51 protein-coding genes and 1 riboswitch (1 of these 52 running past the window's edge) are annotated in these 57,671 nt (G+C 48.4%); of the genes, 15 read left to right on the top strand and 36 right to left on the bottom strand.

Going from position 1 to position 57,671, the window contains the following annotated elements; all coding sequences use genetic code 11:
• Nucleotides 1-1,771 carry the 5' portion of an ABC transporter substrate-binding protein gene (locus ACFSB2_RS25880; RefSeq protein WP_377946088.1) on the bottom strand. Its footprint begins 245 nt before the window's first position, so only the first 1,771 of its 2,016 coding nucleotides appear in the window; it begins with the start codon at nucleotides 1,769-1,771; its stop codon lies off the left edge, out of view.
• 469 nt (nucleotides 1,772-2,240) lie between these two features.
• On the opposite strand from ACFSB2_RS25880, the gene ACFSB2_RS25875 reads away from it, so the two are divergent.
• Nucleotides 2,241-4,256, top strand: a complete 2,016-nt coding sequence (locus ACFSB2_RS25875) for a glycoside hydrolase family 44 protein (protein ID WP_377946086.1) — start codon at nucleotides 2,241-2,243, stop codon at nucleotides 4,254-4,256.
• A 130-nt stretch (nucleotides 4,257-4,386) separates the two neighbouring features.
• Here the strand turns inward: ACFSB2_RS25875 and ACFSB2_RS25870 are convergent, their stop codons facing one another.
• Nucleotides 4,387-7,209, bottom strand: coding sequence for an alpha-L-rhamnosidase-related protein (locus ACFSB2_RS25870; protein ID WP_377946085.1), 2,823 nt, complete (start codon nucleotides 7,207-7,209; stop codon nucleotides 4,387-4,389).
• A 461-nt stretch (nucleotides 7,210-7,670) separates the two neighbouring features.
• Here ACFSB2_RS25870 and csaA point away from each other — a divergent pair, with 461 nt between their 5' ends.
• The 3 genes from csaA (at nucleotide 7,671) to ACFSB2_RS25855 (ending at nucleotide 8,953) form a co-directional block, all read left to right on the top strand.
• Nucleotides 7,671-8,000, top strand: coding sequence for a chaperone CsaA (gene csaA, locus ACFSB2_RS25865; protein ID WP_377946084.1), 330 nt, complete (start codon nucleotides 7,671-7,673; stop codon nucleotides 7,998-8,000).
• A 41-nt stretch (nucleotides 8,001-8,041) separates the two neighbouring features.
• Nucleotides 8,042-8,440 carry a group-specific protein gene (locus tag ACFSB2_RS25860; RefSeq protein WP_377946082.1) on the top strand — a complete coding sequence of 133 codons (399 nt, stop codon included), beginning with the start codon at nucleotides 8,042-8,044 and terminating at the stop codon, nucleotides 8,438-8,440.
• An 87-nt stretch (nucleotides 8,441-8,527) separates the two neighbouring features.
• Nucleotides 8,528-8,953, top strand: a complete 426-nt coding sequence (locus ACFSB2_RS25855) for a GNAT family N-acetyltransferase (protein ID WP_377946081.1) — start codon at nucleotides 8,528-8,530, stop codon at nucleotides 8,951-8,953.
• A 507-nt stretch (nucleotides 8,954-9,460) separates the two neighbouring features.
• On the opposite strand, the gene ACFSB2_RS25850 is transcribed toward ACFSB2_RS25855, so the two are convergent.
• Complete coding sequence (locus ACFSB2_RS25850) at nucleotides 9,461-10,363, bottom strand: C40 family peptidase (protein ID WP_377946079.1); 903 nt, start codon at nucleotides 10,361-10,363, stop codon at nucleotides 9,461-9,463.
• Between the two features lie 3 nt (nucleotides 10,364-10,366).
• Nucleotides 10,367-10,487: riboswitch (cyclic di-AMP (ydaO/yuaA leader) on the bottom strand.
• A gap of 433 nt (nucleotides 10,488-10,920) precedes the next feature.
• Nucleotides 10,921-12,969, bottom strand: a complete 2,049-nt coding sequence (locus ACFSB2_RS25845; protein WP_377946078.1) for a transglycosylase domain-containing protein — start codon at nucleotides 12,967-12,969, stop codon at nucleotides 10,921-10,923.
• Between the two features lie 593 nt (nucleotides 12,970-13,562).
• Between ACFSB2_RS25845 and ACFSB2_RS25840 the strand changes: the two genes are divergently transcribed.
• Entirely contained in the window at nucleotides 13,563-14,927 is a 1,365-nt protein-coding gene (locus tag ACFSB2_RS25840; RefSeq protein ID WP_377946077.1) for an APC family permease, read from the top strand.
• Between the two features lie 305 nt (nucleotides 14,928-15,232).
• Here the strand turns inward: ACFSB2_RS25840 and ACFSB2_RS25835 are convergent, their stop codons facing one another.
• Nucleotides 15,233-16,129 carry a C40 family peptidase gene (locus tag ACFSB2_RS25835; RefSeq protein ID WP_377946076.1) on the bottom strand — a complete coding sequence of 299 codons (897 nt, stop codon included), beginning with the start codon at nucleotides 16,127-16,129 and terminating at the stop codon, nucleotides 15,233-15,235.
• Nucleotides 16,130-16,511: 382 nt separating this feature from the next.
• Between ACFSB2_RS25835 and ACFSB2_RS25830 the strand changes: the two genes are divergently transcribed.
• The 3 genes from ACFSB2_RS25830 (at nucleotide 16,512) to ACFSB2_RS25820 (ending at nucleotide 17,468) form a co-directional block, all read left to right on the top strand.
• On the top strand, nucleotides 16,512-16,796 hold the full coding sequence (locus ACFSB2_RS25830) for an IreB family regulatory phosphoprotein (RefSeq protein ID WP_377946130.1): 285 nt from the start codon (nucleotides 16,512-16,514) through the stop codon (nucleotides 16,794-16,796).
• A gap of 179 nt (nucleotides 16,797-16,975) precedes the next feature.
• Nucleotides 16,976-17,128, top strand: a complete 153-nt coding sequence (locus ACFSB2_RS25825) for a hypothetical protein (RefSeq protein WP_377946131.1) — start codon at nucleotides 16,976-16,978, stop codon at nucleotides 17,126-17,128.
• On the top strand, nucleotides 17,061-17,468 hold the full coding sequence (locus ACFSB2_RS25820; RefSeq protein WP_377946075.1) for an alpha/beta hydrolase family protein: 408 nt from the start codon (nucleotides 17,061-17,063) through the stop codon (nucleotides 17,466-17,468). The genes ACFSB2_RS25825 and ACFSB2_RS25820 overlap by 68 nt, the downstream gene beginning before the upstream one ends.
• A gap of 131 nt (nucleotides 17,469-17,599) precedes the next feature.
• Here the strand turns inward: ACFSB2_RS25820 and ACFSB2_RS25815 are convergent, their stop codons facing one another.
• The 7 genes from ACFSB2_RS25815 to ACFSB2_RS25785 all read right to left on the bottom strand — a co-directional run bounded on the left by ACFSB2_RS25815 (nucleotide 17,600) and on the right by ACFSB2_RS25785 (nucleotide 24,981).
• Entirely contained in the window at nucleotides 17,600-18,658 is a 1,059-nt protein-coding gene (locus ACFSB2_RS25815; RefSeq protein ID WP_377946129.1) for an LLM class flavin-dependent oxidoreductase, read from the bottom strand.
• Nucleotides 18,659-18,859: 201 nt separating this feature from the next.
• Nucleotides 18,860-19,816, bottom strand: coding sequence for a LysR family transcriptional regulator (locus ACFSB2_RS25810; RefSeq protein ID WP_377946073.1), 957 nt, complete (start codon nucleotides 19,814-19,816; stop codon nucleotides 18,860-18,862).
• Nucleotides 19,817-19,965: 149 nt separating this feature from the next.
• Entirely contained in the window at nucleotides 19,966-20,895 is a 930-nt protein-coding gene (locus ACFSB2_RS25805) for a carbon-nitrogen hydrolase family protein (protein ID WP_377946071.1), read from the bottom strand.
• A 56-nt stretch (nucleotides 20,896-20,951) separates the two neighbouring features.
• Nucleotides 20,952-21,569: a cysteine hydrolase family protein gene (locus tag ACFSB2_RS25800; RefSeq protein ID WP_377946069.1), complete on the bottom strand. Its 618-nt coding sequence runs from the start codon at nucleotides 21,567-21,569 to the stop codon at nucleotides 20,952-20,954.
• A 59-nt stretch (nucleotides 21,570-21,628) separates the two neighbouring features.
• The gene (locus tag ACFSB2_RS25795; RefSeq protein ID WP_377946068.1) at nucleotides 21,629-23,293 is read right to left on the bottom strand and encodes a purine-cytosine permease family protein; all 1,665 of its coding nucleotides are present in this window, start codon (nucleotides 23,291-23,293) and stop codon (nucleotides 21,629-21,631) included.
• A 96-nt stretch (nucleotides 23,294-23,389) separates the two neighbouring features.
• Complete coding sequence (locus ACFSB2_RS25790) at nucleotides 23,390-24,775, bottom strand: amidase (protein ID WP_377946066.1); 1,386 nt, start codon at nucleotides 24,773-24,775, stop codon at nucleotides 23,390-23,392.
• The gene (locus ACFSB2_RS25785; protein ID WP_377946064.1) at nucleotides 24,772-24,981 is read right to left on the bottom strand and encodes a hypothetical protein; all 210 of its coding nucleotides are present in this window, start codon (nucleotides 24,979-24,981) and stop codon (nucleotides 24,772-24,774) included. Before ACFSB2_RS25785 ends, ACFSB2_RS25790 begins: the two co-directional genes overlap by 4 nt.
• A gap of 155 nt (nucleotides 24,982-25,136) precedes the next feature.
• Between ACFSB2_RS25785 and ACFSB2_RS25780 the strand changes: the two genes are divergently transcribed.
• The 3 genes from ACFSB2_RS25780 (at nucleotide 25,137) to ACFSB2_RS25770 (ending at nucleotide 29,149) form a co-directional block, all read left to right on the top strand.
• Nucleotides 25,137-25,262, top strand: coding sequence for a hypothetical protein (locus ACFSB2_RS25780; protein WP_377946063.1), 126 nt, complete (start codon nucleotides 25,137-25,139; stop codon nucleotides 25,260-25,262).
• A 339-nt stretch (nucleotides 25,263-25,601) separates the two neighbouring features.
• A complete protein-coding gene (locus ACFSB2_RS25775) occupies nucleotides 25,602-27,365 on the top strand; it encodes an ABC transporter ATP-binding protein (protein ID WP_377946061.1) in 1,764 nt (587 codons plus the stop codon).
• Nucleotides 27,362-29,149, top strand: coding sequence for an ABC transporter ATP-binding protein (locus tag ACFSB2_RS25770; RefSeq protein ID WP_377946060.1), 1,788 nt, complete (start codon nucleotides 27,362-27,364; stop codon nucleotides 29,147-29,149). The genes ACFSB2_RS25775 and ACFSB2_RS25770 overlap by 4 nt, the downstream gene beginning before the upstream one ends.
• A 159-nt stretch (nucleotides 29,150-29,308) precedes the next feature.
• On the opposite strand, the gene ACFSB2_RS25765 is transcribed toward ACFSB2_RS25770, so the two are convergent.
• Complete coding sequence (locus tag ACFSB2_RS25765) at nucleotides 29,309-29,965, bottom strand: polysaccharide deacetylase family protein (RefSeq protein ID WP_377946059.1); 657 nt, start codon at nucleotides 29,963-29,965, stop codon at nucleotides 29,309-29,311.
• Nucleotides 29,966-30,227: 262 nt separating this feature from the next.
• Here ACFSB2_RS25765 and ACFSB2_RS25760 point away from each other — a divergent pair, with 262 nt between their 5' ends.
• Together ACFSB2_RS25760 and ACFSB2_RS25755 are read left to right on the top strand one after the other, a co-directional pair.
• Entirely contained in the window at nucleotides 30,228-31,481 is a 1,254-nt protein-coding gene (locus ACFSB2_RS25760) for an MFS transporter (protein WP_377946057.1), read from the top strand.
• A gap of 131 nt (nucleotides 31,482-31,612) precedes the next feature.
• Nucleotides 31,613-32,428, top strand: a complete 816-nt coding sequence (locus ACFSB2_RS25755; protein WP_377946056.1) for a methyl-accepting chemotaxis protein — start codon at nucleotides 31,613-31,615, stop codon at nucleotides 32,426-32,428.
• 217 nt (nucleotides 32,429-32,645) lie between these two features.
• On the opposite strand, the gene ACFSB2_RS25750 is transcribed toward ACFSB2_RS25755, so the two are convergent.
• The 9 genes from ACFSB2_RS25750 to ACFSB2_RS25710 all read right to left on the bottom strand — a co-directional run bounded on the left by ACFSB2_RS25750 (nucleotide 32,646) and on the right by ACFSB2_RS25710 (nucleotide 41,912).
• A complete protein-coding gene (locus tag ACFSB2_RS25750; protein ID WP_377946055.1) occupies nucleotides 32,646-33,965 on the bottom strand; it encodes a carbon-nitrogen hydrolase family protein in 1,320 nt (439 codons plus the stop codon).
• Nucleotides 33,966-34,064: 99 nt separating this feature from the next.
• Nucleotides 34,065-35,114: an aldo/keto reductase gene (locus ACFSB2_RS25745; protein WP_377946054.1), complete on the bottom strand. Its 1,050-nt coding sequence runs from the start codon at nucleotides 35,112-35,114 to the stop codon at nucleotides 34,065-34,067.
• Nucleotides 35,115-35,133: 19 nt separating this feature from the next.
• Nucleotides 35,134-35,898, bottom strand: a complete 765-nt coding sequence (locus tag ACFSB2_RS25740) for a cysteine hydrolase family protein (RefSeq protein WP_377946053.1) — start codon at nucleotides 35,896-35,898, stop codon at nucleotides 35,134-35,136.
• 32 nt (nucleotides 35,899-35,930) lie between these two features.
• Nucleotides 35,931-37,619, bottom strand: a complete 1,689-nt coding sequence (locus tag ACFSB2_RS25735) for a type 2 periplasmic-binding domain-containing protein (RefSeq protein WP_377946051.1) — start codon at nucleotides 37,617-37,619, stop codon at nucleotides 35,931-35,933.
• An 83-nt stretch (nucleotides 37,620-37,702) separates the two neighbouring features.
• The gene (locus ACFSB2_RS25730; RefSeq protein WP_377946050.1) at nucleotides 37,703-38,605 is read right to left on the bottom strand and encodes a carbohydrate ABC transporter permease; all 903 of its coding nucleotides are present in this window, start codon (nucleotides 38,603-38,605) and stop codon (nucleotides 37,703-37,705) included.
• 15 nt (nucleotides 38,606-38,620) lie between these two features.
• Entirely contained in the window at nucleotides 38,621-39,583 is a 963-nt protein-coding gene (locus ACFSB2_RS25725; protein WP_377946049.1) for an ABC transporter permease, read from the bottom strand.
• 59 nt (nucleotides 39,584-39,642) lie between these two features.
• A complete protein-coding gene (locus ACFSB2_RS25720) occupies nucleotides 39,643-40,074 on the bottom strand; it encodes an RbsD/FucU family protein (protein ID WP_377946127.1) in 432 nt (143 codons plus the stop codon).
• Nucleotides 40,075-40,132: 58 nt separating this feature from the next.
• Nucleotides 40,133-41,107 carry a Gfo/Idh/MocA family protein gene (locus ACFSB2_RS25715; protein ID WP_377946048.1) on the bottom strand — a complete coding sequence of 325 codons (975 nt, stop codon included), beginning with the start codon at nucleotides 41,105-41,107 and terminating at the stop codon, nucleotides 40,133-40,135.
• A 4-nt stretch (nucleotides 41,108-41,111) separates the two neighbouring features.
• Entirely contained in the window at nucleotides 41,112-41,912 is an 801-nt protein-coding gene (locus ACFSB2_RS25710) for a sugar phosphate isomerase/epimerase family protein (protein ID WP_377946046.1), read from the bottom strand.
• Between the two features lie 261 nt (nucleotides 41,913-42,173).
• Here ACFSB2_RS25710 and ACFSB2_RS25705 point away from each other — a divergent pair, with 261 nt between their 5' ends.
• A complete protein-coding gene (locus tag ACFSB2_RS25705; protein WP_377946045.1) occupies nucleotides 42,174-43,421 on the top strand; it encodes an ROK family transcriptional regulator in 1,248 nt (415 codons plus the stop codon).
• Between the two features lie 143 nt (nucleotides 43,422-43,564).
• The gene (locus ACFSB2_RS25700) at nucleotides 43,565-44,821 is read left to right on the top strand and encodes a cytochrome P450 (protein WP_377946044.1); all 1,257 of its coding nucleotides are present in this window, start codon (nucleotides 43,565-43,567) and stop codon (nucleotides 44,819-44,821) included.
• A gap of 67 nt (nucleotides 44,822-44,888) precedes the next feature.
• Here ACFSB2_RS25700 and ACFSB2_RS25695 read toward each other — a convergent pair whose 3' ends face one another.
• The 14 genes from ACFSB2_RS25695 to ACFSB2_RS25630 form a co-directional block, all read right to left on the bottom strand.
• Entirely contained in the window at nucleotides 44,889-46,271 is a 1,383-nt protein-coding gene (locus ACFSB2_RS25695) for a sulfatase-like hydrolase/transferase (protein ID WP_377946043.1), read from the bottom strand.
• A gap of 55 nt (nucleotides 46,272-46,326) precedes the next feature.
• A complete protein-coding gene (locus tag ACFSB2_RS25690) occupies nucleotides 46,327-47,148 on the bottom strand; it encodes a carbohydrate ABC transporter permease (RefSeq protein ID WP_377946042.1) in 822 nt (273 codons plus the stop codon).
• Nucleotides 47,145-48,086, bottom strand: a complete 942-nt coding sequence (locus ACFSB2_RS25685) for a carbohydrate ABC transporter permease (protein WP_377946040.1) — start codon at nucleotides 48,084-48,086, stop codon at nucleotides 47,145-47,147. Before ACFSB2_RS25685 ends, ACFSB2_RS25690 begins: the two co-directional genes overlap by 4 nt.
• 149 nt (nucleotides 48,087-48,235) lie before the next feature.
• Nucleotides 48,236-49,606, bottom strand: coding sequence for a sulfatase family protein (locus ACFSB2_RS25680; RefSeq protein WP_377946039.1), 1,371 nt, complete (start codon nucleotides 49,604-49,606; stop codon nucleotides 48,236-48,238).
• A gap of 33 nt (nucleotides 49,607-49,639) precedes the next feature.
• Nucleotides 49,640-51,169 (bottom strand): ABC transporter substrate-binding protein, encoded by a 1,530-nt coding sequence (locus tag ACFSB2_RS25675; RefSeq protein ID WP_377946038.1) that lies wholly within the window; start codon nucleotides 51,167-51,169, stop codon nucleotides 49,640-49,642.
• Between the two features lie 233 nt (nucleotides 51,170-51,402).
• Nucleotides 51,403-51,582 carry a hypothetical protein gene (locus tag ACFSB2_RS25670; RefSeq protein ID WP_377946037.1) on the bottom strand — a complete coding sequence of 60 codons (180 nt, stop codon included), beginning with the start codon at nucleotides 51,580-51,582 and terminating at the stop codon, nucleotides 51,403-51,405.
• 142 nt (nucleotides 51,583-51,724) lie between these two features.
• Entirely contained in the window at nucleotides 51,725-52,744 is a 1,020-nt protein-coding gene (locus tag ACFSB2_RS25665) for an LLM class flavin-dependent oxidoreductase (protein WP_377946036.1), read from the bottom strand.
• Between the two features lie 141 nt (nucleotides 52,745-52,885).
• Entirely contained in the window at nucleotides 52,886-53,728 is an 843-nt protein-coding gene (gene erm / locus ACFSB2_RS25660) for a 23S ribosomal RNA methyltransferase Erm (RefSeq protein WP_377946035.1), read from the bottom strand.
• A gap of 377 nt (nucleotides 53,729-54,105) precedes the next feature.
• On the bottom strand, nucleotides 54,106-54,933 hold the full coding sequence (locus ACFSB2_RS25655; RefSeq protein ID WP_377946034.1) for a hypothetical protein: 828 nt from the start codon (nucleotides 54,931-54,933) through the stop codon (nucleotides 54,106-54,108).
• 154 nt (nucleotides 54,934-55,087) lie between these two features.
• Nucleotides 55,088-55,426 (bottom strand): hypothetical protein, encoded by a 339-nt coding sequence (locus tag ACFSB2_RS25650; protein ID WP_377946033.1) that lies wholly within the window; start codon nucleotides 55,424-55,426, stop codon nucleotides 55,088-55,090.
• 109 nt (nucleotides 55,427-55,535) lie between these two features.
• On the bottom strand, nucleotides 55,536-56,087 hold the full coding sequence (locus ACFSB2_RS25645) for a 5' nucleotidase, NT5C type (RefSeq protein ID WP_377946032.1): 552 nt from the start codon (nucleotides 56,085-56,087) through the stop codon (nucleotides 55,536-55,538).
• A gap of 2 nt (nucleotides 56,088-56,089) precedes the next feature.
• A complete protein-coding gene (locus ACFSB2_RS25640; protein WP_377946030.1) occupies nucleotides 56,090-56,395 on the bottom strand; it encodes an NUDIX domain-containing protein in 306 nt (101 codons plus the stop codon).
• A gap of 110 nt (nucleotides 56,396-56,505) precedes the next feature.
• Nucleotides 56,506-56,802: a hypothetical protein gene (locus ACFSB2_RS25635; protein WP_377946028.1), complete on the bottom strand. Its 297-nt coding sequence runs from the start codon at nucleotides 56,800-56,802 to the stop codon at nucleotides 56,506-56,508.
• A gap of 605 nt (nucleotides 56,803-57,407) precedes the next feature.
• On the bottom strand, nucleotides 57,408-57,671 hold a 264-nt coding region (locus ACFSB2_RS25630), incomplete at its 5' end, for an RNA-guided endonuclease InsQ/TnpB family protein (RefSeq protein ID WP_377946027.1).

Raw genomic sequence — 57,671 nt, 5'->3', positions numbered from 1 at the left:
TCAGATCCTTGTTGATTTCAAGCGAGAGATCCAAGCCATAGTTACCGCCATTGCCGCCAAGATACTGCCAAGCGGTCAACCATGCGGCGTGTTTGTCCGCGTCGGTCTTGGCTGCCTTCCACTTGGCAACATAGCTGTCCCAGAGTTGCTGGTTGGTCGGTGAGCCAGGGAGCGGATTCTGCATCAACAGACCAGGGGTGTTCCCGTATTTTTGCATCCACGCGTTAACCGTATTGAAATCCTGAACCATCGGAGCCCAATCGGACCATTTAAGCCCTAACTGCTTGTTGCTGGGATTCCCGTACGCCTTGACCGCATATGGGTTGTTCTGACCAGCATTCATCATAGAAAGTGCCTTGCCGAAATGCGCTCGATCCGGTTGTGGCAGTACAAATTGAACTCCGAACTCCACGGAGTAAGAGCCCGGCCCCGGCGCCTCCCAACTGCCGTCCACAAACCCCGGTTGCTCTTTCAAGTTGGCAAAGTCATACGTTCCTGATCCGGCAATCTGCGAAGGCAATTCGACGATTTTACTCTGAATGCCAAGATTCGCCTTCAACTGTGCCTGGACGGACTCCAATACAGGATCCGCTGCGCCGGAAGCTTGATAGAAGTAAAGCGTCGGCAGACCTTTGCCACCTGGATATCCGGCTTGCGCCAACAGTTTCTGCGCCTGCTTCACCTGCGCTGTAAGCGGTAGGCTGAACGTTTCATAGGCGTCGTATTTCTTCGGCATGAGCGTGCCGACCGGCAGACTCATGCCGTTATCCACCTTGTTCGCGATGACCGTGCGGTCAATCGCGTAGGCAATCGCCTTGCGCACATCGAGTTTGTCATATGGACTTGCATAGACAGAGTGATCCCACGTCAGTTCCGCTTCGCCGGTGCTGTAGGATCGCACGTATTGATCCTTGAGCTTAGTCTTGGCGTAAATGTAGTCACTGGGATTCGTCAACAGCGCAACATCTGTCGTGTTGGACATGTACGCTTGCAACGGCGTGGACGACGAAGGGATGATGGTAATCGTTTTCAAATTGCCGACATTATACTCTCCCGGGTGACCGACATACTTCGGATTGCGCGTCAGTACCATTTGGCCATTCGCTTTAAACGAGGACAGGAGATATGGCCCATTGCCGACAAAGTACTTGGGCAGATACCAGTCGGTCGGATGCTTCTTGATAAGCGGCGGATAAAGCGGCAAAGATTGACCGCCATTCTGTCCGCCGACAAGTCCCTCCAAAAAATTAGGGTTCGGATTGGCCAAGGTACACTGCAATGTCCATTTGTTTAAGACTTTTAAACCGACTTTCGATGCAGGTACGCTACCGCTTTCATACGCGTAACCATTGACGATGAACTGCATCGGACTGGCGTACATCGGAGGAAACCCTTTTTGACCTGGACGAGCGAGCCACATCCACGAGAAGTAAAAGTCGTTTGCCGTGACTGGTTGTCCATTGCTCCATTTTGCATCGTGGCGCAGGTTGAACGTCCATACGGTGTAATTCTTGTTATGTGTCCAACTGTTCGCGACTTTTGGCACGATTTTGGAAAAGTCTTTGTTGTAACCGACAAGTCCTTCGAGCAGGGCGCCTGGCATAATGAGCTGTGTGCCCGTGGTATAATCTGTCGTTTGCAAATCAGGCCAGGATGGCGGCATGAATATTTTGACCGAGTCGCTGTTGGATATGGATTTATGCGTGGCACAGCCAACGGTCGTGCTGGCACACAGTGCGACAGTCAACGCGAGCAAAGATACTTTCTTCAACCAGATTGCCCCCTTTGAATATCTTTTGGTTATCAATAAAATGTAGCAGCGTTTCATTCGAAATCTACGTTAAGGAACCAATCGGAAACGTAGATCACAACCGTTGAAACCTGCCGTTGAATGCTTATTTTGTACAACCTCCTCTCCTCCCCCTCAAATGGCCACCAAATATCTGATTATTCTTCATTCAAATATAATACAACAAAACGTAAATATACAACGGTTATTTCAAAACAAAACAATATAAATAACGGCATTTTTATTTTGATTAAATTTTATTATCGGATAAAAACTTAAGTAAAGTGCTCAATTCACGCCTTCAACAGTAAATGTCCAAAGAATCTCACTTCGTAATGTTGTATAAAACAAAATTAAAAATAATTAATTTCAAAAGGATTAATGAAATGACGTCGAAGTATATTTTTGTATGACACAGCAATCCATGCAACCAGATAGGGGAGGTCTGAAAATGCATCTAAACGTGCAAAAGAAACACTATGTAGCCACCTTGGTGTTAGGGGGGAGTCTAATTGGCATTCTGATGCCGACTGCTGTCGCGCACGCGGATACGTCAACCGGTCCGGCATTGAGTGTCGATGTAGCGGCAAATCGCCACACTATCAGCCCTGATATTTACGGAGTCAATGCTGGGGTGGACGCTGCGACCGCAAAGGAAATGGGCGCGACCGTATTCCGCTGGGGCGGCGACGCAACCACTAATTACAACTGGCAGGTCGACTCGAGTAATTCCGGCCGGGATTGGTTCTATACAGGTGGTGGAACGGCCAATCCTAGACCAGGCGGACAAGTGGACGACATGATCAATGAAGCGACCAGCGTCAGCGCCAAGAGCGTCGTCACCATTCCCATCATCGGTTGGGTGAACAAGACGAACACACCAAACGCCTCGTATCCGTCTGGAGCGTACCCATCAACCGTAACGTTGACCGACTCAAACGGAAATCAAGTGACGGGTCCCTACTTTGCGCCACTCGATGGTCTGACCGGATCGACACTTGGAACCAATATTCCTGCTGGCTATGATCCTTATCTGACATTGCCGGATGGCGAATACGCCGGCAGCGGTATGACCTGGGCGAATGGTGACGCACTTGCGACAGACGACTGGTCGGATTACACATCTGTTCTTGACACCGACGTTCAGCGAAACTATCTCAAAGTCGATCCGCAGTGGATGAAAGGCTGGATTCAACATATCGTGGCACAGCATGGAAATTCCGCGAAATCCGGCGTCATCTACCAAATGGACAATGAGCCGTTTAGTTGGTCGAACATTCACTACGACGTCCACCCCAACAACACCACGTATGATGAAGTATTACAAGACACACTGGCGTACGCGTCCATGATTAAAAAGACCGATCCGACAGCACAAATTCTCGGACCGTCACCGTGGGGAGCTCCCGCCTACTTTGGCGGCGACTATAGCGATTATTCAAATCCGGAATCGGATTACCCGCATGGGATGTATTTCATTCCCTGGTACTTACAGCAGATGCATCAAGCCTCACAGAAATCCGGTGTCCGCTTGTTGAACTACCTCGATGTTCACTATTACCCACCGACAGGGAACAACAATGCGGACGATCCAACCACCGACGCGCTCCGCTTGCGGTCCACACGCGCGCTGTGGGATCCCACGTACACTACAGAAGATTGGATGGGCCAGTGGTTCACGCCTGCACAGCAACTTGATCTCATCCCAAGGTTGCAGAATTGGGTGAACCAGTATTACCCAGGTACTAAAATCTCCATCACCGAGTACAATTGGGGCGATCTCGGGAATATCAACGGCGCCTTGGCGCAAGCTGACGTCCTTGGTATCTTCGGTCGAGAAGGTGTCTCCTTGGCCACCCTTTGGGGGCCGCCGACAAGCATGGAACCCGGTGCATTCGCCTTCAAAATGTACCGCAACTATGATGGCCAAGGCAGCACGTTTGGCAATATCTCTGTACAGTCCACCAGCGCAGACCAAAGTCAGTTGGCCATCTATGGCGCAGAACGAACAGACACCGACAACCAAGGGAAGGGCCCGCACGGCCAAAGCCAAGACGCATTGACCATGATGGTGATCAATAAAACGGGCAATGATCTGACAAGTGCGGTCAATATTCAGAATTTCAGTCCTGACAAAGCGGCGACTGCCCAAGTCTACAACTACAGTTCCGCAGACCTGAACAACATTGTCCATGAACCAGATGCGACCATCACCAAGGACAGTGGTACAAGCGAAGAAGGCTTCCCGAACGAATCGGTGACCGAGACATTCCCGGCAAACTCGATTACACTGCTCGTGCTGCCAGGCCATATGCAGCCGAACGCGCATACGACACCAGGTGACGGGAAGCCAGGTCACGGAAATCAAAATGGAGGCAATGTACCCTCGCCAGGTAAACCAACTGATGCCACTCCACCAGTTGGTGTGCTGCAAAGATACTCCAAGGGGCATCCTGGCTTGCATTAATTGGGTCGCACTTAAGCATTTCCAAAAGCACTCCGTACATTTTCACAAGTGTACGGAGTGCTTTTAGTAACGTACAACGTACAATAACAGATAGAAACGAATCTCAATCAGGCGTTTATCCCCTCTGATTTCAAGACATCTGGACAACTGGAACATCGAACAGGGATACAGTGCCCACTCGCACACCAGCAGGCACTTTCACGTAGTCGAGCACACGGCCATGCGCTTCTGTATGCCACTTCACTTCGATACAGCCGCGCGGATGAGGAAATGCCCCTTCCGCCTCCGTCACGCTGTGAGCCTGCACACGAATGTCGACGACGTCCAAATTGGGCGCCTCGGGAAAATGCACCCCGAGCAATTGCTTGGACAAGTAAAATGTCGGACTGGCAGACCAGGCATGGCATAAACTGAGATTCAAATCAAAATACTCCGGACAGGTGCGCAGCCCCTGCGCCAGCATCCACCCCCACCCCTGACGTATCAAGCGCTCTGCAGTTTCCGCCATGCCCAATTGGTAAAGCGCGTCCAAGATGTAAAACGCATAGCTCGGAGATATCAGCACGCCGTGTTGTGGGCTGTAACCATCGACAAACAAAGAACGCAATTCGCGGGCTGCAAAATGTTGTATAGACGCACTTTGCGCAGCATCGACAACACCCGCGCGTACAGCAAACAAACTCGCATGCACCGAATGTGTGGTGCGTTCCAAGTTGTCGCTGTAGCATCCCAAATCCGGATTCCAAAACTGCTCGTATATCGATTTGGACAAAATGTCGATCCGCCGCTGCAAAGCTTGAACTTCCGCCACTTCCCCAATGGCTTCAGCCAGCACGACTGCACTTTGCAGAGCGATCAAGTAAACGCAGCTGAAAACACAGTGAATCCCGGTATTGTCCATGTATCCCTCTTTGATCATCAAATCTCCATGAAAGCCACCGTACATTGCCTTGATGTTCCGATGGACGTCCCATTCGGAATCAAGCAATAGATCTGCACGTTCGTCCGCAAGTTCGTGGAACCAGGCAAGATTGTTTTGCATCGCTTGCCAATATGTGCGAATGAACGCTTTATCCCCCGTCATTTCGTAATAGATTCGATAGCCCTCCAGCATATTCAGCGCAAAATCACTGATGGTGTAATCACCAGTGTTCGGATAGCAGGCGCGGAATTTACCGGTGTCATCCGGAGATTGCCCGAACAGCTCCAGACAACGGCGCATGAGGGCGTGATCGCCAAAAGTGGCGAGGTTGACGCAGTACTGAATGATGGTGTCGCGTCCATACATTCCCCGTTCACGCGTTGGGCAATCCTCGTAGATGTCTTCCATGTTTGCAGCTTGCGTGCGCAATCCTAACTGCCAAATCTCGTTGAAAAGCGGATCGGAACACGCGAATGCGCCTTTGAGCTCGACTGGATAATTTGCGGATCTCAGTAGAACTTGCTTGACTGTCACATCGCGCGATGTATTGCGAACGGTGATTTTGCCATAGCGAAAGCCGCGCGGCTGACTCAGCAACCAATCGCTTTCATCCTCACTGCAAATCATTCGGTCACCCAGCCCATAGTAATGCACATGCTTTAGATGCATTCGATCCGGCAGTAGGTGTTCACTGTACGTCAAATCAACCGTTGCACCCTGGACGCCAACGAAAGACAACTCTGGCAACACAAGCCGTGTTTGATCCAGTTCGAACGTGATGGAAAAACCATGGGGGTAGTCAGCAAGGGAAAAAACATGACCTTCGAGTTGATTAGGCGCCACCACCTCCAATGGTTCCCCATAGTCGTCCCAGCTGGTTTCCCGGCAAGGACTTTGGGCGGATTCATGTGCTGCAACATGCACCCAACCTCCGATTTCCGCCAATGGATCATCTGGTGCATAAGGAACTGGTTTATCTTGAATAAACTGCGCATATTCGTCGCGAGTCAGTATTGGCGTATGCAAGAAGATCTCATTTGAGCCAGCATTGCGCACAGCGGAGACGAACAAACCACAATCACTGGGGAGCGCCAAATAGTGATGCAAGATATCCTGGTACGCGTTGACCTGGCCGAAGTAGTGGTTCCAGCCTTTTTTCAATGGAAAACGTTGTTGAAACCGCATGTTTTTGTTGATGGCTTCGGCGCCAGAAGGGAGCTTTTCTCCGTTGATCCAGGTTTCACCGTAGAATACGCCTGCTGTGACCACTTGATCCGCCGGGGAATATATCCACGTGGTGTAGGCGACAAATGGGCTAAAATCTTCGCCAGCATCTTCACCGACAAACGGCAGCGGTAGATCAAACGAATACAAATCTTCGCGTTTTTCCAGCGGGAGGACGTGCAATACGCGGGAAATGGAAATGGGTTCTAGTGACATATAAGGGATGTTACGCGAAGACAGTTCGCCCCATATCGCTTGGTTGGACAATTCAACTGCAACATCCCAATGAGTATCAGTAAAATCGGTATCATTCCAGCCTATCTCTGCAAAATTTTGATCGTACAAATCTATGGCTTTTAAGGCAAAACTGGCTTTAGGGGCATAGCGTCCATGTGCGTGATCCGGTGTACATTTCCAAGTGCCTGCTTGAGTTCCGAGTTCTACCGTTTGCCCTGATTTTTGCACAACCGTCCCCCAAGCGATCATGCCTGCCCCGGATTGCATGGACATAAACGTCTTGTGGCCAAAATAGTTCACCTGAACCGCAATTACGTTTTTACCGGGTCGCAAGTACGGCGCGATGTCATGCGTGTCATACTGTGGAAAGTGCGGATCAAAGCGAACTGGACCAAATTGGAGAAACTGTCCATTGATAAATAACTGATACGAGGTGTCCGCAAAAATGTTCAACTCCGCAGATTCTACGCTGTCCTCAATCAAAAAGTCCTTACGAAACCTGGCAAATAAATTTCGTCCTTGACCTGTGGAATCACACCAGACAAATTTCGCCTCTTTTGGCTTGGACATCATTGATCTCCTCCCTGCAAATCATGAATGATCCACTTTGGGTTTAAGCGCTTTCATCCTTTTCTCGACGACTTAGAAGATTGAACCCGCGATACAAACCACCGACTGGTTCTCATGCTGTAGACGGTACTGCGCTACATGACAACACATATTCCAATGTATATATCCAAGCACTCGTAACAAAATATCTTATTAATCAAAAGTTAACACAAATAAACGGTACGATTCAATTGTTTTTAAGGAAGCCAGTTAGTTGAAGCAGGCGTTAATATAGACAGTTGTCAAAGGCCCTCAGGATCAAGGCCTAACGAGCTCATTTTTGCTGATACTGAGTTGAAGGATATCCGTTAACCGGAATGATGGCATCACAGGCACAAAACGATTTCAACAGATTTTTGTACCACATAAATTGGCGTACAATATATGTAACAGTCAAATCCTTCTTTAAAAGGAGCTATCTCATGGCTACGATTGATGATTTTTTAAAACTTGACCTTCGTGTTGGCACCGTTGTAGAAGCAGAACCCTTTCCAGAGGCACGTATTCCAGCGATCAGAATGAAAATCGATTTTGGCGATTTTGGAATGAAACGTTCGAGCGCACAGATTACAAAACGATATACGCCTGAATCGATTGTAGGTCGGCAAGTCGTCGCCGTCGTGAACTTCCCGCCAAGGCGAATCGCTGGATTTGAATCAGAGGTGTTGGTCCTTGGTGGGGTTCCAGAGAAAGGTGATGTGATATTGCTTCAGCCTGATGGTGATGTTCCAAATGGAACACCCATTGCCTGAAGCTAATTTACTAGGAGATAAATTATTAGGAGATAGATCAGATGCACAAATTCTACATTGCGTCGAGCTTTCGAAATATTGATGCTGTTCATTACGTAAGCCAACATTTGAAGAGTAAAGGTTACATTCAAACTTACGATTGGACCGAAAACTCTGAATCCCACCACACTCTGGCCTTTACTTTTGAAGACCTGAAACACATTGGGCAAAAAGAAAAGCAAGCTGTATTGGACGCTGATATTTTAATTGTATTGTTGCCAGGTGGAAAAGGAACCCATGTTGAATTAGGGATTGCACTTGGACACGGAAAGCGGATTTTTCTTCACTCACCTGACCAGGCGATAAATCAGCTCGAAGCGACAAGCACTTTCTATCATTTGCCTGAAGTTGAAAAAAGCTATGGGAGTTTGGATGATTTGGTGGAAAAAGTAACCGCATGATGACGCTTGATGGGAAACTGTGTGATAGGTGTGAACCATAGTTCCGGTATTACTTTTAACTAGCAAAACACTTGGGGGGCAAGGAAAATGACCCAAGATTTCACCATTCGGAACGGAGAAGTCGATGATAAATCCCTTATTCAGAAATATGGAGAAATTGATCCTGAATGGGCACTGAACGAAGGACTTCTTGCGGTAGCTTTTTCCGACACCAGTTTTCATGTTTTTATTGCTGAGACGTCAAAAGAAGCCGTGGGGTACGGATTGATGCGTATGGAGCGTGGCTCAAATCGTGACGCCATGATTTATGTTGTCTATATCTCGAAGCATGCCCGCCGTCAGGGATATGGCATGGCTTTGATGAATCACATGCTCGAAACTGCAGCAAATTCAAACTGCAAAATCGTTCGCTTAATGGTCAATGTTGATAACGTTTCGGCGTGTACTCTATACAAGAATCTTGGTTTTACTGAGCGCAGGATAGAGATGCACTTGAACTTGGAAAACAAATAGCGTCCTTATTCTATCGTATCAACGGCGATTTCCAACGGCATATATACCTGAAAATCGCTTTCGCAAAATCGCTCTCAAAGTATGCAAATCGTTCAATACACGTTTCACATCCGGGTGATGAAGAATTGACAAGAAAACCGCTAGCATTGCTCACAGTCATCTTCGCGTTGTTTTTGAGTGGTTGTGCACAAAAACAAAATGAGAATAGCTCCATGCATGCCGCTCCTCAAGTGCGTACAAAAGAAACTCAACCGCGCAATGTCCTTTTGGCCCTACATTCCGATAATAGCGAACACGAAACTTTTATCTGTAACGCCTTCTTAATCATGTACACAGTCCAATCCGTATCGTACTACTCAATTGAAAGCAGCCCTAAAGGTGAGTCCCAAGCAGGATGCTTTGGGACTCACGATGATGCACGTTTGTTCGTGTTACCCAAAAAGTGAAGGTAACACAAAACCTATCGTTCTGTTTTATGTACTGATATCTTTATAAATTGATCTCTACTTATATACCGGGATTGGTTGATTTTACATAAAGAGGTCCCCAGTAGTATGGGTCGTTTAAATCTCGTATCTGAACACCCTGTGATGAGGTCGCAGAGATAAATTGACTATTCCCGACGTAAATACCAACATGCGAAATCTCTTGCCCATCCGTATTAAAGAAGACAAGATCACCAGGTTGTAGATTTGACTTTGCTATCGTTTGTCCAATTTGTGCTTGATCAGCTGCTGTCCTGGGAAGAGATATGCCAAAATGTGCGAACACTGTTTGAACCAAGCCAGAACAGTCGATTCCCTTCGAGGATTCTCCTCCCATTTGATACGGTGTACCGATAAATTGTTTTGCGTAGCTAACGATTTGTTGGCCAGAAACAGCGGAAGGACTAGACACCTCATAATCAGTTAAAAGAATTTGCGTGTCATTTGATATGTTCCATGTTGTTCCGTTCCATTGTGATTTAATGCCCAAACAATTAAGAATCTGCATGATGTACCATATGGGCATGTATGTAGTTTGATTCCCGGAGCTAGGATCTACATTAACAATTTGATTGATCCTCTGAACAAAGGTTCCGTTTATATAAATTGAACTAGAACCATTGTCGACATGTAGATCACTTACATTTGGAGTATGAGATGTGCTGAGGTTCCAAACAGGACTTTTCCATGTACTATGAATATTGGCGTTATCGAGTGCTTGCATGATGTACCAAATTGGCATATACGTTGTACCATCATGCACGACGGCAGACGGTTTTGAAACAATTTTCCCGTTCAATGCGATGGATTTTTGCTGTAAAGCTGGACGATTGGTACTCGCAAATGCTGTAAGAGGATTGACAGTGACCGCAATACTAGCACAAACGGCACTAGTACGTAGAGACATAAGGACTTTTTTCTTCAATCTTTCGGCTCCTTCTGAGTCCTACGAGGTTAGTTGTCGGGTTCGGGAGAAGGCTCCCCTACACGATTCGCGATTCACCCCAGTTAAATCGTCCCCCGTTCTTGCGATTCGGACATTTAATCTCAATATTCAGTTGACTGGACAATTTGATTGAAAGGATTTATCTCAGTAATATTAAGATTCGTATGAAAGGTAGCAACTTTAAGGGTCAAGCATGTAACACATGGGCGCATGATAGTTACAAATGCGCTCGGCAACCACCATTACAGTACGCTCTGGTAAGAAACATCATGGAATTGCTCTCTGGGAGAGGGTTATCACATATGTGGGATGAATTCTATTCAAAGGGTTATGGGTAAAAGCTGGGTGTTATGGGTTACTGTTGGGTGTTTATGTATCTTTCATCAATATCTCCAAGAGCGTTTTTTCAGGTGTTTCAGCCCCAGCAGGGGCAGGGGCCGACTGGATCGATCCCCTATTTTAATCCTGATATTGTCACCAAATCGCAAAATTAATAAACCTTTTATATGGAAATGCGGGCTTCTTGTATCGTTCCACTATTTTCTGTGATGCGAAGGATGTTTATGTCCCCTTGGTGATGTATGCCTCTTTAACGATTTTATCCTAGGACGCCGCCTTTTCGTCGGATGTATAGCCTGACTTTTTTTATAAGCTGCAGTCGCAACCCCCTGCGATGCTGGATAAGGGCCAACATCAAATTTTTCTGGTTTCACCCCCGACTCGGCAATTTGGACGATATCTTTAAAGATTTTTGCCGCATTAGCCGATGGGTCAAGTGGTGACATCGTTAAATGGTATTGAGGAGACGATTTATCGTACCCAATGTAGACAGACCCGACAATATTCGGGGTGTATCCATCAAACCAGGCATTCCTAACCCAATTGGACTCCCCAGTCAGTCCAGGACTGTACTGAACGGTCCCTGTTTTCCCGGCAACACCCCACCCCGGCACTTTGGCTACAGTCCCGGTTCCGTAATCAACAACATCCTCCATCAATCGAGTCATATTTGTAGCCGTTGTTGGTTTCATTATCGCTTTTGAAGAAGAATGAAACTGATATACTGTTTTACCCGATTGATTTACCACACGCGTGATTAAATGGGACTTCATTTGAACTCCATTGTCATCGAACGGTTCATATGCTTGAGCCATTTCCAGTGGATTCACTCCATATTGCATACCGCCTATGGCGACACCTAGGTGCTCCCGGTCATTCTTGGTTAGTGCAATCCCATCTTTCATTGCAAACGATGTTCCCGTAGCTATCCCTATTTTGTCGAGGAGCCAAACAGATGCTACGTTTTGGGACCACTCAAGACCATACTGTAACGTGACTTTTGCCGGTGCATTCGCGTCCCAGTTTTGCGGTATGTAACCACCACCAAAATCCTGAGGACTGTTATCGAGAATAGAACTCGGTTTCCACTTCCCGCTTTGGATTGCTGGTGCATATTCCATAATCGGCTTGATGGATGAACCAGGTGAGCTGTTCGTGTAGGCTCTATCCAACCCTAATTGGGTAAATCCTTGCTTGCGTGAACCCGCAGCTCCAAGAATGCCACCTGTTTTCGGGTCGAGAAACACAGCGGCTCCCTGGACAACTGTACCCGACGGTTGCCCAGGGAAATCATGATCGTAATTTTTGCTCCAAAAAATCGTATCTACTGCCTTCTGTACGCGAGGATTAATTGTCGTATAGATTTTCAATCCGCCATGCAGAAGTTGTTCCGAGGTAATACCGATGCGCGCTGCGTAATCAAATAGAAAGTTCGTAAACAACGGATATTTGTCCCATGACTCGTCCGGAAACGCATGATACTTAACCCCTAATGGCGCCTTCTCCGCGATAGTTGCCACTTGAGTGCTAATGTATCCGTATTTAACCATGTTGAGAAGAACTTGATTGCGCCGCTCTAATGCAGCCTGTGGGTGAGCCAATGGATCGTACTCCGTCGGTGCTTGCGGAAGCCCTGCAAGTAGGGCTGCCTGGTCAAGAGTGAGCGTCTCCGATGGGTCCTTGAGATTAACCCCGAAATAACGCATTGCAGCTTGGTCTACACCGTCACTATTTTCACCCAAGAAAACTTTGTTTAAATACATGGTCAAGATTTCTTGTTTGGTAAAAGCCCGGTTAATTTTAATACCAAGAATAATTTGTTTCAGTTTGTACGATATGGTCTTGTCATCATTTAAGTACACCATTTTGGCGAGCTGGTCTTGAATTGTACTTGCACCTTGATCCGCACTTCTGTGCAATAAGTCGACCAAAAAGGATCTAAAAATACTTCTCACATCTACGGATGATCCGTTCCAATAATTGTTATCCTCAGTCGCGACAATCGCATTCTGTAGGTTTTTGGGGATCTGATGATATTGTAAGTCCGTCAACGTGGGTCCAATTTTCATATATTTCGCCCCGGTCGTATCGTAAACAACAGTAGGCTGAGCTGTTTTTGTTAATTTTGATAAATCAATTGGAGTGTGCTGATATAGTCGAAAAAACCAGTCTGAAAAGACCGCAGCAGAAGATGCTGCAATCACGAATACTCCTCCGCAAATCAATAAAGTGGTTTTCCATTTCACAAGCGTCTCCCCCTATCGATTCAAGCTGCCAGGAGTAGTCGCTCCCGTACATGAAAAAAGAGAATATGCGACAGTAGACATACGAATGCCACGAGACTGAAACATCAGGACTAGCATCGCATTGAGCATCTTACGCTTGAGATCTTATAACATTATCAGGACAACCATCCAAATCAAAATATGCCAATTTACTTATATGAATGTTTTGCAGGATGAATCCTTGATTTGAGATTCCCCAGCGTATAGTGGTTTTCTTTATTCTTCAGAACATCAATTTTCAATTTGTGAATTGAATGATGATCACACTTTTGGATCTCCACCTCGACCTTCGTGGCCTCTACGGAGTCTCTTTTTCAGGCCTTACATTCTATTGTTCCGCCTTTCGAAAGTAGTGGCAGTTGTGCTGCCCGCCTGGGTCGTTACCCGACCCTCCCAAGTTCTTGGCATCGGAAGATATGATTTATCGATTCACCACTTTACTTGAATAAAGTACCATTGATTTATAAGTCTTTATACCACATATTTATACAGTTATTTCATAGCATAAAGATTATAAATGTATAACTCTTTATTTATAAGGAGATGCCGTCCTCGTGGAAAACCAAAAACAACTAAGAAAAGGCATTGGACTGTTTATCGCGACTGCGTTGGTCGCTGGAAACATGATGGGTTCCGGTATTTTCATGTTGCCTGCAACGCTGGCTCAAGAGGCTGGACCAGGTTCTACCATGATTGCATGGCTACTTACGGGCATTGGTTCAATATTTTTAGCGTTATCATTTGCGAATCTGGGCAGCCGCTATCCTCAAAGTGGTGGACCTTATGAATTTTCTAAAAGAGGGTTTGGAGATTTCATCGGCTTTATCAATGCTTGGCTATATTGGAACGGCTCTTGGATTGGAAATGTAGCCGTCATTCTTGCCATTGCAAGTTATGCAGGGAATCTCATACCGACGATTTCTAGCAAACATCTGATTGGATTCCTTGTAACAAGTGCAATTCTATGGATATTCACCATAATTAACATCTTAGGTGTACGCTTGGCCGGCAAAATCCAGACGGCAATCACGGCATTTGAGATCATCCTGTTTTTAATCTTTGTCGTCGTTGCAGCGATGCACTTCCACGCAGGCAATTTAACACCGTTATTCCCTGCGCACAAAGGAGCTGGTGCGGTATCTGTAGCTGCATCATCTACCCTCTGGGCTTTTATTGGTCTTGAAAGTGCCACAGTTGCCGGAGGAGAGATACGAAACCCACAAAAGAACATACGTCGAAGCACTATTCTTGGTATATCGATTGCAACACTACTCTACATGGCTATTAACTTCTTTGCTATGGGGGCAATGAATCAGAAAGCTCTTGCCGGAAGCCCTGCACCAATTTCAGATATTCTCGCTCAATTTTTTGGGACAGGCATCGGTCGACTAATTACCATAGCAGCTGTCATCAGTATCCTTGGAACAACCGTCGGTTGGCTACTATCCACAGCTCGTGTTGCTTACGCAGCTGGTGTAGACGGTGTCTTCCCTAAATCGTTTGCCAAGGTTCATGCCAAATACCAGACGCCCTATATGGCACTTATAATTGGCTCTGTTTTAGCGAATATATTACTGTTAATGAATTATACGAAGAGCTTTAACTCAGCGTTTAATTTCGTGGTCTTACTGGCTACACTGAGCTATCTCCCTGTATACGCGATGACTGCAGCTTCCGAGATTCGGTTGATGAAGAAAATGTATGGCAAAGTAACTGTATTGAAATTCATCAAGGTGTCATTCATCCCATTGCTCGGCTTTATCTATGCTGGCTGGGCAATTTACGGATCAGGTGCGAAGACAGTCATGTATGGGTTTCTACTCTTATTAGCGGGAATTCCGTTTTACCTATACATGAACTATAAACGTGAGGCTGTACCTGAAGAGAAACCTGCTAGTAGCATAACTGCAGACATATAAAAAACCGCCGGGATGTTTCAAACTATACATGCCTTCCGCCTGGGTATCCGTGTTTTTACGGAATTCCTGGGCGGATTTGCATTCTCTACAAATATTCATTTCCATTTAGTTCAGGATGGAGACTATGGGACGAATAAATAATTAGGAATCAAACCCTACCTGTAGAGTAGGGAACTGGTTGCCCAGCCCCCGATGCTCCCTTTAACACAACCATTTCGTTTATCTTAATATCCTTCTGTTCACATGTTCCAAACGAGACTCTCTCACCAATTCAACCATTAACCCTAAAATGCTCTAATTGTATTCTAAAACATCCGTCGATAAGAGGTAATGTGTTTTCCCCAATAACTCCCATGTCCCAAACTAAGATACCCGACCTTTCCAAGTCCCCCACCGCAGTTGATGAAGCGATTGTTTCCCACATAAATGCCCACATGTTTACCCCGTTCAAAAATAATTAAGTCTCCTGCACTTCTTTCTGAAAAGCGAACAGGCTCGCCTACATGTAAGTACTGTCCGCGACTAGCGGTGGTGAAACGATAGCCAAGTGCGTGATGATAAACATATTCTGTGAAGTTACTGCAGTCAAAACCGTATTGTCCACGATCTTCGTTGTGTCCCCATATGTATTTGGTTCCAAGTTTGCTTCGTGCAACCGCCAGCACCGCATCTACTTTTGCTTGGTGGCTTGATTCCTGACCTGCCCTCGGTTGGATGTTATAGTCTATGCGCACCCCTCGTGGCGGCAGGTGAATACTTGCCATTGCCATGACCGCATCTTCCTGCATTTGTGACAACGCCGGATGGCTACTGTCTGGTGAGATGAGTTCTGGGGGGACGTCCACTGTACGAGACTGATGTGTTTTGTCGTTGATGAGCAGGACGTCTCGAATGTGGGCATCGGGATATGTCGAAGTCGCAAAATTGACCACACTTTCCGAACTAGACGTATCGAGTATGTCTTCGCCGTTTTGTTTATTATCAACGGGTGTCATGTGGATAACAACCTGCTGATTCTTCTCTTGGTAATCTACTTGAACGGCTTTTACCAATTTTGTGTATGCATTGTATTGTACAAACGGAACCTGTGCCGCAGCTTGATTTTGGCTTTTTTTCGTTTGGGGTTGACATCCAGCAATCGTGCACATCATCATTACACTGAGTCCCCAAACGGCAGGTTTTTTAAGTTTAGTGAACTGCATTCTCTCCCTCCTTGGAAGATCATCTTGCTCTTAATGGTTACGTTTTCCTTTGTGTGTGTGAGATATCCACGTAGGGCGAAAAAATTAGGATGCCGCTTGTCACTTACGAAAAGTTTGCAAAGAGCGTCTTAACCTTGTGAGCTGAAATAACATGAAGAAAACATGAAGGAATGCGCCACCTTTAACACAGTCGACTTGCCAACGCCACAAGGGCCAGATGTCAGCTTTATCGTGCTATCAATGCTATAGTTATCCTTAAAACTAGGAATCTACCCTCACACTAGTTGGGTAACTTCTACCTCCTGGCTATGCCCTCCCCAGCCCCATGAAAAATGACATCACACCGAATCTTAAGGGAGAAAAGTATCTCATTTTCAGACATATGAGTGAGGTGGCCATTTTGAATAGTTACGATTTTGACAAAACGATACTGATAACGAAATCGGAGAATACACAGACACAAGAGGCGTTCCGGGTTGCTTACTATGCACTTAAGGAAAAAGGCTACGATCCGATATCCCAACTGGTCGGTTATTTGAATTCAGGAGATCCAGCGTATATCACGAACCAAATTGATGCCAGGAATACCATTCACGGAATCGCTCGAGGAGACTTGATGAATGAATTGGTGCTTGCCACGGCGGCTCTACGATTCCGAGGCAACTGACACATCAGAACATGGGCTGACAATATGACACGATAGGTCTGCACTCCGGGCAGGCAATTTATCTATACCCGGAATACCGCGGCTACAATGGAAGTGGCGGCACCGTCCCAGGCATTTTAGGTGTGATTCACGATATCAACAACGCGATCACGGCGACCCAGTCGTTAAAAGGTCTTCATGTGAGCAGACTCTATCTATATGGAATTTCCTTGGGAGGAGGCGCAGTACTACAACTCGCTTCGGAACGCGACGACGTAAAAGCCGTTGCCGTCGACAGCCCGTTTGTCGGATTTGACGCGACCATCAAATGGTTTGATAAGCTGGGAAAATAGGAGACATCCTCCTATATTTCGAGCATGCATAAAACATTTTTACACCTATTACGGAAATCACCTAGCTGCTGCGGCTTATACCGCACGCTCCCCGATTGATCACATTTCGACCATTCACGCGCCAGTTCTGTTGCTCCAAGGGACAGACGACCATCGTGTGATCTGGCAAAGCGTTCAAGCATACGCTGAAGACATGAAAAAAGACCACAAGACCGTGAAATTCGTACTGGTGAAGGGCGGTCAACACGGTCTGGTGGATCACGCAAATACATATGGCGAAGGGGTGTCATTCCCTGACACATGGTTTCAGAAATACGGTTTTCCCGAACCGCTCTTTTAAGCAAAATTGATTTTCCCATTGCAAGTCATCTGTCTTCGCATCGACCGCTATTTTTGCTTGTCCTATTAGCATGGGTATAGATGGGTCTGAAGTTCCCGCACACACCACAGCACTCCAAGACCCATGCCACCTTACTTCACTTCGTTCTCGGCTTCCCATCTCGCCACTTCTTCGCGCACGCGTGGCGCCACCTCTGTCCCCAACAGCTCGATGGCTCGCATCACATCCGCATGCGGCATCGATCCGACAGGCACATGCAACATGAACCGCGTGATGCCGACGTGTTTGCGCAAATGGATGATTTTCTCGGCGACCACGTCAGGACTCCCAACATAAAGCGCCCCATCAAAGCTACGCGCAGCGTCGAAGCTGGCGCGATCATAATGTCCCCAGCCACGCTCGCGGCCAAGGACATTCATCGCCTGTTGCGTAGGGCGAAAGAACTTTTCAGCAGCCACTTCAGTAGTCTCGGCGATAAACCCGTGCGAGTGTGACGCCACCGGCAATTGCGCCGCATCATGCCCTGCATGCTCAGCTGCTTGCTGATAGAGTTGCACAAGTGGCGCAAACTGCACCGGGCGCCCGCCAATAATCGCCAGAACAAGTGGAAGCCCTAAAAGACCCGCACGAACCACAGATTCCGAGTTGCCCCCGCTGCCAATCCACACTGGCAACGGATTTTGCACTGGACGCGGATACACGCCCAAATCGTGAATCGCCGGCCGATGCCCACCGCGCCAAGTCACTTTCTCTGATGCGCGCAAAGCCAGCAACAACTCCAGCTTTTCATCAAAGAGTTCGTCGTAATCTTTTAAGTCGTAACCAAACAACGGGAAAGATTCGATGAAAGACCCTCGCCCCGCCATGATCTCTGCACGTCCGTTCGAGATGCCGTCCAGCATGGAAAACTCTTCAAACACACGCACCGGATCTGCCGACGACAACACCGTCACCGCACTTGTCAGCCGAATTCGGTTTGTCTTTGACGCAGCCGCAGCCAACACGACAGCTGGAGAAGACGAGGCGTAATCCCTGCGATGATGTTCGCCCACACCATACACATCCAACCCGACTTCATCTGCTAGGACAATTTCCTCGACAACTTCCCGCAAGCGCTGCGCATGGCTCACCACTTTCCCCGTTTCAACATCCGGCGTCGTCTCTGCAAACGTGCTTACACCAATCTCCACTGCCAGTCCTCCTTTATCGCCAATTATCGCATGATTGACCGCTTCTTCAAAATCAAACAGACGTGACTTGTAGCCTGCCACGCTTGATGCGTTCTAGGCCAACAGAATCACGAAAAAGCCAGTCCAACAAAGCATAGCGAATGGCGCGGCACAAAAGGACAAGCGGATGATGGAGGTAGATGACAATCCGCGCCATTCATGTTACGCATTCGACAAATGGGAGATCTTGCGCAGTAAACGCGCATGCAGCCGCTTGGCAATTTGTTCAATCGGAAATACGTGGTCACATTGTTTGGCATAAGACAAGTAGAGGAGTGGTGTAGGATACTGCTTGCCCAAACGGATCATCCGAAACGGCAGTGGTTTGTCGAGCAGATGAAGCATATTGGTGACAGAGACAAATGAGTAGCCAGCGCCGTATTTGACAATGTCGAACAGCACTTGCATATTGTCGACGATGTGGTAGCGATTCGGCACACGCCCATACATATTGATAAACGCTTGCCCGACCATATCGCGAAACCCGATGAGCGGCGAACCACTCAACAAGACAAACGGCTTATCCTCCAATGCCCACACATTGCTCAAATCCGCCTCAATGCGCGGATATCCGTCATAGGGGTAAATCAACGCCAACTCATCTTCAAATAGTGACAGCGTATGGACACTCGGTTCCAAATTCCCGCCAAAATAAATGCAAAGATGCAGTTCTTCGTGTCCCGTTAAATTGAGCATCAGATCAGAATAGTCCGTGACGAACTTGCAATCGATGTCTGGATTGATGGCGTGCATTTCTTCAATCATCGTTTCGATCAGCGCTGGACAAAGTGTGTTATCAATGCCAATCCGCAGACTGTGGCTGTCCGTGATCGCGTTAAAAGGCGGGGTCAATTCGTGACTTTCCTGCCTGCTCATCAGCGTGGCTGCCTCCTCCATGTTCTGAAGCAGCTTGGCTGAATACGACAAGAAAAATTGCCCTTGCTTCGTCAATTGAACGCCGTCCCATTTTCGTTCTAACAGTTTGACGCCAAGTCCCCGCTCCAACCTCTGCAGCCGCATGCTGAGTGTGGGCTGTGTGACATGAAGCGCGCGCGCAGCGCTGGAGATAGACTTTTCTCGAGCAACAACCATAAATGATTGCAATTCTTCAAAATCCACTGTCCATCGCTCCCCTTCCTCTGTCGGTAAAAACCACGGAACATATCCGTGGTTTTTACCGGGAATCCAGGTTGTCATCCATTACGGCGACCATTCAGACACCGCCAATGCTGGCTTATCGTGTGTTTTCCGCTTCTTTTACCGCCAAACTATTTGACCAATTCCGGCACTTCACTCCACACTTTCAACATATCCGCGTAAATGTCTGGCCGCCAGTCCGGAATGCCAGTGATGGAGTTGTTTGTAAACAAGGGCAACCGTTCGCGCTGAGTATGGGCCAAAGCCAAATCAATGGTGGCCAACACAATGTCCTCCCTGTTCTCAATCGGCTCGCCGTAATAGGTCGAACCGATGGTGAAGGATGGGCCGGAGACCAAGCTCCCGCCAGGGAAATACGCGTTTAGGTCTTGCCCGACCAAGTTCGAACTTGCCACATACATGGCGTTTTCGATGGCGCGAGATTTCAATTGCGTATAGTATAGTTCCTTCCATCCTTCGATGTCGGAAACCGCGGTTGGATTGAGATAGAGGCGCGCGCCCAAAGCCGCATAATAGCGAGCCAGTTCGGGAAAGCAGTAGGTGTCATAGCATATCCCCACACCGACCGGCCCCCAGGGTGTGCTGAACAGGAGTGGATCTGTGCCTTTGGCCGCCCATTTCGACTCTGTTCCTGCCGGGTGTATTTTGCGATACCCGCCAATGACGCCTTCAGGTCCGATGACAGCAGCAGAATTATAGAGAATATCGTCATTGACGCCATCTCGCTCCGGCATGCCCAAGACGACGAACACCCCGTACATTTGTGTCAATTCGGCGATTTCATCCGTCGCTGGCCCTGGTATGGTTTCTGCATTCTGTTTTTGCATGTCTGGATGCTCATCATCTATCCCATAACCGGTCAGCGCCGTTTCCGGAAACAGGATGATGTCTGCCCCTCGCTTGGCTGCCGCTTTGATGTAGCTTTTGATTCTGGCCAAATTGCCAGCCTTGTCGCCCCAAACCGCATGAAAATTGACACTCGCCACAGTGACGATATCTTCCGCCTGTTTGCCTGATTCCACGAGACCTCCGTATGCCATGCGCCAACAACCTCTCCAAAATTTATTTTTGACACAGTTGAATCAGTGGCGGCAACTCAGCCAACCATGGGCACCGGACTGGACCAGTATTCGATAATATCCGCCGCGTTTAAAACCAGTCCGAAATTGTTCGTGATGTTTTTACAGGTGGCGTCGTGCAACTCTGCATCGTACCCAGCGCACGCATCCTGAACCAATGTGACATGATAATCCATCATAAAGCCGTCCCTTGCTGTCGACTCCACGCATACGTTGGTCGCCACACCGGTTATCACCAGCGATTTGCGTTTGAGATTGCCAAGAATCATATCCAGTTCAGTGCCAATAAACGCGCTGTAGCGATGTTTCTCCACTACAATGTCCTCGGAGGCGGGGCTCAACTTGTAAAACTCAGTGCCCCAGCTCCCTTTCTCACAGACAGCTATCGGATTTTCCTCCATGCGCTTCGACCACGCATCCGAGACTGTCTTATCATTGAGCGTCATTTGAATAAAAACAACGGGCACCCCATTTCCATGCGCTGTGTCAATCAGCGCCTGGAGCTGTGAAATGATGGCCTGCGCGGCTGTGACGTCTGATCCCCGCCTGGCACAAGCCCCGTCCTCGTGACAAAAATCATTTTGCACATCGACAATGACCAACGCCGTATCCTCGGGATTTAAATGTTCCTTCATTTGATTGTTGACCTCCTTGTATGAAAAACTCGTTTCATCCAGCAGTCACGCCAGTTGCATTACGCGCCATACGTTCCAGATTCTTGTTCCGGCGAAAGCGATGACGCCCCAACTTTGCAGGCATCGTGACAGGAACTCTCCAAGCTGCAGCACAGTGAGCAAATCGGGCCGCTGTGGAAAGGACAAAACGCAATGTCATGCGCTTCAAACGGATTTTTGCAGACTGTACACGTCACTTCCCCAGATTTTTCAAACCATTTCTCCATCGAACTGGTTCTGGCGATGTAGTACTTGCCTTTGGTGATGATGGCGATGGTCGGCGCCAGAATCATCGCCAACACCAGGGACAAAAACGGCGCGTAGGCTTGCAGCATCGGACCAAATACACCGAAGTAGGCAATGATGGAAACAACGGAAGCGATGATCATAGAACCAAAACCGACCGGATTGAAGTTGTAGAGATGCGCCCGCTTGAACTCGATGTAGGACGGGCTGAGTTTCAAGATGCGCTTGTTGATCATGATGTCGGCGACGATGGCGCCTATCCAAGCGACGGCCACATTGGAATAGAAGCCGAGAATCTTATCGATGGTGTTAAAGACGCCCAGTTCCATAATCAGCACGCCCACAACTACCTGGAACAACAGCCACACCACGCGTCCTGGATGTGTGTGCAAGGTTCGCGAGAAAAAGTTGGACCAGGACAAGGAACCGGAGTACGCGTTTGACACATTGATTTTGAGTTGCGAGAGAAGAACCAACAACGTGGCAATCAGAAGCGTTGCATACGGACTGCCAAACAGCGCGTGAAACGCGTAGTTGAACATCGTGATCGGCACATCCGCTTGCGCCGCCCCGGCGAGCGGTGTCACATATGATGCCAGATATGTGCCAATCAAGCTTTGAACGATGCCAATGAGGGCAAAGCCAGGCCCGCCAATGATGACCGCCCACGCCCAGGCCCTACGATTCTTGTTTGTCCGATCCGGCATGAAGCGCAGATAGTCGGCCTGTTCGCCAATTTGCGCAATCCCGGAAAGCTGTACGCCTGCCACCATACCGAACATCAGCGGAGAAAAACGGACACCGCTCTTGGATCCTCCGGCAAAGTGCATCCAACGATTGAGCGAAGACGGGTCATGAATCATGACGCCGCCAATGGCCAAGACCAACAAGGCAATCCATATCGGCTGTGTCCACTTTTGAAATTTCGTGAGCAGTGTCATGCCATAGAGCACAAGCGGAATGATAACCACGCCGCAAATGAGGTAGCTGATGAAAATCGGGATGTGAAAGAAATCCGTGATGGCCTGCCCCATAATCGCGCCTTCTAGTGCAAAAAAGACAAAGGTGAAGGTCGAATAAATCAACGAGGTCAATGTGGATCCCAAGTAACCGAATCCCGCCCCACGAGTGAGTAAATCCATATCGATGTTGTACTTGGCAATTTGAAAGGCAATGGGCGTACTGGTGAAAAAGATAATGATGGAGGTCACCAGGATCCCCAACAACGCATTGACGATGCCGTATGTGATGACCAAAGATCCGCCGATCGCGTAGCTCGCCATGGCAGCCACGCCGCCAATACCGGACAGACAAACCGCCCACGGCGACCACTTGCGAAACGTGCTTGGCGCATAGCGCAACGAATAGTCTTCGAGCACCGGATTATTCACAAGTTTATTAAAATTCCGATTACGTTTGCTCTGTTCAGCTGCTGGCATCGATTCCGACCTCCCCAGAGTATTGTTTGGTATCAGCGTTCGCTCTCTTTTCCATCCCGTCTGTCCCCAACCATTCACAATGGTTGTTCTATCACTTCAAAAGGTTGGGTGACGTGTATGCCATGCTGTGGCTTGCTCATAGGCATATCCCGCACAAAGGACGGTGGCCTCGGCAAACGGACGACCAATCAGTTGCAACCCAATGGGTAACCCGTCTGTTGAAAAACCGCAAGGAAGAGATAGACTTGGCATCCCCGTCACGTCGGTCGGAAAAGTGAATCTCGCGATGTTGAGCGCCTCGTCTTGGTATCCGATGCGTGGCGCCACATGCGGTAACGTCGGCGTGACGAGCACATCAACCTGGGAAAAGGCAGCCATGAAATCCTGATGGATGAGATGGCGCACCCGCTGCGCCTGCAAATAGCTGGCCGCCGGAATGTGCTTACCCGCTTCAATCATCAACCGCACATCTGGCGCATAGTCATCCGGGCGAACGCGAATCCAGTCATCGTGAATGGCCGCCGTTTCGCTCAAACAGATGGCCCATTCGGCCCCGGGCGCATACTTCATCATCGGGAGACTGACTTCGACGGTTTCGGCCCCCAGTTCACAGAGCACATCAATGGCCGCTCGAACCGCTTGTTCAACTTCCACATCGACCGCTTCAAAGTAGTACTGCTTGGGAATGCCAATCCGCAAGCCTTTTACACCGCCCTGCAGCGCTGCTGCATAATCCGGCACAGGCAAATCGACAGTCGACTCGTCTTTCGGATCGTAGCCAGCCATCGCCTGTAAGCCCAAAGCAGCATCTTTCACACTGCGGGTGATGGGGCCAGCGTGATCGAGCGACCACGCCAAGGGAAAAATGCCATAGCGGCTGACGCGACCATAAGTTGGCTTGATGCCGACTACGCCGCAACAAGCTGCAGGAATGCGAATCGATCCGCCCGTGTCCGATCCCGTTCCCAGAAAAGCCCATCCTGCGGCTACACTGGCAGCCGAGCCGCCGCTGGATCCGCCAGGGACCCGCTCTAGATTCCACGGATTGTGACACGGGCCAAAGTGCGGGCTATCCGTGGCTCCTCCTGCGGCAAATTCATGCGTTTGCACTTTTCCGAGCATCACCGCTCCGGCGTCAGCCAATTTCGCAACAACCGTCGCATCGTAATCCGGAATGAAATCCGCTAAAATTTTCGAACTGGCTGTCGTGCGAATGCCTTTGGTGTAATACAGGTCTTTATGGACAATCGGAACACCGTGTAATGGTCCTTTGTAAGCGCCCATCTCGATTTCTGCTTCAGCTTTTTTCGCCTGCTCCATCGCCAATTCGGAAGTTAAGGTGACAAACGCGTTTAATGTTGGATTGAACTGCTCAATTTGCTGCAACATCGATTCCGTCAATTCCACAGGCGAAATGTCGCGCGTTTGGATCTTTTTGGCGATCTCGATCATCGTGGCAAATGCGAACGTAGTGGTTGTCATAAACCAAATCGACCTTCCTTCCATGTCGGCGGCAACACCGGTTCCAATGCTTGTGTATCCACTTCCCGCAACAAGTCGATCTCCCGCATGAACATTTGCAACATGGGCGTCAATTTTTTTGCCTCTTCACCGCTCAGTTGGATGCCCGTGAACATCTCGCTCATGGATTGAAGCGTGATCGACACGTCTTTTGCGTCACAAAACATTACACCACCTCCAATCCTTTTATATATTCAGGCTTTGTTCAAGTGGTTGAATTGATGATTTTGAAAAAAACTAACACCACACTGTTAAAGTACCAGGTGAAATTTAACCATTCAACGGATTATGTCATTAAACATTACATAAAGGGGCATAAAGAATGTTGATACCCTTGGAGATGCGAATGGAGGAGACAGCCAATGTGAGAAAACTGGCTGTCAATGAGATGCACGCTTTATGTCCCAAGCAGACGACATTTATCGACAGACAAATGGTGTTGACATGAATATATTCCCATGTTATGGTCAAAAGGTCTCACTCAACACGAATGAAGGAGGTCGTCACGGATGGCTAGCACATTTGGATTTTTCGCATCGAATTGCATAAGCTTGTCTTCCCCGGCTGACCTCGCTGTGTATGTGAGCTAGAACTCACCTTCAGCATACACACTCCAGGCGGAGCGCCTGGAGTTTTTTGTATTTTCCTCCAGACCTCTTCGTGGATGGTGTATCAACACAGCCCTAGGAAACTTGTGAAAAAACCGAAGAATGATGAATCTGATGGATTTTCACAAGTCCCCTGATGCCGCTTCGCGGCACTCACCATCTACAAGGAGGCCAACTTGATGAGATCCCCTGAACATGTAAATCAAACTCAATCCATGTCGATGACCTGGATGTTTCGGTACCTGGTCCCAGTGAAGGGACGCATGGCTTTACTGCTCGTGTTGCTGCTGATCACAACAGGGTTTCAACTCGTCAACCCACAGATTGTCCAGCGCTTCATCAACACGGCGGCAGCACGAGGTGCCATCGCCAGTTTGCTGAATTTGGCTGCGATGTATCTGGTCATTGCCGTATGCAACCAACTGGTGACCGTCGCGGTCAGTTATCTCGGCAATGACGTGGCCTGGCGCGCGACCAACCAACTGCGGGCAAACTTGCTGCAACACTGCCTGCGGCTGGATATGCGCTTTCACAATCTCAAGACGCCAGGCGAAATGATTGAACGCATCGATGGTGACGTCACGAACATGTCCAACTTTTTCGCGATGTTCATTGTCCAAATTGTCGGTAGTTTCATTCTGCTTGCTGGCATTCTTGTCGTGATGTTTTTCGAGAACTGGGTCATCGCCACTGTCATGGCCGGATTCACCGCTTTGTCCATCGCCGTGATGGTTTTCATTCGCGATCTCGGTGTCACCGCATCGCAAGCCGAGCGGCAAGCGAGCGCGTCGTTGTTCGGCTTGATTGAAGAACGAATCGCAGGCATCGAGGATGTGCAAGCAAACGGCGCTGTCGGCTATGTGATGAACCGGTTCCACCGCGCCATGCACACGGTGTTCCAAACAGGGAGACGTGCGTGGATGTTGCGCGTCATTCCCTGGAATGCGACCGTGATCATGTTTACTTTCGCGGTGACTGCCGTCCTATTGGTAGGACTGCATCTCTATCTGACGGGAAAAGTGAGCTTAGGCGCGCTTTATCTGTACTTTCAGTACACGCAGATGTTGAACGATCCCATTGAGCAGCTTGGCAATCAAATGCAGGATTTTCAGCGAGCAAAGTCGGGCATGCGCAGATCGCGCGAGTTGCTCTCGCTGCAAAGTGAAATTCAGGAGGGAACAGCCGATTCGCTGCCAGACGGCCCTTTGCATGTCGTGTTCGATCACGTCAACTTCAGCTACAACCCTGCCGAACGCGTGTTGAATGACATCCATTTCGAGCTACGCCCCGGCGAATGCCTCGGCATCGTTGGACGAACAGGCAGTGGAAAATCGAGCATCAGCCGCTTATTGCTGCGGCTGTACAACGTGGATAGCGGGACCATTCGGGTTGGCGGGACGGATATCCGCGACTTGAAGTTCGAAACGATGTATCGTCGTGTCGGCATGGTCACGCAAGATGTGCAACTGTTTGACGGCACGCTGCGCGACAATCTCACACTGTTCAACCATTCGGTTGCAGATGAGGAGATTCTAAAAACGACCGAAACACTTGGACTGCGCCCATGGATTGACGCGCTGCCGGACGGACTGGACACACACCTGGCAGCTGGCGGGGCATCCTTGTCCGCGGGTGAGGCGCAACTGTTTGCACTGACGCGCGTGTTCCTGACAAAGCCCAGTCTGGTCATCCTAGATGAGCCGTCATCGCGGCTTGATCCAGCGACAGAAGCCACACTGCAGGCAGCCGTCGATCAACTGCTCGAACATTGCACAGGCATCGTGATCGCCCACCGTTTGTCGACGCTGGAACGGGTGGACAAAATTATGGTGCTGCGTCACGGCAACATCGTGGAATTCGGTGACCGCGCGACATTGGCGGCCGATTCGACTTCCTATTTCGCATCGCTTTTGAAATCTGACGCTCGGGAGGAATTTGCGTGACCGTAGGGCGCTTTTTATGGAAGTTACTTCGCTTTCGCTTCACACTATATATCGTTGATGGTCTACAGTGGTGTGCTTTTCACGCGCTGCCGCTGTTGACTGGCCTTGGCATGGACTGGTTCTTTGATCGTGTGACAAATCACTCGCACAGCGTCCTGTGGCTGGCGGCGCCGCTGTTCATTGTCGCCCTTGTACGCTGGACGCGCGTCGGTGTATTTTTCGGCGCTTTCTTCACATGGGTCACACATATCTACCACATCCAGGCCGTGCTGCGCACAAATATGCTGACGGGCATCATGCGTTGGCCTGGCCGCAACCTGCCTGCTTCTCCCGGTGAAGCGATGACCCGGTTCCGCGATGATGTGGAAGAAGTCGTCGAATATGTGGAATCATGGACGGATTTCTGGGGATTCCTCGTATTCGCAGTCATCTCCATCGTGATCATGGCGCGCATCAACTGGCTCATCACCGCTGTGGCCGTCTCTCCCCTGTTGGTGGTGACATTGCTGAACAATTTGTCCGGCAACCGCGCGCGCAAATACGGCCGACTGAACCGCGAGGCCACAGGGCGCATCACCGGTTTCATCGCGGAGATCTTTGGCGCAGTTCAAGCCGTCAAGCTGGGACAGGCGGAAGATCACGTGCTGGATCGATTCATTCAGTTGAATGAAAGCCGTCGCCAAGCAGCGCTGCGCGACAATTTGTTTCGTCAATGGATTCAGTCGCTCAATCAACACGTACTGAATGTCTGTACGGGCCTCATCCTGCTGATGTGCGCGACGCAAATGCGTCAGGGCCATTTCACCGTGGGCGACTTTGCGCTCTTCACGACATATCTGGCTTCGTTTGGCAACAGCGTGTCCCTGTTTGGCTATATGGTCTATCAGCACAAACGGATCCGCGTGTCGCTGGACAGGATGCGCGTGTTGTTTCGCCCAGGTGAAGCGGACAGCGTGATCGATCACGCCGACATCCATCTGTATGGGCCGCCTCCACTTGTCGAATCACCCAAGCAGCTTGTGACAGATAAGCTGCATTATCTGGAGGGCAAGGGGCTGACATACACGTATCCCGATTCTGACAACGGCATTCACGACATTCACCTGCGCATTGCGCGGGGAGAATTCCTCGTCATCACAGGCAGAATCGGTTCAGGAAAATCGACGTTGGTCAGAACACTGCTAGGCATGCTGCCGATGACGGGCGGATCGATTGTATGGAATGGCCAGTTGGTGGAAAATCCGGCGACGTTTCTTGTGCCGCCGCGGACAGCATACACCCCGCAGGTGCCACGTTTGTTCAGTGATCCGCTGCGGGAAAACATCACGATGGGCCGCGATGTAACGCACGAATCGTTGGACCGCGTGATTCGTCATGCCGTGATGGAGCAAGATCTTGCGGACCTGGAACATGGATTGGACACGTTCGTCGGCCCGAGGGGCGTCATGCTGTCCGGGGGACAAATTCAACGCGCGGCGACCGCGCGCATGATGAACACAGAAGCGGATCTGTTGATTTTCGACGATCTCTCCAGCGCATTGGACGTGGAAACGGAGAAACAGCTGTGGGAGCGGCTGTTCGCCGAAAACGACGCGACCTGTATCGCAGTTTCACATCGGCGGGCGGCGCTGGCCAAAGCGGACCACATCCTCGTGATGAAAGATGGGCGTGTGAGTGGCCAGGGCACCTTGTCCCATCTGCTGGAGACAAACGCGGAAATGCGTATGCTCTGGCACGGGGAGACGGAAGAAGAGCCAGAGGATGCGGAAGAGAAATTTGCGTAAGCGAACGCAAAACACGTTCCCAGCATGCATGAGCTGGGAACGTGCAGCGTTTGGGACAGACAGCGCCAGCATGAAAGCTGACAGGTAAGCCCGTACCACACGCATGTGAAAATCGAAGGGATGGTTATGTTCATCCCTTCATCCCGTTCACCACATATGTCAGGCGTAAGCAGACACGCCCATCAGTTCTTCTAACCCGACAAAACGGTACCCCATCGCCACGGCCACCTCAATAATATAAGACAGCGCATCAATCGTCCCCGCCACAGGCCCATCACAGTGTTGAAGCACAATGGAGCCTGACCGTATATTCGGCAGGACGTTCGCCGCGATCCGCTCGCCTGGAATGCCCGACCAATCCACAGAATCGACATCCCAAAGCACGATGTCGTATCCAAGACTATGGGTCTGTTCGATGACGCGAGAATCCAAATCTCCGTAGGGCGGTCGAAACAACCGCGGTCGTTTGTGAATGACTTCGGCTATCGAAGCGGAAGTGGATTCCAATTGGGAAATCAATTCATCCTGCGTCACCTTGGTCAAATGCGGATGGTTCCAGCTGTGATTCGCCACAACATGTCCCGCGTCGACCATCTGCCTCAGTACATCTGGGTGCTGCTGTACATGAGTTCCTATGCAGAAAAAGGCGGCTGGCACCTCGTATCGAGCTAAAATGTTCAAAATGGCCTGCGCATAATGATCATTTGGGCCATCGTCAAACGTCAACGCCAACCATTTTTCATTCGTAAGCACACGTCGAATGATAAAATCAGATGCGTATTCGCCACTTCCGTCACGCTTCTCTTTTACGTCCAAAGAAGTCTCCTCCTTTTCTTTCAGACAAAGTCACACGCTCATTTTGTGATCAACCGAAAACCACTAACATATATACTGTATATATGTTGCGATACAAATTTACAACTAACATTGCATATTTTAGATCACTCTTTACAAAAATCCCCTCTTTATCTATCATAACATGGTACACTGACCAAAATTAAAATATTCTGATTTAAACACCCACCAATATGTATGCGCTTTCTATGAAATGATTTGCAATAGATAAAGGGGGAAGAACATGTCTATTCAGTTAGACTCATCTGGTTCGCAAGGTCCCGTTTATATTCGACTGCTTCGCAACCGCTCTTTCATGTTGTTGTGGAGCGGCAATACCATTTCGGGCATTGGTGACACATTCTTCAGCATTGCTGTCATGTGGGCCATCTATTCGACTAGTCATTCGATGTTGCAAACTTCCTTCATTCAAGTGGTTGGACAACTGGATAGAATTCTCTTCGGCACAATTGCAGGTATCTTTGCGGATCGCTGGGACAGAAAGAAAATCATGATTTCTGTCAACATTTTATCTGCGGTCATTTTGGGCGCATTGGCCGCATGGATGGGCATGTCCGGGCATCTATCGACCGCGGCGATATACGCGGCCATCTTCCTGCTCAATGTTTTGAGCACGTTTTTTCAGCCAGCCTCAGCTGCAATGATGCCAGAAGTTGTGGGGCGTGACCTGTTGGCAAGTGCCCAGGGTCTCTTCTCCGCAGCGGGGAATACAGTGAGTTTAATCAGCAACAGTTTGGCCGGATTTGTCGTTGCGGCAGTTGGAGCCTTATGGGGCGTAGCAGGTGATGCGATCTCGTTCTTATTTCCAGCCTTGTTCATCGCCATGGCTAAGCTGCCCGCACATACAAAGGAACCCACATCAGCAGAAACATCCCCTTCGTTTATTCGCGAGATCATAGTAGGCTGGCGAGCCATTTCCAATCAACCTGTCGTAAAGGCTATGGTGTGGATAAGCATGCTGGTCAATGTAGCCTCATTTCTAGGCCCGATGACGATAGGCCTGATTCATGCTCGATTACATAGCGGCCCTGCTGCTTTGGGCATGTGGGGTTCAGCAGGTGTGATCGGCGCCGCAATCGGCGGGATACTCGCTGGTCCACTTGAAAGGCGAATCGGCGCTGGCCGGATATTGGCAGTTGGTTGGGTATTGACGGGATTGTGCATCATCGGCCAGGCAATCTCCATTTGGCTACCAGTTACGCTGGTACTGGAAGTCATCGGCGCAATGGGATTGACGGTGGGCGGTGTATCCATCGGTGCTGTCACAGACGTTTTGATCCCTGAAAACTTGCGCGGTCGAGTGTGGGGAATCTCAGGATCTTTATCTGTCATCGCGATTCCCATTAGTAGCTTGATTAGTGGATGGCTTGCAGATATATTCAGCCCTGTCGCGCTTTATGCAGTCGGTGGAATTTGGGTTGTAGGCGTAGCAGCGCTATGCTGGTTTAATCGGCATATACGCACTGCGCGCATCTAGAGCATCTTTGGTCGCTACCTCAAAAAGAGGGTAAAAATGGGGAGTTGCTGAAGATTTACCCTTACAAAATGGTATATACTTATTCCACGTTCAACTTCAATTGAGAAGTCGCGATAGAGAGGAAGATCCGGTTGAACAATCTAGCGTGCCTGCTTCAAGTCGCTCCCATTCTAAACAGTCTGTTACAGAACCAGGACGTGACTTTGGCCATCGCCAATACATCAGAGATTGTCTATTTCAAGGATGGCAAGACCATTCACGTCGGTCATGTCGGTTATAAGCTGCAGCCAGGGGATGGTCTCTATGAAGCCGTTCATGAGAAGCAAGAATATGTGGGTCTTGTCCCAGCAGAAGTCGTTGGCGTCCCCTTTCGCTCAACGGCGATTCCCATCCTTGATGAAGCTGGAAACGCGATTGGCGTGGTTGGGATGGCTGCAAGTTTGGACAAACAAAATACCATCGCGAATGTAGCGGAACACATCGTCGAAAATTTCAAGCAAATTTCCGCCAGCGTAGAAAATGTCACAGACGAAACACAGAAAATTTCCGAATCCCACGAGACCATTTTGCGAAGCGCGCAACGATCCAGCGAGCAAACGGAGCAGACGGCAACGATTATCGAGTTCATCCAAGACGTATCTCGACAAACAAAAATTTTAGGACTCAATGCGTCTATCGAAGCAGCGCGTGCGGGTGAAGATGGGCGTGGTTTTTCTGTCGTTGCACAGGAAATACGCAAACTTGCGGACAATACGAAAACAGCCGTGGGCCAGATTGAATCCCGGTTGAGCGAAATGAAGTCATCGGCACAAGACGTCGAAAAACATGTCGCAGATAATGCACAGTCCATTGAAACACAAGTCGCTTCCATTCAACAAGTGATGACCAGCATTGAAGAATTGCAGTCCCTTTCTGAGCAATTGTTTGAACTTGCCAGGGATTTTTGACAGGTGCAGGTTCTCTTGTGGTCATCAGTACACATCTATCGATTCGCATCTTATGGAATGTATTCTTGAAATCGAGTATGAATTGACAAAGATGAGCAACCACTTCTGAGAAAGACCTGCAACGGCTCGATTCCGATGCAGGCCTTTGCAACTTGATGACTTCTTCAAGATTTATTGGATTCTACCGCGATTCTGATTTTGCAATTACAATACACGCTCACTTAAACCAGCGAAACTGGTCTGCAGGTAATGGCAATTTGCAGACTTCTTTTTGAATATCTTCGTAAATGCGTCCCGATAAGGCGTGGCGCATCACACGCCTTCCACCAGGAGAGGCGTTGAGTCCGCCTCCAGCGTTTGTGTGCGGCGTCGGTCTGTAGCTCAAATCTATCGAAGCGGTAATGAGCCCTTCGTCGGTTTCTGCCAAAGTATGGCCCACAGTGTTTAAAATCATCGCCTTTCCGCCCAAAGCAGACGCAACGACGTATGCTCGATTGTCAATCGCCCGTGCGGGCAAAATCAAGGGTTCATATCCCGCAGCCGGGAACAAGATCATCTCTGCGCCTTGAAGGCCTAGCAGCCGCGCGCTTTCTGGAAACCAACTATCATAGCAAACCATCACCCCGATGCGGCCAAAATCGAGATCAAAAACCGGCAGGCTATCTCCGGGCATAATGCCATCAAACATTTCTTCTGGCCAGTATGGGTGCACCTTGCGATACCGCCCTTCTAACTCGCCATTCCTGCCAATCAACACCGCCGTATTGAAAAGCGTATCTCCATCTGCTTCAATCAATCCTGCCACGACATACATATGATGCTGTTTGGCTTTTTCTTGCAACAATTTTACTGTTGGTCCTCCAGGGATTGGCTCTGCGATTTCTTCTGCAGACCGAACGGCTCGAACTTCCCCAACACGATTACACATCTCTGGAAGCAACACAAGATCACTTCCAACTGCCCCGCTTTGATCCAACAGGCGCGCCAAATCGCCGAAGCATTCTTCCGGTGTGCGGAGATTGCCCTCTCCCCAACGAACTGCCGTCACACGGGCTTGCCTTGGCGCCACAGGATCGCAGGGTTCTAATTTTGCAGAATGCCACACGATGTTCCCACGCGAGACGAACCGACACCCCAATTGAATTTCCGCCGATACCACATCTGGCGGAGCCTGAAATACCTCTGATGCTTCAATCTGCCCGCCAGAACGCGCGAATCCAGTGATGATGTCTTGTGGGCACTGCCTTGGCGCGTGACCAGGCCGCTTCCACAGAATCATGTTGAGCACTTGCAGGGGAATATCGTCGATATCACTTGTCGTAAAACGCGTAGTGAACCGATACCAACCTGGTTTTACGGGTATTTCCTGCTGCCAATAACCGAAATTATAAACATTCCCGGTTCCGGATACGCCGAGTTCTCCTTCTTTCCAATGAAAAGCTGGTTTCGTAACCTCACGTGGCGCACAAATCCCCCAGTTCAATGGCGTATCATTCTCTGCCATTCTGAAGTCGTGGTTATTGATAAGATTTGTCATAACTACGTCCTCCTCCGTACCACCGCTCATTTAAAACACGTTCTGAGACATCAGGAGGAGCGATACTCCCAACTCGAAATTCCATACTTAAACTTGGCTTTAACGGATTCTGCTGTTGTTTCTATTTTCATAGTAATCAGGGTTATCCCCCAGCTTCGCTTTGACAGAATCCGTGATTTGATTTAGTTTTTCAATCGCTTCATTTTCTAGATGATAAAGTGCGCCTTGGATATTTTGCGCAAGTTGCTTTTCATTTCGGCATCCTACGATGGCAGTGGTCATTCCCTTTCTAGCGATTGCCCATGCTAATGAAAGGGTTATCATGTCAACGCCCAGTTCATTGGCAAGTATTTGGATTTCCTTCAGTGCAATTTCAATCTCTTCCTCCGCTCCGGTTTCACCATGTCTGGATCCGGTGCCGCGGCTAAAATGAAAATGCCTCGATCTCGCCTGCATCGGTTTAACTGCTTCCAAAGAAGTATAGTTACCGGTCAATAGCCCTTGTTGTAACGGCATATATCCGATAACGCCAATTTCGTTTTCAATGCAGTACGGAAGTATGTGCGCTTCAATCGCCCTAGAAAGCAGATTATAGGCAAGTTCATTGACAACAAAAGGAACGCCTGTTGCTTGCACTGCTTTCATCTGCTCGACGCCGTGATTGCTGATGCCAATATGACGAATTTTCCCTTCTTGCTGTAATGCAGCCAAGCCATCGAAAGCCTCTTGCAATGTTGTGGGATTGGAGATAAGGGATACATCATTGGTAAAATGCTCGATAGCATGCGGTTCCACCGGCCAGTGCACCATGTAGACATCGATATAATCGGTTTGCAATCTTGCCAGACTATCTTCACAGTGTTTTCGCAAAACGGATGGATGTAAATTGGCCGGCGTAATTTTGCTGCCAATAACCGCCATCTCCCGCTTTCCTTTCAATGCGTTCCCCAAGGACTTCTCACTTTCCCCATTGTTGTAGACTTCAGCGGTGTCAAAATAGTTGATGCCGACATCCAGCGCTTGATGCACGATGTTGTTGACATCTTTCTGGCTCTGCTCACCCCAATAGTCCCCTCCACCGTACTGCCAACAGCCCATACCCAATACGCTTACATCTAGATCCGAAGAACCGAGTTTCCGCTTTTCCATCGTATATCCACCTCCTTTTTCAAGAGATTTCACTCGCAGGCAATATATCTGTGCTCAAGCACGTCGGGCACCAAAATTTCTCGATATAACCGATAACCAAATCAGTGCCCTTTTCATGACTCACGTAGGGCGGCATCGCTGGATTGTACATCGCATCAGTCAAATCGCGAACCAACAACACTTTTTTGCCCCATCGAGTCATTTGTTTGATACCAAATGATCGCTCAAGTATGCACATGTTCGTGTGCACGCCCAAAATCAGGATGTTGTGAATCCCTTTCTGTTCCAAGAAATTGTAAATCTCGTGACCGTCGTCAGATATCCCATCACAGGTTTGGTCGATCTCAATCTTTTCATGTTGGCGCGTCCATACCCAAGCGGGCTCAGTCTCATTTGTGTCAGAACCCCCATCCGAATCATCGATGGGCAAAGGAATGTGCGCTCTTTCCTCTGCAATGTTCGGCAACGCACAGTTTGGCGCTTCCTGCACGCGGTTGCGTGCAGGTGTACCTGCGTAAAAATCCATCGTATCGGAAGGCGAGTGAATAATCTGAACGCCGCGAGCTCTAGCTGTTTTCACCACTTCGTTTACACGCTCAACCATCGCATCAACGCGTTCCGATGCGCCCTTGGACCAATGCTTATCCCACATATCACAGATGATAAGGGACGTCTCGTCGGCGTTCCTCGACTGCGCTTCATGAACTTGCTGCCAAAAATTCCAGCCCCTTTCATCTTGTTGCAGTATCTGACTTCTTGTATGCAAAACAAGCGGTTGCTCCATCAACGTCACCTCAATTTAAGTATAAAAGGACATTATTTCGTGCTGTTGGATTTCAACGATGACAGGAACTTGACGGCTCCAGGGTCGGCTGTAAAAGAACTCGTGTCAAAAGGTTGCCCCATTGCACTTTGAGAAGTTTTAATATATTGAGCTAATCCGAGATTTTCAACTCCTTGGACATATTGGTTCCAATCTTTGTCGATAGATTTCGATCCATCAATGAACTCGCTCATCCATTGACTGACGAAATTATCGATATTCGTTTGTTCCATCGAATATTGTTGAAGCGCATTTGTCGGTATCCAAACATCACCTGGATACACATACTTCGGCTGATGTCCTGCATAATTCTGCTCTGTCTCCAATTGGAGAAGTGTTTGGTTCCCGGAACCATCTGGTGTGAATGGCGGAATTGCGACTGCCCCGTTACGCCACGCTTCAGACTGATAAAAGGGTCCCATTTGGTCCCAACCGGAGTTTTGTTGTGAATTTCCAGCATAAAATGTACTCCAATTTGTGTTGAACAGCGCTTGCTTGCCCGTAAAGCCCAATTGTCCCTTTTTCGCCTTTGTCCAATACTTTCCTTCCGGTCCGAAATCCGCGATTTGTGTCCCAGTTGGTGTCCAAATAAAATTCAGCAATTTCATCATCTTGATTTCTTGGTCTTTCGTCGCCTTGTTCGTGATGGCGAATGTTGGGTTGCCTGGGTTGTTTCCAGAGAAGGCTGCATATTGAACGCCACTAGGCCCTTTTAACGCGGGGACCGCCAACCAATTCAAAAAACCGCTCTTGGGGTCTGCGATATTGTCAATAAATGAGTTTGATCCGCCATCAGGTACCACGGCGACTTTACCTTGAGCGATTTCACGCTTTGCCGTGTCCATATTTTGACTCAAAGCTTGATGATCCAGTAAGCCTTGTGTGTACAGACTGTGGATGTATTCTAATCCTTGCTTCCATTGTGCTTGAATCGGCGCAAAAACCACTTTCCCATTGTTGATATCAAAATAGTCAGTCCCATCGTCATAGATAAAAGCATTCATCAAAAATGTGATTGGATTGCTATAATAACCGTCCGTCGCCCCAGTTAGTGGAATCAAGCCATGTTGTTTGAAAACTTGCAGTACGTGCGTAAATTCCTGGGTTGTTGTCGGCATCTGGAGTCCGTATTTTTTGAGTAAACTTGTGTCGATCCACATTCCACTCGACCAGAAACAGTGAAAACAGTAGTTATAGCTTGGAATGGCATAGATATTTCCGTCCGGCGCAGTCACATCCTGTTTTAGGCCAGGAACTGTCTGGATGGCTTTTTGAAGATTGGGGGCGTACTGCTTGATCAAGCTGTTCAAAGGCACAAGGATCCCCTGCTGCGCATATTTTAAGATGTCGGCGTTAGAGAATGATCCATTCCAAAATACATCTGGATAGTCGCCGCTCGACAACAACAACGACTGTTTGGTCGTTACATCACTATTTGGAACTTGCACCCAGTTAATTTGCATGTTGAATTTTTTCTCTACGTACTTAGTAAACCAATTCGTTTTCAAATTGATAATATCCGTTGGCGGCGAGGCAAACATAGAGATGACGTTAGATCCCGACGACGTGTTCGCTGAAGAATTGGAGGACGATGTATCATTACTACAGGCAGTGACACTGAATCCAAGGACAGCGACTGTACCAATCGACAAAACATTCCTTTTGAAACGTCTTGATTTCATAATGGATTATCCCCCTATATTATCTAAAATCATCCTATCTTCGACAATCAGAATCTACACACATGCTGGATGGATGCTGGCGCTCACTCTTTCACCGAGCCAATCATCACCCCCTTGACAAAGTACTTTTGGGCGAGCGGGTACATGAACAACACCGGAACGCTGGCGACCACAATGAGTGAATACTGCAGCAACGTCTTCATGTCCTCAAACATCTTCAACTGCTCCGGCGACAGCGTCATCGAACTCATAGACACATTGTTCAAAATCAAGACCTCTCGCAAAACCAACTGTAGGGGATAGAGACTCTGTGAATTTAAGAAGATCAACGCATTAAAGTAGGAATTCCAATTTGCCACCACTGACCACAGCACCAACACTGCGATAATCGGCTTCGACAGCGGCAACACAATACGCAACAGAAAACCGATGTCACTGCAGCCATCCAGTTCTGCCGCTTCGTATAAATCCTCTGATATCGTCGACTGAAAAAATGTCTTCGCCACAATCACGGAAAATACGCTCAAGGCGGAAGGGATGATCATCGACAACCGTGTGTTCAACAGTCCCAGCGATTTGACCAACAGATAAAACGGAATCAACCCACCACTGAACATCATGGCAAACAGCAATGCCCAAACGAAGAATCTGCGTCCGTAAAAATCCTTTTTCGACAACGGGTACGCCATCATGATGGTCAACGCGACGCTCAAAATGGTTGCCCCGACCGTATAAATCAACGAGTTGAGATACCCTGTCCACACCTCTGGATAGCGAAACACCGCCTGATATCCATACAACGTCGGCTTCACTGGCCACAGCCACACCTTCCCCGCTATCACGGCCGAGGCAGAGCTAAATGACGAACTAAACACATAGACGAGTGGGTAGGCAACAATGATCAGAATGATGCTCAAGAAAACATACACAGCCGTCAAGAAGATCCGGTCTCCCGTCGATTCCCGCACTGCAACCGATGTTTTCATTTGTTTCCCCTCTCCTTAAAACAGACTGGTCTCTGACACTCTTCTTGCGACAAAGTTGACAATCAAGATAAGTACGAACCCAATCACCGAATTCATCAGCCCGACCGCCGCCGCAAAACTGAAGTTCGCATCGACCAACCCCATTTTGTAGGTGTAGGTAGAGATGATTTCAGAAGCACCTAGATTCAGTGAATTTTGCAGCAAGAAGGCTTTTTCAAACCCCACGCCCAAAATCCCGCCTACGGCGAGGATAAAGAGAATGATAATCGTCGGACGGATCGCGGTGAGATCGATATGCCAGATCTTTTGCATCCGGGACGCACCATCAATTTTTGCCGCTTCATAAAGTTCCGGATTGACGTTTGATAGCGCCGCCAGGTAAATCACTGCGCCATAACCTGTTTCTTGCCAGACACCGGACCAGACGTAGAGGGAGGGAAATGCCTTGGAACTTCCCAAAACATTCGGAACATTTTGGATGCCAAACAAATGCGCAATCTGCCCCAAAACACCAGCCGAAGGCGACAAGATGATTTCCATCATCCCGACCATGACAACGGTCGAAATAAAATATGGCGCATACGTAAACATCTGCACCGTGCGTTTGAACCGCTCGTGTTTGACCTCATTGAGCGCCAGTGCCAGAATGACTGCGGCCGGTGTGCCGACCAGCAGTGAATAGATGCTGATGGTCAAGGTATTGCGAATCACCGGCCAGAAATAAGGAGAATGATAGAAAAAAGAGAATTCCTGCATCCCAATCCATGGGCTGTGCCAAATGCCTTGCACAGGATTGTAATTGCGAAAGGCAATTTGGGCGCCCGTCATGGGAATGTAGTTAAAGGTCACCAGAAAAGCGAACGGCAACGCGATGACCAAGTACAACTGCCAGTGCCGCTTGATTTTTTTCAGGGGTCCACGCGTTTTCACTTTTTTAGATACCTGCGTCTGTTTGGCTATCGCTAGGTCTGTATTCAAGTTGATTCCCCCTTTGCCGCACTTGGGCATGGTAACAGGACTCAATGTACGTACCACTCCTAAGCTTCTCGAACCACGCCCTTTTTCAAAATCAGATTCCCCTTAAACGCCCGATCGCTTGTGGCCACAATGACAAAAGCTTTTTGCGCTCTTTCATAAAATCCAAACCGATCCAGATAGTTAAAATTTGCAAAAGAAGTTTCCTGCGCTCGCAAAATGCGATGATATTCTTCCCAATTGTCAGGCGCCCGCTCATCCTGAGCCAGCGCCATGACGATTGCTGCGCTTGGGACAGATTGATCCAATGGAAAATAACGCATGATCGCATCCAACAATGGCAGGATGTTGTGCCCATCGTATCTGATCAAACGGTTGGCATAAGCAGTCGCCGGAAAGTTTCCGTCCGCCAACACAATTTCATCGCCATGCCCCATTTCCATGAGACATTTCATCAACTCTGGCGAAATGATACTGGGAATTGACTTGAGCAATAGATTCACCCTTTTCGACAATGATGTCCTCTATGACGGCAAAACTGCTTCTTCCCGGTTATCGTCCTTCCAGAATCGCTTGGGCCAGAATTTTTTCAGCCACTTCCATGGTTTTAAGCGCGTCGGCAAAATTCGATTGCGGTTGCTTGCCCTCCTTTACGGCGTCGATAAATTCGCGGTTTTTACTTTGGAAACCGCCATAGACGTACAATTCGTCACTCCCCGTCATTTGTCGCACATCATACTCAATCCCCAACACATCCCCATCGGCGTACAAGTATCCTTTATGCTCATGCTCTGCCTCCACCGCAATGTTGGGTGCATGCATCTCCACCGAGAAAATCCGCCTGCCGCTTGACCAGCTGTTGATGAGATACCCTGTTGAACCGTTATCAAAGTGCAGCGTTGCGGAAATGTAGTTGATATCCGGCACCTGAACGCGCTTTGTCACACTCTCAATTTTGATTACCTCTCCACCGCAGATCCAACGCAGCGTATCGATGGAGTGCACCGTATCGTCCATCATGCGGTCACGAGCACCTAAAAAAGGCTTGATCTCTGATTTGTAAAACCGGCAAACCGCATGTGTAATGGCGCCCCGTTTCAAGCATTCTTCCCTGAGCTGCGTCACCATCGGTGAACTGCGTCGTTGAAAGCTGACTTGCGTGATGCAGCCTTGTTTTTCTGCCATATAGGCAAGTGCTTGAGCTTGATGAAAGGTGAGGCCCATCGGCTTCTCAATGCATAAATTGAATCCCTGTTCAAGACACCACATCCAAATATCAAAGAAGATGTGCGGCTGACCAATTGCATAGACAGCATCCGGTTTGACTTCATTCAACATCTGCTTAAAATCCGTATAGCGATTTTCAATCCCATATTTATCCGCTGTCTTCTGCAGCGGTTCAGTATTTACATCACAGATACCGACAAATTGAACATCCTCAAAAGAGGCCAGGGACGGGTAGTGAACCGTATTGGCCATGTGGCCCGCCCCAATCATCGCGACCTTCACTTGATTCAATGCCGCCATGCTGCTACTCCCCCTTGTTTTGAAATAGTGACCTTGCATACTGAATGTCTTGTTGGATGAGACGATCCACCTCTTGTTCGGCCGTATATTCAGCTGTCAAACAGATGACGCCTTCATATTTCCGTTTCTTTAGATACGCCGCGACACGCGGCCAGGAAGAAAGTCCATTGGGCCCAGTGGTGAAATGGCGTTGCCACTCTGCCAATTGCGCCTCTGGGCCATTCACGCGGCGATAATACGCATTTTTCAAATTGACCATGCAGAGTTTCGACCAGACAATATCAAGTCCATATTCCGGCTGCTGACCTGCCAAGGCATCATGCGCGGAGTCCCAAATCGCGCCGACATATTTCGGATCAAACGATTCCAGCAAATGCAAAAGCCCCATCGAATCGACGACATTGTTGCCATAGTGTTGCTGAACGCCAATTTTCACACCGTATTTTTCTGCGAGCGGCAATAAACTTTCCAACTGTTGCTGCGCCTCTTTTTCAGATGCCAGATATCCCTTGTCAGGATCTATCACCGGCATGATACGAATGACAGGCACACCCGCCATGGCGCACCCTGCAAATACTCGTTCATCCGTGACGCTGGCGACGCTGAATATTTTCAAGCCGAATTCTGCAAATTCACTTGCTAACTTAGGCAGCCCCTTTTCGGCTTGATCAGGTTCGAGCTGATATCCTTCTCGCAGCGGGAACTCGATTCCGTCAAAGCCCAATTGGCTGAGCCATTTCCCCAAGTCTGAAACACGCTGTGTCTTCCACGGCTTGGTGAACACAGAAAAAGATAAATTAGACATGATACACACTTCCCCCAATTCGTTGATACTCAACCACGATCCCGCTTGCCGTCCACCTGACATGCAGTGCGATCAACAATGAATTAAACAGAATTTTAAAATACTCATAATCAGTTGATTCAAAGATAATACTCCGATCCACTTATGTCAATATACGAACAAAGTTATCTATTGGCGCATTCTGTTGATTTATGATTTTGCATTAATTATGATTAAATATTGGATTATGGATGTCCTGAGTGAAAACAGAGTGAAAAGATGGTGAGCCCAATATCCGGAACAAGCAAAGACCAAAAAGGCACAAAATCCATCATTCTTCAGACACTGCGCATCCGAGGGCCGATTTCCCGCGCAGTGCTATCAGAAATCACCAAATTGAGTCGCGCCACCATATCTGAGGCGATTACCAGTTTTATAGATGATGGATGGATCATTGAGACGGAAAAGATGGAATCTAGAGGTGGAAGACCAGCGATCTCCCTTGAACTGGCACCCCATACGTGTGCGATTATCGGCGCGGATTTGGATGATCAAGTTTGGACCATCGGCGCATTTGATTTATGTGGCAACAGAATCCATTCCATGCAAGTTTATGTTGAGGATTCATCTCCTGAAATCACAATTCAAACTTTATTAAATTCCCTCCACACCTTTATTAAGGATTTAGACATAACTCCCATCCCATTCATCGGGATCGGCTCTCCAGGACTCGTTGATTCCGAAAATGGAATTGTGCAAAGTGCAGCTGATTTAGGTTGGAAACACGTCGAAATTGGCAAACGAGTGGAGAAACATCTGGGTTGGCAGGCGGTCGTTTTAAACCGGTATCGCGCCCGTGGGCTTGCTGAATGCAGATATGGGGCCGGCAGAAATCACAACGAAATTCTTTATATCGGCGTCGGTAACGGATTGGCAGGCGGACTCTATTTAAATCGTCAATTAATTACAGGGTTTAATGGAGGCGCAGGTGAAATTGGGCATATGACCATTGAACCAAATGGACCCATTTGCCCTTGTGGGAATCGCGGTTGTCTGCAAATGATTGCATCAGGCCCTGCTTTAGTACAGGAAACAAGACGTCTTCTATTCGAAGGCGCCGCTTCTCGCTTAAATTCGGATGCTTCATTTGATTTAAGTCTATTAAAACCACTTGATGTCTGCAAAGCAGCCAATGAAGGCGATTCCGTGGCAAAAGAGGCTGTTGAAAAAATCGCCTCATATCTCGGCATCGCCATGGCCAATCTGGTGAATGTCATTAACCCTGAGGTCATTATCTTAGGCGGCGTCATTCCCAAGGAATGCCCTCACTTTGTGAATACATCCACAAAAGTGATGCACCAGCGGGGTATGAAACCGCTCGCCACATCTACATTCGTCAAAACAACGGTTTTGAATACCTTCGGTGGGGCTCTAGGCGCGGCAAATTATGCGTTAGATCGCTATTTGACCTACCCCATTCTCGCAAATCTGCGCGAAACAGCCAAAGCTGCAAACCAGCAGTCGCCGTGATCGACCAAATGTATTCATATCGCCTAAGTACAAGGGCCTTTGCGCCCCGGTGATGAAAAGTTTCGACTGAGGTGATTATCTTGTCTGCACTCATCCCCGGTGATATGATTCTCGCAGTAAATCACTTCCATGGGAGGTTTCATATGTCTGAGGTGTGTCTGTTTAATCCGTATGATCCGGCCTTTCTCGCAGATCCTTACACGACTTACCGCACGTTATTGAATCAAGCGCCACTATTCAAATTGCCGGCAGATTTCCTGCAGCGCAGCTTATCGGATACCGATTGGTGCCTATCGCGCTATGAAGATGTATCGCTCGCGCTGCGTGATAGACGATTTGTCCGCGAGTGGGAAAATGCGAAACCTGCTCAAGCTCAAGCTGAGGCAGCGGCAAACCCGCATCCCACCCCCCCGCCGATGTTGCAGACATACTTTGCGGGGATGAACAGTATGATGTTGTTTCGCGATCCGCCCGCGCACACCCGCTTGCGTACCCTTGTGAACAAAGCGTTTACCCCGATCGCCATCGAGTCGCTCCGCCCGCGAATCACCGACCTAGTCGAGTATTTGCTACAGCCGCTGACGAGCGGATCACAAGTGGATTTGATTTCAGAGTTTGCCTTGCCACTGCCTGTCATGGTCATTGCCGAGATGTTGGGGGTCGCTGTGGCGGATCGAGATTTGTTCAAATCCTGGTCTTTACGCATCGCCCGTTCGATTGACGCTACGCTTTCGGATCCGCAAGTGTTGCAGGAAGCCGCAGAGGCTTATCGGGATTTGTCGGCATATCTCAAAGACGTCATCGCAGACCACCGCCGCCATCCTCGCGAAGACATTTTGACAAACCTGATTCGCGCAGAAGAGGACGGCGAGCGGCTGAACGAACAAGAATTGTTGTCCAGTTGCATCATTCTGTTGGTTGCTGGCCATGAGACCACCACCAATTTGATTGGCAATGGTTTTTGGACGCTCCACCGCCATCCGGACGCTCGTGAATTATGGCGGGAGCAGCCTGAATGGTCCACGTCAGCTGTAGAAGAAATTTTGCGCTTCGAACCGCCTGTGCAACGGACAATGCGCTATGTATCCGATACGGTTCAAATGGGTGATGTGCTTTTGAGCAGAGGCGACAGCGTCTATCTACTTTTGGCAGCGGCCAATCGCGATCCTGCCGTGTTTGCCAACCCAGATGTATTCGATATCACGCGTAAACCGAATCGCCACCTGTCCTTTGCGGCAGGGATCCATTTCTGCCTTGGCGCGCCACTTGCTCGTCTTGAAGGAGAAATCGCGCTGACGCGGTTGGCGCAATCTTCATTGGTCGTGGATAGTGACGTCCCACTCTGGCGCAATATGACGGTATTACGAGGACTGGAAGCGTTGCAAGCGCATGCTGAGTAACGGGCAATGACTTCGCATTCGGTTGGCTGGGGGCAAGTGGACAACGAGTTGCCCCCACTCAAATCGCTCAAAGTTTGTGCCCGCCCACCAGTTGATGCTTCATCCACGCATTCTGCGGCAATCTATCACCTTCTGTGATAAGGATGTCATATAATCGAGTTCGCAATTCGGATAGGATTTTAGCATCGACACGATCAATCAAATTGTCGAGTTCACTGGGATCCTGTTCCATGTCGTACAGTTCGTCAATGTCAGTCGTATTCCACACGTACTTCCACTTTTTCGTCCGAATCATTCGTTGTGTGTAGAGACCAAATTGCTGGCCATTATATGTGGAAACCACTTCTTGCCTCCAATTTTTTGGCGTGTCTCCGTTGAGCATCGGAACAAGTGACTTGCCAGTGAAGTGTTCAGGGACTTCAATACCCAGCAACTCCAAAATGGTTGGTGGCAAGTCAAGCGTGTTGTATATGAAATCTGACCGGATTCCTGCCTTCCAACCACCACTTGGATAATGTATGACAAACGGGACACGCACGACGTCGTCGTACATGATGTAGTGTTTATCCATCATCCGGTGTCCTCCGGACATATCCCCGTGATCCGCAGTAAACACAATCACTGTATTGTCCATCAACTGGTTGCGTTCAAGATATGCCAAAATGTCGCCTATCGCATCATCGACCTGGCTGATGATGGCGTAATAGCGGGCTACAATCGGCGCCCAATCTTCCCACGTAAAGTGTTCAATGTTCCAATTCAGCAGTTGCTGCCTTTGAATGTACGGTTTGTTTGAGAACTCATCACGGAAGCTTCCCCATTCGGGGATCGACTCCGGTTTGTACATCTCCGCGAATTGTTGTATGGGTCTGCAAGGTAGGTGCGGTTCGTAGAAATCCAGCCGCACATGCCATGGCGCCTGCTTTTTCGCGTACTTGCCAATCAAACGGATGGCTTGTTTCCCCAGCCAATGCGTATGCGCGTGTGGCAGGTCAATTGGATTGACCTCCCCAAGCCATCCCTGCGTAAATTCGACGGATATTCCCTCATCTTGAAGGTATCTATGATATTGATCATCCGCTACGTAGTGATGGTACCCATAATCCAGCGGCGTGTACGTAGGGTGAACGTGCCACTTGCCTACATAGCCTGTTGTATATCCCGCCGCTTGCAGCGCCCTTGGCCAGGCATAAGCCTCTGGCTGTAGCGCGCTGGTCGGCAAGCTCAAATCATAATTCCATAGTGCGTTAAATGTTTCATTGCGCCGCCCATGCATCAAGGTTTGGCGGGCAGGACAACAGAGCGGGATCGATGTGTACGCATGTTCAAAAGACATGCCGTTGCGAAACAATCTATCGATATTTGGCGTCTTCACCGGGTATGCGTTCGCAAAACCGATGCAGTCAAACCGCAGTTGATCCGTCACGATGACTAACAGGTTGGGTTTCATGCGTCAATCCCCATTTCGAAGTTTGGGTTTTCCTGATGTTACAGTGGGTCGCATTCTATGCTTTCAAGGCGCCAGAAGTAAGGCCGGAAATATAAGTCCGCATGGTAAAAATAATCAGTACAACGACGGGTACAGTGGCCATGACGTAACTGGCAAAAACGGGCCCAATTTTCTCTACGTCGCCAAAACTCGCTGCATAGTAATTGATTCCCGCAGAAATTGTGAATTTGGCGTGAGCGCCCAGCGCCACAACCGGCCACAAATAGTCTCCCCAGACGTGAAGCGTCTGCAAAATCGCAACGGCGCCCAAAATCGGCCAAGACAACGGAACGGCAACCTTCCAAAACAAGTAGATTTCGCTTGCGCCATCCATGCGCCCCGCCTCGAATAACTCTTCTGGCAACGCATCGAAGAAAGAGCGCACAATAAAAATACTGATGGCCAATCCGTTTGCCACATAAGGAAAGATGAGGGCCCACTCTGTATCTAGAATCCCTAGAGACTTTACCTCCATAAATAAAGGAATGATGGTCAGCGTGCCTGGAATCATCAGGAGTCCCAAAAATATGCCGTACAAAAGACGTTTCCCTGCGAACGAAAATCGGGAAAATGCGTAAGCGGTCAATGCACTCAGCGCGACAACGAGTATCACGGTGACGACTGTGACACCGAGCGTGTTCTTGATAAACACCCAAATCCCGCTCCAAGCCGCGATATAGTTTTCCATGTGCCATTGTTTAGGGAACCCAAACGGTTGCAGTGTAAACGCCTGATTGTCTTTGAATGAATTCAAAACTACGAATAAAAGTGGGTAGTAAGTCAATACAATGAGCAGCCAAAGCGCCCCGTGGCTCCTCCACTGAAACCTGCGAGTCATGCCATCCCATCCTTTTTTCGGAAGCGAAAAGTCAACAAAGTGAGCAAGAGCACCGCCAGAAACATCAGTGCCCCGATGGCCATTCCGAGTCCGTATTCATCGTAGGAGAACGCTGAATTGTACATATCGACACCAGGCACCATCGTGGCGTAACCTGGTCCCCCCTGCGTCAAAACCAAGATCACAACGAAATGTTGGATAGAGGCGATGATTGAAAAGATGGCAACCAGGCGAATCTGCCCCATCAGCATGGGAATATCAATCGCTTGAATTCGCTTCCAGATCGATTTCCCATCCAATGCGAAAGCATCGTACAAATCAGTGGGGATATTCTGCAGCCCGGCCAAATAAATGAGCAGATACAGATTAGAGACCCATGGGAATCCGACAAAGAGCAGGCAGTAAATCGCGATCACAGGATTGGCAAGCCATGTGTTCGTCAGTGACGATAGCCCCACCGTACGCAACAAATCGTTCAGGAGTCCAGATTGCGGATTGAAGATATTTCCCCAGATTTCAAACGTGACAATTGGGGGAATCACCATTGGAATAACCAACAACGGTTTGTACAATCGCCCGAGTCTACTTCGGTGGTTATAGAGGAGTTCGGCGGCTAGAAGCGGCATTGACAAAGAAACAATCATCCCACCAGCGGTCAACACCGCCAAATGGAAAACTTCCACGCCGACATGACCACTCGTGAGATACGCAACAAAGTTATGAAGGCCAATGAAAGTTGGACTGTTGAATCCATCCCAATTGAAAAAGCTCATAACCAGCCCATCGACGGCAGGATAATAGGCAAAAATCAACACAAATAACAAGCTGGGGAGGATCATCAAATACGGCGCAACATTTACTTTCCGCCTGCGTTTCTTGGCGGACGTGTGGGCGGTAAGTTCAGGCGAGTGCTCTACCATGTTGACGGCATCATTCATCGCTATCTCCCTCTCTTCAAACATCCATCGATGCGTTTGCCCACAAGCGCTAAGACACAAAAAAATGCTCCCTAACCATCATTGGCCAAGCCAATGTATCGTTACGGAGCCTCCGGTGGTCCAGTCGGCAACCAGTTGTGATGAGATGTTCAGGCAGTTTCGCCTTTATGCACATGTTGCAAAATTTTATCAGTGAGTATTGCAACAACATCACGATAATCTGGATCACGATACAAATTCGCAAGTTCATGTGGATCCGTTGGCAAGTGATACAATCCCCCATCGCCTGGCGCTGGATCTAAGCAAAGCGTTAACTTCCAGTCGCCATCTCTGACCATCACGAGTCTGTCCGCGTGGCGAATGCCAAATGAACCGAGCGTCAATTCACTGAAGACGGGGCCACTTTCGGGTTCCAAACCTTCTAGCAAGGAAGGTAACAAACTAGGCGCAGTATCGTCAGGGTATTTGCAGCCTATGAAATCCAGCAAGGTTGGTAAAATGGAATGGATGGCGACAGGTGTCTTGATTCGCTGATTGGTGACCCAGGATTTTGGGAACGAGACGATAAACGGAACCTGAACCGTCGTCGGGAAAAATGTTTGCTTTTGCAGCAACCCATAATCCCCGAGATGCGTGCCATGATCCGATAGAAAGACGATGATTGTCTGGTCAAGGAGTTCGTTTGAGTCTAATGCATGCAATAACTTGCCAATTTGATCATCGATGTAAGAGACGTAGTTGTAATAGTAGTAACGAGCGCGGCGAATCTGGGCGTCGGTCAACCGGCGGGATCGACTAAATTTTGCAAGAGAATCACTGACCCAACTTGGCGATGAGACACTCGTGCGCTCTACTTCCGCTGGATACCGAATGTCATCTTCAGTCACCGCATCGAGGAAAGCGGCTGGCACTGTAACGGGTGTATGGGGACCATTAAACGACACCCGCATGAAAAATGGTTGCTGTCTTGCGCCTGTGGCATATTGATCGATCCAGTGCAACGCTGTACCCACCACACTCGACTCAGCTGTCTCCTCTTCGCGACCTGGAAATCGCCCACCGAACACCCAGGGATAGGGCTCTGGCGGATACTGTATCAGGTCATAATCACTCAAGTTCAGGGATTTATCTCTGTACGAGAAGTAATCCACATGGTCACTCAAAACCTGATTGCTTTCCGTCGTAAAAGCCTGATTCTTGGAACCATAATGATGTTTTCCGACACTCATTGTCAGATATCCCTGCTGGTGAAAATAGTCGGTGAGATATTCAATGTATTCCTCTTCATTGTGATTCCACCACACGCCATTCTGGCTCGGATAACGACCAGAGAGAATGGACGTTCGGGCTGGCGTGCAGACTGGAGACGGGGTGATTGCACATTCGAATAGAATCCCGCGTTTCGCGATGGAATCTAAATAGGGTGTATGCGCCCAAGCGCTACCATAGCACCCCAAGGAATCCGTTCTTTGCTCATCCGTCATCACCCACAGTATATTGGGCCGAGTGTTCTGTGTCATGCTCGTTCCCCTCCCATCAACTGCACTCACCGACTATTTTGTCTTATACTTTGACAAATCCACATTATTTTGCGCTGCCCATGCAGCAGCCGCGTTTTGCAGCTTTGTGTCAAACTGCGATGCGAAGGCGTCGTACGAAAGTTGATTGGTGATGTACGCTTGAACCAAGCGAATTAAATCGTCTGTCGCCTGAGCACCCAAGTCGAGATTAAACGAGCCAACCGACAGTGGGACTTTTTTGGTCGGGATCAGCGTGAGCAAGTCCTTGTTCGTCGCTTTTGCCCCCACCATGGTCGGTACCGTTCCGCCAACCTGATCGACCACCTTTGCCGAATTTTGAGGCGTGGCGATGAATTGCAACCAATTGATGACCCATTTCAACTTATCAGGTGTTAGCGTGTGATTGGCTTTCTGCGTAGGGACAAAGTATTGGAAGTTTCCGTTGGGTCCACCGACCACTGCCTGAACATCCAGATTGGCTGAATAAGATGATGTGGCCTTGGTGATGACTGGGAATGGCAGCACACCATACACTTTGCTGAACCCACTGTTATTCAACCAAGGAATGGAAGACGATGCCGCCCAGGCCACAGCTGCCTTCCCTTGAGCAACCAATTGCAAGGAGGAAACCAGCGAATTCCCAGCCGCTGGCGGTGAATTGGTTATTTGAGTTGACCCACTGTCCCATGTGTTCGAGAACTGTTTCAACAGTTTCCAAACCTCAGCATACCTCGGATTGGTCATTTGAATATAACCCCATTCAATCCCAACCGCGTAATCAAGCGGACTCAACGTGCTCGTTTGATGATCCACATTGAACTTCGCAATGTCCGGCTGCAAAAACTCCGTTGCCGCCATGCGCTCCCACCAACTCGTGCCCGTTTGATCCGACAGATCATACGCCAACGGAATAAAGCCTGCCTGCTTGATTTTCATGAGATCAGACGTCAAGTCAGCAAATGTGGTGGGCAGCGTTTTAATGCCCACTTTCTTAAAAATGGACTTATTGTACACCAGTGCAGCGTCTACGTAGTCACCGTCTATTGCCAGGATAGACCCATCCTGATTTGTGAGTTCCTGCTGAAACACCGGATTGAACAAATCACCCCAATGCTTGTTACCGGACACATACGGGTCAGGTTGCTTCAGATACGGCGCCAAATTCGTAAAAAATCCCTTCGGCACGAAGCCGCCGTTCACCTGCAACCATTGATCCCAAACGATGTCAGGGGCGGTTCCCGCATCCCCTTGTGTCGTCAACCATCCAGCATAGTCGTTGTAAGTAGTGCCAAGCGCGAGCGGTTCCGTCACAAACTTAATCTTAATATTCGGATGAATTTTCTCATACTGTTTGGCCAGTGTCTGCAATGCTGTAGGTGGGTCCGGATTCAACTTTGTGGGTTTGATGGGTGTAAATCCTCCAGCATACATTCGAATTGTATAATCCGTCGTGCTTGCTTTGGTGGATGAAGAACTCTGAGACACATTACAGCCTGCAAGCAGCGGCATCATGGCCAATACTGCAGCGGTTGGTTTCACAAAATGGCGCGCCCTCATTCCCATACGATACATCTTCCTCATCTGTTTGATTGGATTGTTGCGTTCCCCCGCCTGTCAAGACACCGCTCATCCGACAGCGACGCAAAAAGGTTCCGTATTGGCGGCAGTCCAAAGACTACTGTCATTACGGAACCTCCGGTGAACCGGTCGGAAACCGACTACTCATCTGTTTCAATTTTCAGAAGTCTAATTTCGATATAACACATGAGGATAGTATACAATCATTGATACGTGTGTCAATGATCTCTGAGAATTTTCTGATTTTTAATCACGCTATGACTTGAAGTATGCCAGAAAATAGCGAGTTGATCTTCTGTAGATGCTGACGCTACAAAGGCCACCTCTGTTGGCCAAGTTTCTTTAAATTGATTTAACATCGCATGCAAAAGTGATCGCTCTTTTGGACCGTCTCCCATGGGTTATCTACGCCTTCCCCAAATACAAATGGCCCATTCTCATTCACACGCGTCATGACATACATATGTCTGGCCATGTGAATTCGGATGAGCCCTCGATGGTTTGATCAGCTACAATGGCATTTTTAACATTCTAGTATAGTCAGCGTTGATTGAAAATGTCCGCCAATATCTCATAAGAGCGCAATCGCGCCTGATGGTCGTAGATCTGCGAACTGAAAATCATCTCATCAGCCGCAGTCTCCTCTAAGAAGCGCCGCAATCCATTCTCGACGGTGTCACGACTGCCAACAATCGTGAATCGGCTACGCTCTGCCAATGCCGCCCGCTCGTAATCTGTACACAAGTCGTCAATATCCTCCACCGGTGGTTTCAACTGTCCGGGAACACCGCGCAACAAACTCAAAAATTGTTGTTGCATCGAAGTGGCCAACCTAACGGCCTCTTCATCGGTATCTGCCGCGACCACGTTGACACCGACCATCGCATGCGGCGCCTGCAAATGCTCGGAAGGCTGAAAATGGCTGCGATAAAGCTGAAGCGCTGGCAGCGTAAAGTTCGGCGCAAAGTGGCTCGCAAAACCGAATGGAAGACCCCACTCTCCTGCTAATCGCGCACTGAAATCACTTGACCCCAACAGCCAGATGGGGATGTTCAGCCCTTCTCCAGGAACCGCTCGCACTGCCCGCTTCGGTTGCGCTTGTTGCGGGTGGAAAAAGGAATAGAGTTCCGCAACGAGCTCTGGAAAATCCTCACCATTCCGGTCAGGTCCGCGCCGCAACGCGCGAGCTGTCGTCTGGTCCGTACCAGGCGCGCGCCCTAAGCCGAGATCGATCCGCCCTGGATACAGCGATTCCAGTGTCCCAAACTGCTCCGCGATGACCAGTGGCGCATGGTTGGGCAACATGATGCCGCCGGATCCAACGCGAATGTTCGAAGTCCCACCAGCAATATAGCCGATGACCACAGACGTCGCCGAACTGGCGATGCCTGGCATACTGTGGTGCTCCGCAACCCAATATCGCCGATAGCCCCACTGCTCTGCATGTTGCGCCAAATCTAAACTATTGTGCAATGCGTCCGCCGCTGTAGCGCCGACGACAATCGGGGCCAAGTCCAGAATAGAAAAGGATATGTCTTGAAGCGATTTTGTAGTGGGCATGATTATCCTCCCCAGATGTTTTCGCAAGGGCCAAAAAACGTCATTCTTCATTGTATCAACAATGAAATTCCGAAGAAAGCAACCACCTGTTTTCCAGCGGGTTTATGGCGAGAATTGTTCAACAAATCGCTCTATAAGCTACTACTTTTTGAGCCTAGGCCATCGTGCGCGATCGACATACTTCAACATGGTGTTGAAAATTTTTCCCCATTGCGCTGCAGTCAACATATACACCGGCTGCTCCCGATGCGCACCGATGTTTCTTAGCAGGTGTTTCATTTGCCCAGGCGTGAAAATACCCCTGAATACATCAATCAATGGCGCTCTGGGATAACTCAGCGCATATGTCGCTAGTGCGGCAAACAACCTATGATGTTGTGGTTGTACCAGTGGTGTATCCCGTCGTGTTGCTAGTAGCAGTGCAGCGTCTACCCTTGGAATCGGTGAAAATTTATCGCGAGGAATCGTGCAAAGAACTTTAATATCGAACCACATTCTCCACACTAAAATCGTGGGATCCATAATCGGACTAGCAGTAAACCGCTTTGCTGCCCCTTTTTCCAAAACCAACGCGGCACGTTGCAGCTTGTTTTGAGGGTTGCTCAACAATTTCTTCATAATGGACGTGGTGATGGAATACGGAATGTTCGAAACGACACAGAAAGGCTCCTTTGGAAGTCGGTAATCGAGGATATTTTGCTGAATGACCTTCAGACCAGGATAAACTGTCGATTTCTCCAATAGATATTCAGCCAATTTTTCATCATATTCAATCGCGATTACCCTGCCTGCCCTCTCTGCCAAAGGAAATGATATTGCACCTCTACCAGCCCCGATGTCGAGCACAGTATCCGTTGATGTGATTTTAGCGGCTTTCATCAATTCATGGATGACTCGCTTATCATGCAGGAAGTGTTGACCAGAAAAATTGGGCCCTTCCTTGACTTTACGAACTTTACGATGAGATTTGTCCTGCTGAACCATAACCATCCTCCATTTCTGCACAAAAGCAACGCTTGCTCGTGTGCAGTAAACGGAAGAGGACATACTTTTACCTCGCAGAAACAATATACAGCGTCTGGATATACAGAAAATTCACTCGCCAGGAATTTAGAACGCAAAAAAAGAGGGCAAGACTCGCCCCCTTGTTGTTTCACGACAATCGTGAAGGTTTCCTGTAATTAGGCAGACCAATCCCATTTACTCTGCACACGGGCAGAGTCTTCGACCATATTTACTTTAATGGGTCAAAGATTGGAACCGGATTCTCACGATACATACTGCCCAAAAAGCCAAAAGGAAACCCTCCTTATTCAAGTTGTGATTATTGTAGCACAACGAACCCGACGATCAAACCACCATCAACGACAACAGCCTCGCTCTTTGCTGCCGTTTGTTCCGTTTGTTCGATGAAGGCGCTGCTTCGTCTTCTGCAAATATTCAGCAATCTGCGCATACCTGCTCCTGTAATTCTTGATATTGCGCATTAATTTTTCATCGTATTCATAGGCTAATCCCGCTATGTAATCAAATATCTTTCCCTGATCCGCTTCATCTACACGAAACAGCTTTATCATCTCTGGCAACTGCTCCGCCTCACCAAACCGATGGATGTTTGTCCCTTTGCGCATGTCCCGCTCAATCATTTCCATGACTAGATACTCTCGAATTAAATCCAGTAGTAGATGCATTCCTATGAGGTTGTCATTCCGAGCAAATTTTTTAATCGTGATCAAATATTTGAACCAAGTTTGGTGAATCTGTTGCTCATATGAATCAAATGCGCCAAGCTCGGGCGCCGTTTTCTGATTTTCGCCAATTTCTATCTGCCCATATACAATTGCAGCTGATTGGTTCTTCGAAATGCCCGTCAATCCCCACTCATTGTACGTGTAAATTGTGGCATCCAAAAGGTGGATGGTGTCCTGGAATTCAATCGCCGTCCGATAAAGCATTGACGCCTGTTCGCTGTATCGTTCACTGCCAATGATAAAGCCAAGCTGGTTGATGGCCTGAACAAACTGGTGTTCATCCACTCGCATGTCCGGCTCCAGTATGACTGACAAATCCGTGTCCGACCAAAAATCAACTTGCCTCTCCATTCGCCGCGATCCGCCCAACACAATCGCCTTTATCCCATTTAAGTTTCCTGTAAGTTCGTCAATGATACGACGCAAAAAAGCGTCCATTTTGCAATCCCCTTTCAGAAACAAATCAACCTCTTGCATTCGCCACTGCATACAGTTTTGTTTCTAAAAGCTAGTGATTGGTTATCACAGGATGAATGGAGAACAAGTAAAATGATATTCCCCACCATGGCTGGACTTCAATTCATATACCAGTTTACACCATTGTGGACGTGGACAGCGCCACCCGCTTTGACATCAGGATATCTGGTTTGCCGATACCATTTGCATCAGGAACTACTCCCGTGATGACGAATCCTCGTTTTTTGTAAAATTCAGCGGGATGCGCACCCGATACTTTGGAGTTCGCCATATGACCAGGCAGATCAGCGTACAGATCCACACCTGAAAACGTCGTACTGTCAGATTCATCGTCGGCTCCAAGCGTGATCGTAATCCCTCCGCGCAGCTTCACCTGCTGTTCGAAAGCATCGACCAATAGCTCGCATACCTGATGAATGAGCTCAGGGGTATTCGTGAGGTCTATGATGTTCAATTATTTCATCTCCTGATTCATTCCCAAAAAATCCATCATTATATAAAAATCAATTGAAGCACACCTCAGATAGCTGGTGTTACATTACCTTCTGTACTACAGTCCCAGTTCAGTTAGATAAGTGTTTAATATGCCTTTTGACCTCAAGCCAATTTGAGGCTCGATAAATCAAGTCGTGACGAACGTTCTTATTGTATGGCTGTTCAAATAAAATAACAGGCCTATTTTCAAGGGCCAACTGCTCTGCGTAGTGCGGACCATCATCAATTAACACATCTACGCTGGACTCAATACACTCCTGTAATTTGTTCTCAGTGAACACAATGTTGTGGTAATTGATTTTATGGTGAATAAGCCAATCAACTGTAACATCACGAAAGAATAAAGGTCGAGAAGTAATAATTGATATTTTGTGATGTTTAAATAATTCTTTTAAAGTTTCTATCGCCATCGGAAATGGTACAGAGTTCCAATGAATATCCCGTCCAAATTGATTATAGATGGAATCTCTTTCTGTCTTATCCCACCCATATAAACGATATAAATAAAAATCATTAACATCATCTGGTGTGAATGACAACCCAGACGCTAAATTAAAATATTTTAAATGAGATTCCGTAGCATCAAGAACTGTATTGTCTAGATCCACCCCAATATGCACGATTAAACCCCTCTTAAACTACCGTTCATAACCTCCCATACTTCCCGAGGCTGTTCAAGAACCAAATCGCACAACTGCCTCAGCTTGCCGAGAATGAGGCCCGTTTCTTCAAATACTTCTCTTCTTGCAGTCTCTTCGAAACTTTCCCCAAGTTCCATTGAACCACCAGGTATTCCCCAGCAATGATTATCCGCTCTAAGTTGAAGCAGTATTTGTCTACGGTGATTTACAAGAATTGCCCCAGCATAGGCGCTGATCATTGGTTTAGTCCCTATTTGTTTGCGCAATTCTGTGACATAGCCAGCCACGCTTGACTCTCCTTTGAAATTGCATTTTATATGCTCATCGTGATCCCTATCATTAAAGCAAGGGAGACACTCTCAGTGTTTCCAAGCTTCCCATAGGTAGCGGAGCAAATTCATGCCCTTGTCCCAAGTGCTTTTCTATTTCCTCTAGAAATCCACATTTCCCGTGTATCTCCGTTGTGATCGATACATATACCGTTAATCGTAATTCCTCCAACGCCTTGGTCTACTCCAAAAACAATATCGCAGCCATTTCCCACAAACTGAAGCTTGTCAGTCAATCCAATAAACTTGAAGCCAAGTAAAATGGGGTCTCCTTCCCCATGTGATTCGTCTGTGATGTCATTTTCCGCATGAATGACCCATGGCCTTGCTTCATAACGTTTGTAATCAAGCTGATCTTTCATCACGCTCGTTCACACTCCCTTGCACACAAGCATAACACGGAAAATTCGAATAAAATGTCCTTATAAGACCTCATACGCAAAAAAATCCCCCACCATAAAGGTGAGGGCAATGAGTCGTTTGAGGATTGCAAACTTCATGCTACTCGACAAATCTCGAAATTTTATTGAATCCGGATACTGCCATCTGGACTGCGCAGACTACCTAGGTTTTAAAAAGCGTGGCTCTTGGCAAGTGATAATGGCTCCTCTTTAATTAAACAAAATGTCTTCCAAAAAGATTGTTCATCTTTCACTCTTTATCCATGGTATTCGACAAAGATCGACAGTATTCTTAAAGAAAGTCCAATGTACGCCGAGAGGAATTACTTTATCATGCAAGCTTTATTTGAAATTTTGATGCTGGCAATCGGTCTAATCGCCATCATTCGCTACCGAAAAAACTGATGCTTCTTTCATAGATCAAAAAATCCTCGTGAAACAGCTTTGTATACAACTTACTAATGGCGGTGACCACTCCCCATGCCTAAAGGCAGGGGCTTCTCAGAACACGCATGGCGCAACCCGCCTACGTTATGTCCTGAAGGCTCAGTCCAAGCCAACCAGTAACGCTATATTGCACGCTTCAAAATGTTTTTTGCGGCGTTGATATCTCTGTCCTGAACGTATCCGCAGTGTTCGCAATGATGGGTACGTTCGGAGAGCTTCTTCGGTACCATTTCACCGCAGTTTGAGCAAAGTTGACTTGTGTTCTTGGGATCAACCAGCACTACACCACGACCAGCTTCTTCCGCTTTGTACGCGGTGAATGTGACGAGTTGATTCCATGACGCATCAACGATGCTCTTTGCCAAGTGGTGATTCTTGACCATGCC

The organism is Alicyclobacillus fodiniaquatilis, from assembly GCF_042678105.1.
GTDB lineage: Bacteria > Bacillota > Bacilli > Alicyclobacillales > Alicyclobacillaceae > Alicyclobacillus > Alicyclobacillus fodiniaquatilis.
This window is presented reverse-complemented; position numbering and strand designations above follow the sequence as displayed.

Coding starts and splice junctions, on each gene's coding strand:
- ACFSB2_RS25875 (WP_377946086.1), top strand. CDS start 2,241: ATGCATCTAAACGTGCAAAAGAAACACTATGTAGCCACCTTGGTGTTA.
- ACFSB2_RS25870 (WP_377946085.1), bottom strand. CDS start 7,209: ATGTCCAAGCCAAAAGAGGCGAAATTTGTCTGGTGTGATTCCACAGGT.
- csaA (WP_377946084.1), top strand. CDS start 7,671: ATGGCTACGATTGATGATTTTTTAAAACTTGACCTTCGTGTTGGCACC.
- ACFSB2_RS25860 (WP_377946082.1), top strand. CDS start 8,042: ATGCACAAATTCTACATTGCGTCGAGCTTTCGAAATATTGATGCTGTT.
- ACFSB2_RS25855 (WP_377946081.1), top strand. CDS start 8,528: ATGACCCAAGATTTCACCATTCGGAACGGAGAAGTCGATGATAAATCC.
- ACFSB2_RS25835 (WP_377946076.1), bottom strand. CDS start 16,129: ATGCAGTTCACTAAACTTAAAAAACCTGCCGTTTGGGGACTCAGTGTA.
- ACFSB2_RS25830 (WP_377946130.1), top strand. CDS start 16,512: ATGAGTGAGGTGGCCATTTTGAATAGTTACGATTTTGACAAAACGATA.
- ACFSB2_RS25805 (WP_377946071.1), bottom strand. CDS start 20,895: ATGGCATACGGAGGTCTCGTGGAATCAGGCAAACAGGCGGAAGATATC.
- ACFSB2_RS25800 (WP_377946069.1), bottom strand. CDS start 21,569: ATGAAGGAACATTTAAATCCCGAGGATACGGCGTTGGTCATTGTCGAT.
- ACFSB2_RS25795 (WP_377946068.1), bottom strand. CDS start 23,293: ATGCCAGCAGCTGAACAGAGCAAACGTAATCGGAATTTTAATAAACTT.
- ACFSB2_RS25790 (WP_377946066.1), bottom strand. CDS start 24,775: ATGACAACCACTACGTTCGCATTTGCCACGATGATCGAGATCGCCAAA.
- ACFSB2_RS25785 (WP_377946064.1), bottom strand. CDS start 24,981: ATGTTTTGTGACGCAAAAGACGTGTCGATCACGCTTCAATCCATGAGC.
- ACFSB2_RS25780 (WP_377946063.1), top strand. CDS start 25,137: ATGTTGATACCCTTGGAGATGCGAATGGAGGAGACAGCCAATGTGAGA.
- ACFSB2_RS25775 (WP_377946061.1), top strand. CDS start 25,602: ATGAGATCCCCTGAACATGTAAATCAAACTCAATCCATGTCGATGACC.
- ACFSB2_RS25760 (WP_377946057.1), top strand. CDS start 30,228: ATGTCTATTCAGTTAGACTCATCTGGTTCGCAAGGTCCCGTTTATATT.
- ACFSB2_RS25750 (WP_377946055.1), bottom strand. CDS start 33,965: ATGACAAATCTTATCAATAACCACGACTTCAGAATGGCAGAGAATGAT.
- ACFSB2_RS25745 (WP_377946054.1), bottom strand. CDS start 35,114: ATGGAAAAGCGGAAACTCGGTTCTTCGGATCTAGATGTAAGCGTATTG.
- ACFSB2_RS25740 (WP_377946053.1), bottom strand. CDS start 35,898: ATGGAGCAACCGCTTGTTTTGCATACAAGAAGTCAGATACTGCAACAA.
- ACFSB2_RS25735 (WP_377946051.1), bottom strand. CDS start 37,619: ATGAAATCAAGACGTTTCAAAAGGAATGTTTTGTCGATTGGTACAGTC.
- ACFSB2_RS25730 (WP_377946050.1), bottom strand. CDS start 38,605: ATGAAAACATCGGTTGCAGTGCGGGAATCGACGGGAGACCGGATCTTC.
- ACFSB2_RS25715 (WP_377946048.1), bottom strand. CDS start 41,107: ATGGCGGCATTGAATCAAGTGAAGGTCGCGATGATTGGGGCGGGCCAC.
- ACFSB2_RS25710 (WP_377946046.1), bottom strand. CDS start 41,912: ATGTCTAATTTATCTTTTTCTGTGTTCACCAAGCCGTGGAAGACACAG.
- ACFSB2_RS25700 (WP_377946044.1), top strand. CDS start 43,565: ATGTCTGAGGTGTGTCTGTTTAATCCGTATGATCCGGCCTTTCTCGCA.
- ACFSB2_RS25695 (WP_377946043.1), bottom strand. CDS start 46,271: ATGAAACCCAACCTGTTAGTCATCGTGACGGATCAACTGCGGTTTGAC.
- ACFSB2_RS25690 (WP_377946042.1), bottom strand. CDS start 47,148: ATGACTCGCAGGTTTCAGTGGAGGAGCCACGGGGCGCTTTGGCTGCTC.
- ACFSB2_RS25685 (WP_377946040.1), bottom strand. CDS start 48,086: ATGAATGATGCCGTCAACATGGTAGAGCACTCGCCTGAACTTACCGCC.
- ACFSB2_RS25680 (WP_377946039.1), bottom strand. CDS start 49,606: ATGACACAGAACACTCGGCCCAATATACTGTGGGTGATGACGGATGAG.
- ACFSB2_RS25675 (WP_377946038.1), bottom strand. CDS start 51,169: ATGGGAATGAGGGCGCGCCATTTTGTGAAACCAACCGCTGCAGTATTG.
- ACFSB2_RS25670 (WP_377946037.1), bottom strand. CDS start 51,582: ATGGGAGACGGTCCAAAAGAGCGATCACTTTTGCATGCGATGTTAAAT.
- ACFSB2_RS25665 (WP_377946036.1), bottom strand. CDS start 52,744: ATGCCCACTACAAAATCGCTTCAAGACATATCCTTTTCTATTCTGGAC.
- erm (WP_377946035.1), bottom strand. CDS start 53,728: ATGGTTCAGCAGGACAAATCTCATCGTAAAGTTCGTAAAGTCAAGGAA.
- ACFSB2_RS25655 (WP_377946034.1), bottom strand. CDS start 54,933: ATGGACGCTTTTTTGCGTCGTATCATTGACGAACTTACAGGAAACTTA.